Annotated in this window: 52 protein-coding genes and 1 pseudogene (1 of these 53 cut by a window edge); 25 read left to right on the top strand and 28 right to left on the bottom strand. The window is 66.7% G+C overall.

Annotated elements, in window-relative coordinates:
* The first annotated feature begins 181 nt into the window (after positions 1-181).
* The gene (locus DN387_RS22515; protein ID WP_078480115.1) at positions 182-343 is read left to right on the top strand and encodes a DUF2986 domain-containing protein; all 162 of its coding nucleotides are present in this window, start codon (positions 182-184) and stop codon (positions 341-343) included.
* Positions 344-353: 10 nt separating this feature from the next.
* Here the strand turns inward: DN387_RS22515 and gcvA are convergent, their stop codons facing one another.
* Positions 354-1,241, bottom strand: coding sequence for a transcriptional regulator GcvA (gene gcvA / locus DN387_RS22510; RefSeq protein WP_054915327.1), 888 nt, complete (start codon positions 1,239-1,241; stop codon positions 354-356).
* Between the two features lie 129 nt (positions 1,242-1,370).
* On the opposite strand from gcvA, the gene DN387_RS22505 reads away from it, so the two are divergent.
* Together DN387_RS22505 and DN387_RS26190 are read left to right on the top strand one after the other, a co-directional pair.
* Positions 1,371-2,006 (top strand): glutathione S-transferase family protein, encoded by a 636-nt coding sequence (locus DN387_RS22505; RefSeq protein WP_235384162.1) that lies wholly within the window; start codon positions 1,371-1,373, stop codon positions 2,004-2,006.
* Positions 2,007-2,037: 31 nt separating this feature from the next.
* Positions 2,038-3,074, top strand: a pseudogene (locus DN387_RS26190) (LLM class oxidoreductase).
* A 3-nt stretch (positions 3,075-3,077) separates the two neighbouring features.
* Here DN387_RS26190 and DN387_RS22490 read toward each other — a convergent pair.
* The 3 genes from DN387_RS22490 to DN387_RS22480 form a co-directional block, all read right to left on the bottom strand.
* Positions 3,078-3,728, bottom strand: a complete 651-nt coding sequence (locus DN387_RS22490) for a hypothetical protein (protein ID WP_054915328.1) — start codon at positions 3,726-3,728, stop codon at positions 3,078-3,080.
* Positions 3,729-3,770: 42 nt separating this feature from the next.
* Positions 3,771-4,502: a carbon-nitrogen hydrolase family protein gene (locus DN387_RS22485; RefSeq protein WP_054915329.1), complete on the bottom strand. Its 732-nt coding sequence runs from the start codon at positions 4,500-4,502 to the stop codon at positions 3,771-3,773.
* Between the two features lie 127 nt (positions 4,503-4,629).
* Positions 4,630-5,112, bottom strand: a complete 483-nt coding sequence (locus tag DN387_RS22480; RefSeq protein ID WP_043860522.1) for an Lrp/AsnC family transcriptional regulator — start codon at positions 5,110-5,112, stop codon at positions 4,630-4,632.
* Positions 5,113-5,242: 130 nt separating this feature from the next.
* Between DN387_RS22480 and DN387_RS22475 the strand changes: the two genes are divergently transcribed.
* On the top strand, positions 5,243-6,703 hold the full coding sequence (locus DN387_RS22475; RefSeq protein ID WP_054915330.1) for a hypothetical protein: 1,461 nt from the start codon (positions 5,243-5,245) through the stop codon (positions 6,701-6,703).
* On the opposite strand, the gene DN387_RS22470 is transcribed toward DN387_RS22475, so the two are convergent.
* Entirely contained in the window at positions 6,704-7,513 is an 810-nt protein-coding gene (locus DN387_RS22470; protein ID WP_054915331.1) for a sulfite exporter TauE/SafE family protein, read from the bottom strand. It lies immediately after the preceding gene.
* 105 nt (positions 7,514-7,618) lie between these two features.
* Here DN387_RS22470 and DN387_RS22465 point away from each other — a divergent pair, with 105 nt between their 5' ends.
* Positions 7,619-8,416, top strand: a complete 798-nt coding sequence (locus DN387_RS22465) for a helix-turn-helix domain-containing protein (protein ID WP_054915332.1) — start codon at positions 7,619-7,621, stop codon at positions 8,414-8,416.
* 1 nt (position 8,417) lies between these two features.
* Here the strand turns inward: DN387_RS22465 and DN387_RS22460 are convergent, their stop codons facing one another.
* A complete protein-coding gene (locus DN387_RS22460) occupies positions 8,418-9,302 on the bottom strand; it encodes a DMT family transporter (RefSeq protein ID WP_054915333.1) in 885 nt (294 codons plus the stop codon).
* A 123-nt stretch (positions 9,303-9,425) separates the two neighbouring features.
* Between DN387_RS22460 and DN387_RS22455 the strand changes: the two genes are divergently transcribed.
* Positions 9,426-9,989: a helix-turn-helix domain-containing protein gene (locus tag DN387_RS22455; protein ID WP_054915334.1), complete on the top strand. Its 564-nt coding sequence runs from the start codon at positions 9,426-9,428 to the stop codon at positions 9,987-9,989.
* A 38-nt stretch (positions 9,990-10,027) separates the two neighbouring features.
* Complete coding sequence (locus tag DN387_RS22450) at positions 10,028-10,525, top strand: hypothetical protein (protein ID WP_043860528.1); 498 nt, start codon at positions 10,028-10,030, stop codon at positions 10,523-10,525.
* Positions 10,526-10,546: 21 nt separating this feature from the next.
* On the opposite strand, the gene DN387_RS22445 is transcribed toward DN387_RS22450, so the two are convergent.
* Together DN387_RS22445 and DN387_RS22440 are read right to left on the bottom strand one after the other, a co-directional pair.
* The gene (locus tag DN387_RS22445) at positions 10,547-11,029 is read right to left on the bottom strand and encodes a MaoC family dehydratase (RefSeq protein ID WP_054915335.1); all 483 of its coding nucleotides are present in this window, start codon (positions 11,027-11,029) and stop codon (positions 10,547-10,549) included.
* 36 nt (positions 11,030-11,065) lie between these two features.
* Entirely contained in the window at positions 11,066-11,683 is a 618-nt protein-coding gene (locus DN387_RS22440; protein WP_054915336.1) for a LysE family translocator, read from the bottom strand.
* Positions 11,684-11,831: 148 nt separating this feature from the next.
* On the opposite strand from DN387_RS22440, the gene DN387_RS22435 reads away from it, so the two are divergent.
* Positions 11,832-12,284, top strand: coding sequence for an Lrp/AsnC family transcriptional regulator (locus DN387_RS22435; RefSeq protein WP_043860530.1), 453 nt, complete (start codon positions 11,832-11,834; stop codon positions 12,282-12,284).
* A 102-nt stretch (positions 12,285-12,386) separates the two neighbouring features.
* Positions 12,387-13,007, top strand: a complete 621-nt coding sequence (locus DN387_RS22430; RefSeq protein ID WP_236171939.1) for an AraC family transcriptional regulator — start codon at positions 12,387-12,389, stop codon at positions 13,005-13,007.
* Here DN387_RS22430 and DN387_RS22425 read toward each other — a convergent pair.
* The 4 genes from DN387_RS22425 to DN387_RS22410 all read right to left on the bottom strand — a co-directional run bounded on the left by DN387_RS22425 (position 12,990) and on the right by DN387_RS22410 (position 16,753).
* On the bottom strand, positions 12,990-13,883 hold the full coding sequence (locus DN387_RS22425) for a sterol desaturase family protein (RefSeq protein WP_054915338.1): 894 nt from the start codon (positions 13,881-13,883) through the stop codon (positions 12,990-12,992). The genes DN387_RS22430 and DN387_RS22425 overlap by 18 nt on opposite strands.
* A gap of 98 nt (positions 13,884-13,981) precedes the next feature.
* Positions 13,982-14,512: a glyoxalase superfamily protein gene (locus DN387_RS22420; RefSeq protein ID WP_054915339.1), complete on the bottom strand. Its 531-nt coding sequence runs from the start codon at positions 14,510-14,512 to the stop codon at positions 13,982-13,984.
* A 178-nt stretch (positions 14,513-14,690) separates the two neighbouring features.
* Positions 14,691-15,536, bottom strand: a complete 846-nt coding sequence (locus DN387_RS22415; protein WP_054915340.1) for a TIGR03915 family putative DNA repair protein — start codon at positions 15,534-15,536, stop codon at positions 14,691-14,693.
* Positions 15,533-16,753, bottom strand: coding sequence for a putative DNA modification/repair radical SAM protein (locus tag DN387_RS22410; protein WP_054915341.1), 1,221 nt, complete (start codon positions 16,751-16,753; stop codon positions 15,533-15,535). The genes DN387_RS22415 and DN387_RS22410 overlap by 4 nt, the downstream gene beginning before the upstream one ends.
* 280 nt (positions 16,754-17,033) lie before the next feature.
* Between DN387_RS22410 and mrdA the strand changes: the two genes are divergently transcribed.
* Together mrdA and DN387_RS22400 are read left to right on the top strand one after the other, a co-directional pair.
* Positions 17,034-18,926 carry a penicillin-binding protein 2 gene (mrdA, locus tag DN387_RS22405; RefSeq protein ID WP_043860536.1) on the top strand — a complete coding sequence of 631 codons (1,893 nt, stop codon included), beginning with the start codon at positions 17,034-17,036 and terminating at the stop codon, positions 18,924-18,926.
* Positions 18,927-19,027: 101 nt separating this feature from the next.
* Positions 19,028-20,098, top strand: a complete 1,071-nt coding sequence (locus DN387_RS22400; protein WP_156326225.1) for a pyruvate dehydrogenase — start codon at positions 19,028-19,030, stop codon at positions 20,096-20,098.
* Here DN387_RS22400 and DN387_RS22395 read toward each other — a convergent pair.
* Positions 20,087-20,533: a MarR family winged helix-turn-helix transcriptional regulator gene (locus DN387_RS22395; RefSeq protein ID WP_054915342.1), complete on the bottom strand. Its 447-nt coding sequence runs from the start codon at positions 20,531-20,533 to the stop codon at positions 20,087-20,089. The genes DN387_RS22400 and DN387_RS22395 overlap by 12 nt on opposite strands.
* Positions 20,534-20,664: 131 nt before the next feature.
* Here DN387_RS22395 and aceE point away from each other — a divergent pair, with 131 nt between their 5' ends.
* On the top strand, positions 20,665-23,337 hold the full coding sequence (gene aceE, locus DN387_RS22390) for a pyruvate dehydrogenase (acetyl-transferring), homodimeric type (protein ID WP_054915343.1): 2,673 nt from the start codon (positions 20,665-20,667) through the stop codon (positions 23,335-23,337).
* Positions 23,338-23,444: 107 nt separating this feature from the next.
* Here the strand turns inward: aceE and DN387_RS22385 are convergent, their stop codons facing one another.
* Positions 23,445-23,762 carry a DUF2388 domain-containing protein gene (locus DN387_RS22385; RefSeq protein WP_043860539.1) on the bottom strand — a complete coding sequence of 106 codons (318 nt, stop codon included), beginning with the start codon at positions 23,760-23,762 and terminating at the stop codon, positions 23,445-23,447.
* A 156-nt stretch (positions 23,763-23,918) separates the two neighbouring features.
* Between DN387_RS22385 and DN387_RS22380 the strand changes: the two genes are divergently transcribed.
* Genes DN387_RS22380 through DN387_RS22370 form a run of 3 tightly spaced genes read left to right on the top strand, consistent with a single transcriptional unit; the run spans position 23,919 to position 26,818 of the window.
* Positions 23,919-24,977, top strand: coding sequence for an NAD(P)-dependent alcohol dehydrogenase (locus DN387_RS22380; RefSeq protein ID WP_054915462.1), 1,059 nt, complete (start codon positions 23,919-23,921; stop codon positions 24,975-24,977).
* 37 nt (positions 24,978-25,014) lie between these two features.
* A complete protein-coding gene (locus DN387_RS22375; protein WP_043860541.1) occupies positions 25,015-25,638 on the top strand; it encodes a glutathione S-transferase family protein in 624 nt (207 codons plus the stop codon).
* Positions 25,616-26,818, top strand: a complete 1,203-nt coding sequence (locus DN387_RS22370) for an MFS transporter (protein WP_054915344.1) — start codon at positions 25,616-25,618, stop codon at positions 26,816-26,818. The genes DN387_RS22375 and DN387_RS22370 overlap by 23 nt, the downstream gene beginning before the upstream one ends.
* Positions 26,819-27,097: 279 nt before the next feature.
* Here DN387_RS22370 and DN387_RS22365 read toward each other — a convergent pair whose 3' ends face one another.
* On the bottom strand, positions 27,098-27,988 hold the full coding sequence (locus DN387_RS22365; protein WP_054915345.1) for a DMT family transporter: 891 nt from the start codon (positions 27,986-27,988) through the stop codon (positions 27,098-27,100).
* A gap of 105 nt (positions 27,989-28,093) precedes the next feature.
* Between DN387_RS22365 and DN387_RS22360 the strand changes: the two genes are divergently transcribed.
* Positions 28,094-29,425, top strand: a complete 1,332-nt coding sequence (locus DN387_RS22360; RefSeq protein WP_054915346.1) for a PLP-dependent aminotransferase family protein — start codon at positions 28,094-28,096, stop codon at positions 29,423-29,425.
* Positions 29,426-29,435: 10 nt separating this feature from the next.
* On the opposite strand, the gene DN387_RS22355 is transcribed toward DN387_RS22360, so the two are convergent.
* From DN387_RS22355 to DN387_RS22345, 3 genes are all read right to left on the bottom strand, one after another.
* Positions 29,436-31,724 carry a TonB-dependent receptor gene (locus tag DN387_RS22355; RefSeq protein WP_236171672.1) on the bottom strand — a complete coding sequence of 763 codons (2,289 nt, stop codon included), beginning with the start codon at positions 31,722-31,724 and terminating at the stop codon, positions 29,436-29,438.
* An 80-nt stretch (positions 31,725-31,804) separates the two neighbouring features.
* Positions 31,805-32,923 carry an aryl-sulfate sulfotransferase gene (locus DN387_RS22350; protein ID WP_054915348.1) on the bottom strand — a complete coding sequence of 373 codons (1,119 nt, stop codon included), beginning with the start codon at positions 32,921-32,923 and terminating at the stop codon, positions 31,805-31,807.
* Positions 32,924-32,989: 66 nt separating this feature from the next.
* On the bottom strand, positions 32,990-33,979 hold the full coding sequence (locus tag DN387_RS22345; RefSeq protein WP_054915349.1) for an ABC transporter substrate-binding protein: 990 nt from the start codon (positions 33,977-33,979) through the stop codon (positions 32,990-32,992).
* Between the two features lie 46 nt (positions 33,980-34,025).
* Here DN387_RS22345 and DN387_RS22340 point away from each other — a divergent pair, with 46 nt between their 5' ends.
* A complete protein-coding gene (locus tag DN387_RS22340) occupies positions 34,026-35,153 on the top strand; it encodes a GlxA family transcriptional regulator (protein WP_236171670.1) in 1,128 nt (375 codons plus the stop codon).
* A 27-nt stretch (positions 35,154-35,180) separates the two neighbouring features.
* A complete protein-coding gene (locus tag DN387_RS22335) occupies positions 35,181-35,657 on the top strand; it encodes a hypothetical protein (RefSeq protein ID WP_043860504.1) in 477 nt (158 codons plus the stop codon).
* Between the two features lie 161 nt (positions 35,658-35,818).
* Here the strand turns inward: DN387_RS22335 and DN387_RS22330 are convergent, their stop codons facing one another.
* Positions 35,819-36,298, bottom strand: coding sequence for an HIT family protein (locus DN387_RS22330; protein WP_054915350.1), 480 nt, complete (start codon positions 36,296-36,298; stop codon positions 35,819-35,821).
* Positions 36,295-36,765 carry a hypothetical protein gene (locus DN387_RS22325; RefSeq protein WP_054915351.1) on the bottom strand — a complete coding sequence of 157 codons (471 nt, stop codon included), beginning with the start codon at positions 36,763-36,765 and terminating at the stop codon, positions 36,295-36,297. The genes DN387_RS22330 and DN387_RS22325 overlap by 4 nt, the downstream gene beginning before the upstream one ends.
* Before the next feature lie 113 nt (positions 36,766-36,878).
* On the opposite strand from DN387_RS22325, the gene DN387_RS22320 reads away from it, so the two are divergent.
* The gene (locus DN387_RS22320; protein WP_043860502.1) at positions 36,879-37,181 is read left to right on the top strand and encodes a hypothetical protein; all 303 of its coding nucleotides are present in this window, start codon (positions 36,879-36,881) and stop codon (positions 37,179-37,181) included.
* On the opposite strand, the gene DN387_RS22315 is transcribed toward DN387_RS22320, so the two are convergent.
* The 5 genes from DN387_RS22315 to DN387_RS22295 all read right to left on the bottom strand — a co-directional run bounded on the left by DN387_RS22315 (position 37,178) and on the right by DN387_RS22295 (position 40,559).
* A complete protein-coding gene (locus tag DN387_RS22315; RefSeq protein ID WP_043860501.1) occupies positions 37,178-37,507 on the bottom strand; it encodes a hypothetical protein in 330 nt (109 codons plus the stop codon). The genes DN387_RS22320 and DN387_RS22315 overlap by 4 nt on opposite strands.
* 72 nt (positions 37,508-37,579) lie before the next feature.
* Entirely contained in the window at positions 37,580-38,305 is a 726-nt protein-coding gene (locus tag DN387_RS22310; RefSeq protein ID WP_054915352.1) for a DUF72 domain-containing protein, read from the bottom strand.
* The gene (gene xth / locus DN387_RS22305; protein WP_043860499.1) at positions 38,302-39,090 is read right to left on the bottom strand and encodes an exodeoxyribonuclease III; all 789 of its coding nucleotides are present in this window, start codon (positions 39,088-39,090) and stop codon (positions 38,302-38,304) included. Before xth ends, DN387_RS22310 begins: the two co-directional genes overlap by 4 nt.
* Before the next feature lie 17 nt (positions 39,091-39,107).
* Positions 39,108-39,350, bottom strand: a complete 243-nt coding sequence (locus tag DN387_RS22300; RefSeq protein WP_054915353.1) for a hypothetical protein — start codon at positions 39,348-39,350, stop codon at positions 39,108-39,110.
* Positions 39,351-39,425: 75 nt separating this feature from the next.
* Complete coding sequence (locus DN387_RS22295) at positions 39,426-40,559, bottom strand: GGDEF domain-containing protein (RefSeq protein WP_054915354.1); 1,134 nt, start codon at positions 40,557-40,559, stop codon at positions 39,426-39,428.
* Positions 40,560-40,730: 171 nt separating this feature from the next.
* Between DN387_RS22295 and DN387_RS22290 the strand changes: the two genes are divergently transcribed.
* The 3 genes from DN387_RS22290 (at position 40,731) to DN387_RS22280 (ending at position 42,800) form a co-directional block, all read left to right on the top strand.
* The gene (locus DN387_RS22290) at positions 40,731-41,459 is read left to right on the top strand and encodes an AraC family transcriptional regulator (protein WP_054915355.1); all 729 of its coding nucleotides are present in this window, start codon (positions 40,731-40,733) and stop codon (positions 41,457-41,459) included.
* Positions 41,460-41,536: 77 nt separating this feature from the next.
* On the top strand, positions 41,537-42,496 hold the full coding sequence (locus DN387_RS22285) for a DMT family transporter (RefSeq protein ID WP_054915463.1): 960 nt from the start codon (positions 41,537-41,539) through the stop codon (positions 42,494-42,496).
* 16 nt (positions 42,497-42,512) lie between these two features.
* Positions 42,513-42,800 carry a GNAT family N-acetyltransferase gene (locus tag DN387_RS22280; RefSeq protein ID WP_054915356.1) on the top strand — a complete coding sequence of 96 codons (288 nt, stop codon included), beginning with the start codon at positions 42,513-42,515 and terminating at the stop codon, positions 42,798-42,800.
* A gap of 85 nt (positions 42,801-42,885) precedes the next feature.
* Here the strand turns inward: DN387_RS22280 and DN387_RS22275 are convergent, their stop codons facing one another.
* The 3 genes from DN387_RS22275 to DN387_RS22265 all read right to left on the bottom strand — a co-directional run bounded on the left by DN387_RS22275 (position 42,886) and on the right by DN387_RS22265 (position 45,593).
* Positions 42,886-43,737: a CAP domain-containing protein gene (locus DN387_RS22275; protein ID WP_043860494.1), complete on the bottom strand. Its 852-nt coding sequence runs from the start codon at positions 43,735-43,737 to the stop codon at positions 42,886-42,888.
* 177 nt (positions 43,738-43,914) lie between these two features.
* Complete coding sequence (locus DN387_RS22270; protein ID WP_043860493.1) at positions 43,915-44,634, bottom strand: GNAT family N-acetyltransferase; 720 nt, start codon at positions 44,632-44,634, stop codon at positions 43,915-43,917.
* Between the two features lie 74 nt (positions 44,635-44,708).
* Entirely contained in the window at positions 44,709-45,593 is an 885-nt protein-coding gene (locus DN387_RS22265) for a LysR family transcriptional regulator (RefSeq protein WP_043860492.1), read from the bottom strand.
* 111 nt (positions 45,594-45,704) lie between these two features.
* Between DN387_RS22265 and argC the strand changes: the two genes are divergently transcribed.
* The 3 genes from argC to DN387_RS22250 all read left to right on the top strand — a co-directional run.
* Positions 45,705-46,625, top strand: coding sequence for an N-acetyl-gamma-glutamyl-phosphate reductase (gene argC, locus DN387_RS22260; RefSeq protein WP_254506362.1), 921 nt, complete (start codon positions 45,705-45,707; stop codon positions 46,623-46,625).
* 610 nt (positions 46,626-47,235) lie between these two features.
* A complete protein-coding gene (locus DN387_RS22255; protein WP_054915358.1) occupies positions 47,236-49,011 on the top strand; it encodes a DUF262 domain-containing protein in 1,776 nt (591 codons plus the stop codon).
* Positions 49,008-49,986 carry the 5' end (the start) of a DUF262 domain-containing protein gene (locus DN387_RS22250; RefSeq protein ID WP_054915359.1) on the top strand. 1,385 nt of this gene lie beyond the right edge of the window, so only the first 979 of its 2,364 coding nucleotides appear in the window; the start codon lies at positions 49,008-49,010; its stop codon lies off the right edge, out of view. The genes DN387_RS22255 and DN387_RS22250 overlap by 4 nt, the downstream gene beginning before the upstream one ends.

Here is a 49,986-nt window from a genome sequence, read left to right as displayed (position 1 = left end):
GCCGCGCAGCGCCAGCAAAACCTGCGAACGCGCCCTCAAAGCCCCCCACGCACAACGCTCACGCTTGCAGCGCAACCTTTAGTAAACTCGCCCCACCGGCAATACCGGCAAGGCTCTGCAGAACACCTGCAACCTCCCCGCCATCGCACCGCTTTCAAGCATCTACAGGCCCAGCAGAACCATGAACCGCCAAAAGAAGATCAAACAGATACTCAAGGCCAACGCCAAGAAGGCCAGCGCCAAGCTGGCCCCCAAAAGCAAACCCAAATACATCTGCAAGGCCGACCGACTGAAGCTGGCTGCAGAAGCCGCCGAAACCCCGACCCCCGCCGCCGAAGGCTGAGCCACACCTGTCACGCAGCGCCCGCCTGCTGCGTTATCCACTCGATGAACGCCTGCACCTGCGCCCGCTTCAAGGCCTCTTTGCGCGTTACCAGGTAGTACGCAAATCGCGACGGCCACGGCCTGTCCAGCGCCACCACCAGCCTGCCGTTGTGCAGATCTTCCTGGGCATGGTTGTCCTGCACCAGGGCGATGCCCTGCCCGCTCGCCGCCGCGCGCAGCAGCAACAGGTCTTCATCGTAACTGGCACCGCGCTGGCTACGGCTGTCAGCCTCCACACCATGCGCCTGCAGCCACAGCGGCCAATCCGCTCGCTCGGTGTCGTGCAGCAACGGGTAGTTCAGGCAATCCTGCGGGCTGTTGATCGGCGGCCCCTCGGCCAGCAGCCGAGGGCTGGCCACCGGTAGCAGCACCGGCGCCATCAGCGGGATCGACTCCAGCCCCGGGTACTGGCCCAGGCCATGGCGCAGCGCAATGTCGATGCGCTCGCGCTGAAAGTCCACCAGCCTTGCCGACGCCTCCACCCGCACTTCGATGTCAGGATGCCGGGCACTGAAGTCACCCAGGCGCGGCACCAGCCAGGTGGACGCGAACGACGGCACGGTGCTGATGGTAATCGTTTGCTCGTGGGTGAACGACTCAAGTTCGAGCAGCGCGTTCTCGATCTGCCCAAAGCCCCGCGACAACCCGGGGAAAAGACGTGCGCCGGCATCGCTGAGCTGCACCCCATGCCGCCCCCGTAGCAGCAGCGTGACGCCCAGACGGTCTTCCAGCTGGCGGATCTGCTGGCTGATGGCGCCGGGGGTGACGCCCATGTGCTCGGCCGCCGCCTTGAGGCTGCCCAGCCGTGCAGCTTCGGTAAAGGCGCGCAGCGCCAGCAAGGGTAGAACGGCGCCCATGGCGTATTCCTTGGTTTAGAAAATCTAAAGTCAAAGCGCAGGACTAATCGTTTTAGTCCCAGGCAATCACTCACTAGCATGGCACCCACACCACGCAACGAGCATTAGTCTGCCTGAGGTATGTGCCCTGTGTCCGATCCTGACCTGATTCTCTACACCGACAGTTCCCCAAACGGCTTCAAGATCACCATCGCCCTGGAAGAAATGGGCCTGCCCTACAGCCTGCGCCATGTGCGCATCGATGAGGGCGAGCACCAGCGGCCCGAGTTTCTTGCGCTCAACCCGCACGGTCGCATTCCGGTGCTGATCGACCGCGCCACCGGCATCACCCTGTTCGAGTCCGCCGCCATCCTGCTGTACCTGGCGGACAAGAGCGGCCAGTTGCTTGGCCACGACGCCCCCGAGCGCTGGGCATGCATCACCTGGCTGATGTTTCACAGCGCCAGCATGGGGCCGTTGCTGGGCCAGCGCGTGCACTTCGAATGCTTCGACAGCGTGCCCAACCCTGCCGCCATCCAGCGCTACAGGACCCTCACCGAAGCCACCTTCGTCACCCTCGATCAGCACCTGGCAAACCAGCCGTGGCTGGGTGGCGCCACCTATTCGATTGCAGACATCGCCACCTTCGCCTGGCTGCATATCGCGCAGCTGGTGGGCTTCGACTTCAGCCAGCAGCCCTGGTTGAGCCAATGGTACGCGCAGGTAGAGCAGCGCCCTGCGGTGCAACGCGGCATTCGCCTGCCCGCCCCTGCCACCGGCCCATGAACCCCGACACCAAGGAACAGGCATGAACACCATGACCCACCCCACTGCACCCGCCGTCACCTGCGGCGCGAACGCCGAAGCCTTCGCCCACCATCCCGGCTACCGGCGCATGTTCGCCGCCGATCACCTGACACTGGGCATCTTTCTGCCACTGCGCTTCTACCAGGGCGACATGGCGGTGCTTCACGCCCAGGCGCAGCGTGTGAGCGAGATCGAGCGCCTGGGCTTTGCTGCCGTATGGGTGCGCGACGTGCCCTTGTTCGACCCGGCCTTCGGCGATGCCGGCCAGGTGTTCGACCCCTTCGTGTACCTGGGCTACCTGGCCGCCCATACCCGGCACATCGCGCTGGTCACCGGCAGCGCCATCTTCACCTTGCGCCACCCCATCGACCTGGCCAAGTCTGCCGCCAGCCTCGATCGCCTGTCGGGCGGCCGGTTGGTGATGGGCATCGCGTCGGGGGACAGGGCCGTGGAGTTCCCGGCGTACGGCCTGGCCCATGACCAGCGCGGTGAGCGCTTTGCCCACAGCGTGGACTACTTTCGGCAATTGCTGGCGCAGGGCCCTGCGACCATCGCTCGCCGCTGGGCCAGACGAACGGCACGCAGCTACTGCCACAACCGGTCACCGGGCGCATTCCGCTGATCGTGACGGGGTCGTCGCGTCAATCCCTGCAGTGGCTGGGTGAGCAGGCCGATGGCTGGCTGACCTACCCGGACGCCACCCACACGGCGCAGGGCCCGCTTCGCCTGGCAGAAAAGGTTCGGGCGTGGCGCTCGCAGATCCCCAACGGCGGGTTTCGCCCGCACATGACCAACGAGTGGATCGACCTGGACGAAGACCCCGACTTCCCGCGCACGCCGTTGCAAGGTGGGTATGTGCTCAAGACCGGGCGCAACGGGCTGATCGCGTTGCTTGGCGAATGGAAGGCAGCGGGCGTCAATCATGCGGCGCTGGGCATTCAGATGGCCCGGCGGCCGGTTGGCGAGGTCATTCAGGAATTGGCCGAAGAAGTGTTGCCGCTGTTCCCCACCTTGCAAGGGCCAGCGCCGCTGGCCCAGGGGTGGTAGCACTTATCCGGCGCAGGGGTAGCCCGTTTCGACAGCCGAGGCCACCGCCTCGGCAAAGTCCAGGTCCGGGTTGAGCGCGGCCACCAGGTCGGTGGTCAACGGGGTGTGGTCGTAGAGTTGCTGCACCGCCGCCAATGGCACGGCCTGCTCGTAGTACCACTGGGCAAACTCCACGTAGCCACTGGCCGGTTCGATCAGCAGCGCCAGAAACTCCACCGAGCCATCGTCGAGGTGGTCCGTTGTGACGTTCGGCGCTGCCACCTTCTGCCAGGCCGCGTCGTCAGGGCTTCTCCAGTAGCAGTAGCTCAGCCAGTCCATGCTGAAGGCCGCTTCGTTAAGAAAGGCGGCAAAGGCCGGCGGCACTTGTTGCTGTACGGCCTCGACGAGACGGCTGTCGCCGGCTAACGGGGATTCATGCGCAATCCCCTTGATGGCCGCGCCGAACGACCCGAAGTGCACAAACCATTCATCGCCCGAGCCATTGCGCATCGACGCCATTTCCTCGCCGTCGAACCAGCTCGCGTTGTAGCTGAAGTAGCGGTATTCCCATTCGGGGGAGACGATGGCATCGAGCATGGCCAGGGCCTTGGCGCGCTGGCGCAGCGTGGCGATGTCCGGGAGTGTTGCGGGGTCAAGGGGAATCAAGGCGGGCATGAGTGCTTCCGAAGGTCGACGAATTGGGGTGGCGATGGTGATTCAAGCCAGGCTGACAGTGCCCGCTTCTCCCGTGCGTGTGTCATATGCGACCAGGGCTTGCCGGGTGGCGTCGGCAGTGCAAACGCGCTCGCCATTCGGGTTCCAGACCGCGGACTGGCCTGCACCGATGAAGTTGTCGGCGGGGCCTACGCAGTTGGCCATGATCACGGTCATGCCATGCTTGCGGGCCATTGCCGGGTAATGGTTGCAGGCCAGGTCCACGCCCTTCTGCGACTTGGCCACGCTGGCCAGGTACACCTGGGCACCTGCCGCGGCGGCCTGGTCTGCATGGGCGGGTTGCAAGGATTCGTAGCAGATCGCGGGCACCAGAACATGCCCGCCCTGGCGGAACACCTGCTGCTGGGTACCAGGCGTGAAGAATGGCAGTTCGTCGGCGTGCAGAAGCTGCTTGGAATACACCGCACGTGGCAGCCCTGGCTGGAAGGCGATCATGCTGATCTGGGTGCCCTCCCTCCCCTGGGTTGGCGCACCCACGGCGATGAGCAGGGTGTAGCGATCGCTCAAGGCCTGGAACGCATCGAGGCGGCTGTCGGTGGGCGCCATCGCCAGGCCACCGGCCAGTTCGGGTTCGTAGCCGGTCAGCGAAAGTTCGGGGAAGACCACCACATCGGCTCCCTGGCTTGCGGCGGCGTGGATAGCGTCGATGTGTTGGGCGAGGTTCTTTTCGACATCCCCCGGGGTGGCCGAGATTTGCGCAGCGATCAGCTTCATTCGAGTCTCATGTCCCTTTGTCGACGCGGGCCTATGCTGCACCAACATCGTTACCTTGGAAAGTGTGCGGTGTCGCATCGCAGGTTCTGCTGGCGCTGCGCGCCAGATCGCGGGGCAAGGCCCGCTCCTACAGGCTGGGCACCTGCAACCCGACCTTCACCCGGTCCAGCGCCACAATGGTCTTGAACCAGGTGACATTGGCGTTCTCGGCAAACAACCGCCGCGCCAACGCCTGGTACTCCTGCATGCTGGCCACGGTCAGCACCAGCACGAAATCCACCTCGCCAGTGACGTAGTAGCACTGCTGCACTTCAGGCACCGCAAAGTGCGCCTTCATGGCCTCCAGCGCATCGAGGCTGGTGCGCTCGGCCATCACCTCCACGATGATGGTGATCGGCCGACCCACCGCAGTAGGGTCGACGACGGCGACATTGGCGGTGATGACGCCCCGCTCCTCCATGCGCTTGATGCGCCGCTGCACCGCCGCCGTGGACAGGTTGACCTGCTCGGCCACCAACCGCAGCGGCACGGTGTTGTCGCGCTGCACCAGGTCAAGAATGGCGCGGTCGAACTTGTCCAGCGGCTCAGCCGCTACATCGTGAATGGCCATGGAAACCCTGCGAGAAATTTTCTCGAAAACTACCAGAAATCCGCGCCCCTTTATCTGACAGCGAGAAATATTATCGAGCCCCAGCCTGCAGCCGCAGCCCTGGTCGGGACTCACACAGGATATTGCTCGCATGCTCGCACTGTTTCATCTGTCGCCCGTGCTGCTGGTCACGGCGATGCTGGTGGTGCTGCGCCGCCCACCCGTGCACGCCGCCATCGCCGGTACGCTACTGGTAATGGTGCTGTGGCTGGTCGGTGCTGCCGATACGTGGCGCCTGGGCAGCCTGGTGGCGGCCGCCCAGGACACTGCAGTGCTGTTTGCCAGCACCGCGTTCGTGATCGTACCGGGGCTGGCCTTCGTGATCTTCATCGAGCGCCTGGGCGTGAACCTGGCATTCAGCCAGTGGGTACGCTCGCTCGGGCTCGGGCGCGGCGACCAGGTGGTGTTCATCGTGCTCGGGCTGGCCCCGTTGCTCGAAGCCATGACCGGCTTTGGCGTGTCGTTGATCGCCACCGTGCCGCTGCTGCTCAGCCTGTTCGACCGCCGGGTGGCGCTGCGTATCGCGTTGGCCGGCATGGCGATCATGCCGTGGGGCACGCTGGGCCTGGCATCGGTGATCGGCGCTTCCCTGGCCCATCTGGACGCTGCGGCGCTGGCAGCCACTTCGGCGCTGACCAGCGCACCGGTGTTTCTCGCGCTCGGGGCGATGGCGCTGTACCTGGCCGAGGTTCGCACCTTGCGCGAATGGACGTTGCTGGGCGCTGGCTGGCTGGTATTCGTGGGGGTGCTCTACAGCAGCAGCCGCGGGTTGGGGCCGGAGGTAGCCGGCGTGGCGGCGGGCCTGGTGAGCGCAGCCGCCGTACTGGCCAACGGGCTGCGGCGCCTGCGCAACCACGGCGGCACACGCGGGGCGCGACAATGGCCGCGCCAGGCGTGGCCTTACCTGGTGCTGATCACCAGCATCGTCGCACTCAAGGCGCTGTGGGCCATCACCGGCTGGCAGAACCTGTGGGTCGTCCAGGGCGCCCAGGTCACCTGGAAGCCGCTTGCCTCGCCGGGCGTGGCACTGATCCTGGTGCTGGTGGGCCTGGGGTTTCACGCGCGAAGCGCACCGTCCCTGCCGGTGCCGGGCACCCGCATCGGCACCGCACTGCTGGCCCGGGCAAAGCGGCCCCTGCTGACGATCTTCTTTTTTCTCGCCATGTCGCAGTTGATGGTCAAGGCCGGCTTTCTGGCGGGCCTGATGCAGCTGCTGACCGGCCTGGCACCGGCCGCCGCCTCGTTGCTGGTCGCCCTGCTGGGCGGGTTGTCCGGCTACATGACCGGCTCGAACGTGGGCGGCAATGCGATCTTCATGCCCGCCATCGCCATGCTGCCCGAACACGGCCGCCTGTTGCTCGCGGCGGTGCAGAACAGCGCGGCGGGGCATGCGGCGCTGGGCTCGCTGTCGATCGTGATGCTGATCCTGGGCCTGGCCAGAACCAGCACCAGTGAAGAAGGCGAACTGGTGCGCTTCGGCTTTGCGCTGGTGTGCCTCAACACCGCACTGGTCGCGCTGGCTGCGGTGTTGCTGAGCGTCTGGCTGGGCTAGTCAGGCAACCACCATCACCACCAGCACCACCCCCAGCAGGGCCAGGTAGCACTTCACATGCAGCGCGTCGGGCATGCGCCCGATCCACGGCGCGGCCAGGCGAATGCCGCACCACGAGCCCAGCACCAGCACGGCCAGGGCACGCACATCGATAAAGCCGGCAAACCAGGGCCCCAGCACTTCGGTGCGCCACGCAAGCACGGCGTAGGCGGCAGTACCGGCAATCGCCATCGGCAGCGACAGCGGGTTGGCCGACGCCGTCGCCACGGCCATGCTCGCCCCACGCCTGCGCATCAGCGGCACGCTCATCACGCTGCCGCCTACACCCAGGAATGCGGCCACGGCGCCCATGCCGACACCGATCACGGCGCTGGCTCGACGGCCCAGCGGGCGCATGCCATCGCTTGTGCTCACGGTAAACCCCGGGCGCAACACGGCATCAAGAATGGTCAGGCCAAGGTAGCCGATGAACAGCCAGCGTATCCACGCCCCTTGCACCTGCGTGGCGGCCCATGCGCCCAGCACTGCACCCAGCGCAACGTAACCCAGCAACGGCCGCACCACAGGCCACTGCAAGGTGCGCGCACGGGCATGGCGCAAGGTCGAAAGGCCTGCGCCGAAGATCATCGCCGCCGTGGAGGTGGCCACGGCGATATGCATCGCGGCCTCGCCGATGGCCGACCCCGGCGCATGGCTCACACTGATAAGGGTGAACAGCAGCGGCACCGCCACAAAGCCGCCACCAAAGCCGAACAGCACAGTCGTCACGCCGGCTACCACACCGAACGCACACAGCAGAAACCAGAACATGCATCGCTTCCAACACAAGGGGGGAGCCACACGTTAACGGCCAGACATGTGGCCAGCCCTCGCGAATTGGTCAATAATCCTCGCGTTCCGGCCAAGGTGCTTCACATGCTCAATGTTCCGCTCGCCAGCGTCGACGCCGTCGCCCGCCCGGTGCTCGCCATCGGTACCGACTACCCGCCCGACACACTGCTGCCCACCCATGTGCATCGGCGCGCACAGTTTCTGTATGGCATGAGTGGCCTGATGGAGGTCCAAACCCAGGACGGCAGCTGGGTGATTCCGCCCGGTAGCGGGGTGTGGATACCCGCCGGCAAGCCGCACCAGGTGCTGATGCGCGGGGTGAGCACCCGCAGCCTGTACATAGAGCCGGCGCAGCCGGTGCGTGATACCTCGCAGTGCCAGGCCCTGGTGGTCTCGCCCCTGCTCCACCACCTGTTGCTGGCCACGGCGCACGTACCCGCACTGTATGAAACACACGGTCGCGACGGGCACCTGATTCAGTTGGTACTGCACGAGCTGCGCAGCGCGCCGAGCCTGGCGCTGTTCGCACCCTTGCCAAACGACCCGCGGCTGGCCGAACTATGTCGCAACTTCCTGCGCCAACCCCGCATCGACACCAGCGCCGAGTCCTGGGCAAGTGCCCTGCATTGCAGTGCAAGAACCTTCAGCCGCCTGTTCCGCCAGCAAACCGGGCTTTCATTCGGCACCTGGCGCCAGCAGGCCTGCCTGATGGCTGCCGTCACCCGCCTGGCGGCCGGCGCCTCGGTCACACGGGTCGCGCTGGAGCTGGGCTACGACAGCCCCAGCGCCTTTTCCAGCATGTTCCACCGCCAATTGGGCGCCCCGCCCAGTGTTTACCTGGCCACGCTCGACCAGTGCGGCCCAGGGCACGCGGTGGTCTAACTCAGGTATTCAGGGCCGGCTTTGGGCCCAGGCGCCAGCCCAGGTTCATGCCGGCCGCCGCCAGCAATATGGCCAGCGCCCCGGCTGCCTGCAGCGCGCTGAGGGGGTGATCGAAGGCCAGCCAGTCGACCAGGATGGCCACCGCCGGGTACAGAAACGACAGGGCGCCGATCAGCGCCGTGGGCAGTTTCTGGATGGCGCCGTACAGCAGGGTCGACATCAGCCCGGTATGCACCGCGCCAATGGTCAGCAGGTAGGCCCAGGCCTGGGGCTGCGCGGTCATGTCCGGCACCTGCGCCCAGGGCCAGAGCATGGCCGCGCCCACCAGCAGCTGCACCAGCACGATCAGGTGCGGCGGCACGCCCTGCAGGCGCTTGGCGATGATCGCCGCAATCGCGTACAGCAAGGCCGACGCCAGCGCGAGCATCACACCCATCAGGTAGTTTTCCCCGGCCGCCCCCGTCTTGGCCGTTACAATCAGCAGCATGCCGACAAACGCCAGGCCCAACCAGCCGGCACCACTGGCCGAAATCCGCTCGCCGAACAGCAGCACGCCCAGCCCCACCAGCATGAAGGGTTGCGTGTGGTAGACCACCGTGGCCACCGCGATGGAGGCCTGGCTGTAGGCGCTGAACAGCAGCAGCCAGTTGCAGGCCAACGCAACGCCACCCAGCAGCATCCACCCCCACTGCGCGCGGGTCGGGCGCAGCGTGCCAAACACCCCCAGCGCCCAGCACGCCAGGACCATCACGGCGGCGCCGAACAGGCAGCGCCAGAACACCATCGACGAAGGCGACTGGCCCGACTGCACCACGAACCAGCCGACAGTGCCAGAAATGCACATGGCGGTAACCATTTCGAGGGTGCCGCGTGAACGTGCATTCATGGCGCGCGGTGTCCCGTCGAGGCAAAAACAGAAGGCTGTGTCATCGAACAAAATCCATCAAAACGAACAAGTGGGTGCCATAATGTCCGCCGCCCTCTCTCCCAGTCAACTCATAACGAACAAATGACCATTATATCGAACGATGCGCCGATCATGATTCTGGCCCAGGCCATCAGGCGCGAGCGCTTGCAGTCGGGGATGTCCGTCAGCGATCTGGCGCGCCGCGCCGGCGTGGCCAAATCCACGCTGTCGCAGCTGGAGTCCGGCCTTGGCAACCCCAGCATCGAGACCCTGTGGGCGCTGGCCACGGCACTGGGCATTCAGGTCACGCGGTTCTTCGAGCAGCCGGCGCAGACGGTCACGGTGATTCGCGCAGGCGAAGGTGCGGCGCTCAAGGCCGACGACGCCGACTACGCGGCGACCCTGCTCGCCGACTGCCCGCCCGGCATACGCCGGGACCTGTACCGCGTGCATGCCCAGCCCGGGCAGCCGCACCATTCCCAGGCGCACCCGGCGGGCACTTTCGAGCATGTATTCGTGTGCCAGGGGGCCGCCAGCGCAGGCCCGGCCAGTGCACCGGTGCTGTTGCATGCCGGCGACTACCTGCGCTACCCGGCCAACCAGCCCCATGTGTTCGAAGCCTTGGAGCCCGATACCGTTGCTGTCATGCTGATCGAGCACAGCTGAAGCAACTGCCTGCCCTATCCCTCAGGACCCCCACCCCCATGACCAACCACAGAATCGAGCTGTCAAACGGATGGATCGCCGAGTTTGCCAACCAGGGCGAGTTCCGCATGGATGCCGAAGGCTGGAACCTGGTGCTGCACGGGCCGCAGGGGCAATCCATCCAGTACTTCAACGACCAGATCGTGCTGGTGAACGATGACGACGGCACGCAGGCCAAGGCGTGCCTGCAGCTGTCGGAGGACGGCGTCTACGGTTACCTGAGCACCTCGGTGGGCACCGGCTGGGTGATCGACTTTGCCCGCGGCATGCTTGCCCCGCACCGGGTGGATATTCGTCACTACCACGACGGCTACGACGAGAGCATCGCATTGACCGAGCAGCCGGCCTTCCAGCGTGCACGCCAGTACATTCAAGTGAAGGGGCGATTCGTATACCTCACCTTCCCGTTCATCCGCGAAGCGGAGTTCCCCAAGGTGTGGGAGCAGTACGTGGCGATTCGTCGACGCCAGCTGGACGAGCTGTACTTTCGCAATTGAACCCTCCCGCGTGCCGGCGCCCTAGGCACCTGCCGCAGCCAGGTTGCCGGGGTCGCCCTCGGCCAACAGCTGCGCCATGCGTTCACGCGCCGCTGCGTTCGGCAACACCCCGGTGGTCATGCCTTCCAGCACGGTTTCGCCCTGCGCGTTGACGATGCTCAACTGCGCCCGCGCATGCCCGCGCTCGTCCTTGTCCACGATCAGCCAGTGGCAGGTGATTGCATCGCCGGCATACACCGGCCGCTTGAACTCGAAGCTCATGCTGGTCGCCAGCCAGCCGATCTGCCCGCCGATCTCGGTCACCAGGCTGGCCGTCAGCAGGCCATGGGAAATGATCGACCTGAACCTGCGCAGTTCGGCCGAGGCGGCATCGTAGTGCACGGGGTTGTAGTCCCGCGAAAGCTGCGCAAAGCAGCGGATGTCCTCATCGGTGAAGCACCGGGTCACGCTCAGTTGCGCCCCCACCTCCAGGCCCTGTACGGCCCGTGCTCTCAAGCTCTTCATGGCACTCCCCCTGTTCGATTGCCGCGTACATTCTGCCTACCTGGGTAGCTGCCCGCCCAGCAGCACCAGCGCGATGATGACCATCGCCGCCCCCGACACCCGGCTGACCCACAGCGCCGCCGCAGGCCGCGCGCCCAGCACGGCCTGCGATCCAAAGCCCACCAGCAGGTAGATCACCCCGCAGCTGAGCGCATGCACCAGCCCCAGCGCCACGATCTGCAGCGGTACCGGCCACGGCGCCGTGGCGTCGGTGAACTGTGGCAGCAATGCCAGAAACAGCAGGAACACCTTGGGGTTCAGGCCGCTCACACACAGGCCCTTCACCGCCCAGCGCTGCCACGCACCGGCTACCTGCACCTGGTCCGCCTGGGGCACAGTCGGGTGCCGCAGCATGCCGATGCCCAACCATAGCAGGTACCCGGCCCCGGCCACCGTCAGCACCAACAGCGCAAACGGATGCCCCGCCACCAGCGTGCCCACCCCGGCGGCGACGATCAGTGTCGCGATCAGATGCCCCGACAACAGCCCGGCCACGGCGGGCAATACCACCCGCCCCTTCAGCCCGGCCGATATCGCATAGGCCCAGTCCGCACCCGGCGTGATGATGAACAACATCGACACCGCCCAGAACGCCACGAAAACATTCAGGGTCATGGCGCTACCCACGCCAGGGGTTGATCCACGGTTGGCTGCATCGTCCTGCTCCACAAGCAAATTGGTGCAGGGAACAATAATGAAATCTTGCTAGAATTTTCTTTCGAAGATAATCGCGACATAGGCCAATAGGGGAAGATCCTTCCAGATGGACCGCATCGACCGGAACATTCTTGCCGAACTGCAAAAAGACGGGCGCCTTTCGATCACCGAACTGGCCGAGCGGGTGGGGTTGAGCCTCTCCCCCTGCCACCGGCGGGTGCGTGCCTTGGAAGAATCGGGGGTGCTGCTGGGCTATCGGGCGAAACTGGACCCCATTGCCCTGGGCCTGACCTTTTCCGCCATGGTCTTCGTCACCCTTCGCGAGGGCGATCGCACGGCGGTCGAGGCGTTCGAGAACGCGCTGGTGGCGTTGCCACAGGTGGTGGATGCGCAGCGCCTGTTCGGCGAGCCGGACTACCTGCTGCACGTGATCACCCAGGACCTGCCGGCCTTCCAGCGGCTCTATGATGAAAGCCTGTCGTCGCTGCCCAACGTGCAGCGGCTCACCTCCACCTTGGTGATGAAGCGCGTGGTGCAGGACCGGCCCTTGCCGTTGTAACCTCGCCGCCCGCCTTCAGCCTCACTCAGGAGCACCACTATCCACCGCGCACCCAACGAACCCTGGCAAGGCGACCTGTGGCTGGCCACCGACTACTGCCTGGTGGCCGGGCAGGTCGGGCAAACCCAGGCCCACGCCCACTATGCCCACCAGGTGCTGATCGCCTGCGCTGCCCCGGTGCGGGCGTCGATCCAGGGCCAGGTCGAGTGCGGGCCGCTGCTGCTCATTGCCTCCGGCCAGCCGCATGCGATTCTCAGCGAGCAACCGGCGATCACGCTGTTTGCCGAGCCATTGGCTTTCGAACTGCCGGTGCTGCGCCAGCTCTGCGAAGACGCCGGCGCAGACCTGGAGGGCCTGAACCAACGCTTGCGCGCCCTGCCCCGGCGCCCTTTGCATCCGCGCCTGGCCACCGCCTTGCAACGGGTGCGTGCACTGGATGAAAACACCCTGCCCGCCGCGCAGCTGGCCAGTGAGGCGGCGCTGTCGCTCAGCCAGCTGGAGCGCCTGTTCAGCGGTCAACTGGGGCTGTCGGTGCGCCGCCTGGTGTTGTGGCAACGCCTGCGCGTGGCCTTGCAGCTGGCACTGGGCGGTAGCAGCCTGACCGAGGCAGCCACCTGCGCAGGCTTTGCCGACTCGGCCCACCTGTCACGCAGCGTGCGCCAGCAGTTCGGCATCCGTGCCGACCGTACCCTGCGCCACCTGCGCCTAAGGCTGCTGGACTAGCGCACGGCTCAGGGCATCGGGCAGTACGGCAGGTGGATGCTCGGGCTGGTCGCGGCGAAAGGGTTGGCGCAACTGCGCGCCGTAGCCCACCGGGTAGTCCGGGAAGTCGCCGATACCCAGGTCGTCGTCCGCCAGGTGATAGTGCGGCAGGTGCAAGGCGGTACCCAGCAGGCGGTCCCAAACGCTGAAGAACAGCGCGAAGTTCACATCCCCCGTGGTGCCGTACTTGAGGTGATGCAGCCGGTGCACCGGCGCCCAGGCAAACACATGGCGCAGCCAGCCGATGCGCATGTCGACGTTGCTGTGCTGCAACAGCAGCTGGATGGATATGCTGAACGCCAGCAAGGCCGCCACATCCAGCGGCAACCCGCACAGCAGCAAGGGCAAGGTGCCGCCCAGCGCTTCGAGCATCTGGTGCAGCGGGTGCTTCATCAGCCCGTTGAAGCCGTACATTCGGGTCACGCTGTGATGCACGGCGTGCAGGCGCCACAGCAAAGGCAGGCGGTGGCTGGCGTAATGCACCAGGGTGATGCCCAGGTCTGCCACCGGCAACGCCAGCAACAGCTGCAGCGCCAGCGGCCAGTCGCTCGGCCACAGGCCGGTATCGGGCAGCACCAGGGCAATCAGGGGGATGGCGGCAATGCCGGCCGCGTTGAGCGCCTCGTTCACCCCCGCGTGAATCACGTCCCGGGTGCCATCGCCCTGGCTTACATTCCAACGCTCGCGATAGGGCCACAGCCGCTCGCACAGCATCGACACGCCAATCGCCAGCAACAGCAGAACCGGCAACCAGCCAAGGCTTGCGCCCTCGTCCAGCAGCCACACGGCCGAGCCGATGAATCCAAGGAAAAATACAGGGGCGTACAGGGTTCGCATCGTGAAACTCCAGGCAGGTCAGAGCCTGGAGTTTCGTGTAGCCGCAGCCTGCGCCGCTTGAACAAACGGCGCATCTTCAGCCTGGGGGGAAAGGCCGGTCAGCCCTGGCAGAAGCGAATGCGATTGCCGAACGGGTCGTACACCTCAAGCACCTTGCCCCAGCCCTGCTCGACGATGTCCGGGCGGCCATAGCCGTAGCGCTTGGCAAGCAGCTCGTCGCGCAATTGCTCGATGTTGTGCATGGGGATGAACACCGTCGAGCCAGGGCTTGCGTCGCCGTGGTGCTCGGACAGGTGCAGTTGCAGCCCATTGCGTACGATGCCCAGGTACAGCGGTAGGTCGGCTTCGAAGCGGTGCTCGAACTCCACGCTGAAGCCCAGGAAGTCGAGGTAGAACTCGCGCGCCTTGGCTTCGTCGAACATGCGCAGGATGGGAATAGGCTTGTCGAAGCTCACTTCGCTTGCAGAGGTGTCGGGGGCAAGCAGGGCCGAGGCGGTGTTCCAGTCCTTGTGGCCCAGCTGCTGCGCCACCAGCTCCAGTGCGCCGGAGTGGGTCAGCGGCGGGTTCTGCGCCTGCAGGGCGGTACGCAGACGCTTGGCCATCTGTTTGGCCTGTTCGATCGAGATCATCATGTGCTCCTGGTGCCGAGGCAGTGTGGGGCTCGCGTTGCCAGGCCTCGACGTTCAAGAGAATGATCGCGTCAGGGGTAACTGCAATGCTTTCACCTTTCCCAACGGGAGCGAGCGGCGGGCAGCATCGGCCCCCGCCGATCATACACAGCCAGGGTGGCACATGGAAACGCGGCCCTCAGCGCGTTGGCGAATCCCCGCGCCCGATGCGCTTGCCGCCCTGCTGCCCCACCTCCTGCGCCTGGCCGTCGCGCTGCTTGCCCTGGCGCGCCTGGCCCACCAGCCGCGCGATCAGCGGGCCTTCGGGCAGATGACGCCAGAAGCGCCCCGGCATGTGCTGGCGCATGGCGTCGGGGTTGACCCGTGCCGGGTTGAAGGTGTGCCGGTAATAGGTGCGCCACAGCTCGGCGCCAGGGTCGTCGGCGTGGCAGGCCCACTGGCGCCATTGCTCGGGGCAGTGCCGTCGGTAGTCCAGGGTGCTGCCATCGAAACGGATGCCATCGCGTGGCGTGGCGATCAGCCAGCGCTGGCGGCCCAGCCGGTCGGCAAAGTGGCCGCTGGCGCTTTGCAGAATGTCGTGGGCCGGTTCATGGAAGGCCACCAGGTCCAGTTGCAGTTGCTCGGCCAGTGCCGCCGGCAATGGCACGAAGCGCACGAAGGCATGCAGGTGATGGGCCTCGCGGCTGACCTGCTTGATGCGCCGCTGCAGCTCGCTGCCCAGCCGGTCGCCCGCCAGCATGGCGGTGCGGTCGCCATGGGCCACGCGCCACAGCACTTCATACAGCAGGTTCCAGCGCTGCTCGCCACGGTAGCGGGCGGCCTGCTCAAGTTGATCCAGCAAGGCGGCCGGCACCCGTGTGCGAAACGGCCCGGGGCCCTGCGGCAATACCGCCGGCACCGCCAGCAGATCGTGCACCGGGCCGTGCGCCCACACCACCTCGGTGGGGTCGATGCCGTGGCCCAGCAGCACGCGGGCCTGGTCGCGCCAGGTGTCGAAGTGCTCGTCGCAGTCCAGCGCGATCATCCCCACAACCCCATCTGCACCGGTGCCTGCGGCTCGCGCAGGCGTTCGCGCAGCAGGCCGCTGCGGGTTTCCGACTGGGGCGGGCGATAGTCGCTGGTGACGATGAACGGGCGCGCCTTGTCCAGCACGCAGCGCAGCTGGATCAGGTCGTCATAGCGAATGCGCCGTTCACGGCGCAGCGCCACCAGGCGTTGCACGCTGCGCAGCCCGATGCCGGGAATGCGCGCCAGCAGCGCCGGCTCGGCGCGGTTCACATCCAGCGGAAACACCTCGCGGTTGGCCAGGGCCCAGGCCAGCTTGGGGTCGATGTCCAGCGCCAGGTTGCCCGCGCCGCCCAGCAGTTCGCCGGCCTTGTAGCCATAGCCGCGCATGAGAAAGTCCGCCTGGTACAGGCGGTGCTCGCGCAGCAGCGGCGGCGCGGCCAGGGGTACGCTGGTGGGGCTGTCGGGGATCGGGCTGAACGCCGAGTAGTACACACGCCGCAGGCCATAGCCCTGGTACAGCGATTCGGCATTGCCCAGGATGGTGTGGTCGTCGGTGGCATCGGCGCCCACGATCATCTGGGTGCTCTGCCCGGCAGGGGTGAAGCGCGGTGCGTTGACTTCACCGGCCACCGCCTGCTGGCCGTGGTGGATGGTGCCCATGGCCTGGCGAATGGTACGCACCTGCTTCTCCGGCGCCAGGCGCTGCAGGCTGGCTTCGGTGGGCAGCTCGATGTTCACGCTGAGGCGGTCGGCCAGCCGCCCGGCCTGCTCGATCAGCAGCGGGTCGGCGTCGGGGATGGTCTTGAGGTGGATGTAGCCGCGAAAGTTATGCTCTTCGCGCAGCAGCTGCGCCACGCGAATCAACTGTTCCATGGTGTAGTCGGCGGAGCGGATGATGCCCGAGCTGAGGAACAGCCCGCTGATGCAGTTGCGCCGGTAGAAATCCAGAGTCAGGCGCACCACCTCCTCAGGCGTGAAGCGTGCCCGCGGCACGTTGCTGGAGCGGCGGTTGACGCAGTACTGGCAGTCGTACAGGCAGAAGTTGGTCAGCAGCACCTTGAGCAGCGACACGCAGCGCCCGTCGGGGGTGTAGCTGTGGCAGATGCCCATGCCATCGGTGGCGCCCAGGCCGTCGCGACCGCGCGAGCTGCGCTTGGGGGCGCCGCTGCTGGCGCACGAGGCGTCGTACTTGGCGGCATCGGCCAGGATGCCGAGCTTGGCGATGAGCTGCATGGGGTCCACCTCGATACTGATTATCCATACAGTATTCGCAGTTCGCCACGCATGCAAGCGCAGCCTGTCGACCGGGCCGCTGCGGCCTTCATGAAAAAATCTTCATGAACGCTGCGCCCCGCTAACCGGGGAACCTCGGCGCACCCTCGCCCGCCTGCGGACAACCGGCCTTGAGGCACCGCAGCAGCTTGCGTAGGATCGCCGTTCATTCACGCCATCGCGCCCGTTCACTGCCTGCTCCCAGGCCGGTGGTGTATCCGTTTTCCGCAAGAGCCTGCAAATGCCCCAGCCTATCCCCCTCAAGGACCACGAGAAAGAAACGCACCTGGTCAACCGCAGGCTGATCGCGTGTGCGCTGCTGGTACTGGTGCTGGTGGCGGTGCTGGTGGGGCGGCTGTACGTGCTGCAGGTGGTGCAGCACGACTACCATGCCGCCGTGTCGCAGAACAACCGCGTGCACGTGCTGCCCATCGCCCCCGAGCGCGGGCTGATCTACGACCGCAACGGCGAGGTGCTGGCCGACAACAAGCCCAGCTTCAACCTCACCATGACCCGCGAGCGTGCTGGCGACACGCCCAGGGTGCTCGACAGCCTGGTGCAGATCCTGGGCCTGGGCGAGGAGGACCGCCAGGGCTTCGAGAAGGACCTGCGCCGTGGCCGCAAGCCGTTCGAGCCGGTGACGCTGATGTTCGGCCTGAGTGAAGAGCAGATCGCCCTGATCGCGGTCAACCAGTTCCGTCTGCCGGGGCTGGACGTGGAGCCGCAGTTCATTCGTGAATACCCCATGGGCGCGCACTTTGCCCACTCGGTGGGCTACGTGGGGCGCATCAACGAGAAAGAAGCCAAGACCCTCGATGCCACCGAATACCGTGGCACCCAGTCCATCGGCAAGACCGGCATCGAGCACTTCTACGAGGCCCAGCTGCACGGCCAGGTGGGCTACGAAGAGGTCGAGACCAACGCCCAGGGCCGCATCATGCGCGTGCTGCGCCACCACGACCCGGTACCCGGCAAGAACATCACCCTGAGCCTGGACGCGCACCTGCAGCTGGCCGCCGAAAAGGCCCTGGGCGATCGCCGTGGTTCGGTGGTGGCGCTGGACCCGGCCACCGGCGAGGTGCTGGCGATGGTCAGCAACCCCAGCTTCGATCCCAACCTGTTCGTCAAGGGCATCAGCTTCAGGCAGTACGCCGAGCTGCGCGATTCCATCGACCGGCCACTGTTCAACCGCGTGCTGCGCGGCCTGTACGCCCCGGGCTCGACGATCAAGCCCGAGGTGGCCATCGCCGGCCTCGACAGCGGCGTGATCACCCCGGCCAGCCGGGTATTCGACCCCGGCTACTACGAGCTGCCCAACTACGACCACAAGTACCGCAACTGGAACCGCAGCGGCGACGGCTGGGTGGACATGTACAGCGCCATCATGCGCTCCAACGACACCTACTTCTACGACCTGGCGCACAAGCTGGGGGTCGAGCGCCTGCACGACTACATGAGCGAATTCGGCCTGGGCCAGAAGGTCTCGCTGGACATGTTCGAAGAGTCACCCGGCCTGATGCCCTCACCCGCCTGGAAGCGCGCCAACCGGCGCCAGGCCTGGTACCCCGGCGAAACCCTGATCCTGGGCATCGGCCAGGGCTACATGCAGGTCACCCCGCTGCAACTGGCGCAGGCCACCAGCCTGCTGGCCAGCAAGGGCGTGTGGCACCGCCCGCACCTGGCCATGAGCATCGGCGACGAGCCGCCGGTAGACCCCAACCCCATGCCCGACATCGTGCTGCATGACCGCCACGCCTGGGACCAGGTCAACCAGGGCATGCAGATGGTCATGCACGCCCCGCGCGGCATCGCCCGCGCCGCCGCTGCCGGGGCGCAGTACCGCATCGCCGGCAAGAGCGGCACCGCGCAGGTGGTGGCGATCAAGCAGGGGGAACGCTACAACCGCGACAAGACCCTGGAGCGCCACCGCGACAACGCGTTGTTCGTGGGCTTTGCCCCCGCCGACCACCCGAGCATCGCCATCGCGGTGATGATCGAGAACGGCGAGGCCGGTGGGCGCGTGGCCGGGCCGGTGGTCCGGGAAATCATGGACGCCTACCTGCTGGACGAACAAGGCCACCTCAAGCCCCAGTACGCCGGCAACGCAGCACCCGCCGCGGTGCCCCATACCTGAAAGCGCAGCGCCCTGATCGTGCCGACAGCATCTGATTGCATTTGCAATCAGATTGCAGTATCCCTTGCGCTTCTGCCAAGGACCGATCATGGAGCTGCCCCGTGGATTCACTGCCTGCCATCCCCCCTGCCCGACTGGCCGCCCACGCCTGCATTCGCAGCATCGAGGCCGGCCTGCCGTCGACCGGCGCAGCGTCGCACTCGCCGCTGTTGCAGATTTTGCAGACCGTGCACCGCATCGAGCACGACCCGGCCGTGGCGGGCAACCTGTGGGTGATCAATGATCGCGCCGACAGCGCGAGCGAGGTGGTCAGCCCCTGGGGCATCTGGTTTCGCCAGCAGGCGCCCAGCCGCGAACGCCCGCTGATCTACCTCACCCAGTCGCCGAGCTCGGCCCGCGTGTCGATGCTGGCCGAGCAGATCGGCCACCGCGGCATCGTGTTCAACGACCTGGAATCGGCCGCCTCGCGCTGGCCCAAGGGTGCGCACCCGTGGCTGCCGTTGTGGCTGTCGGCCAACGCCCAGTGCCGCCCGTACGACCCCGCCAGCGCTGCCGAGGCCCAGGCCATCCTGCTGGCGGCGCTGGACGAGCTGTACGTACAGGGGCGCCACGGCTTCTATTACATGACCCTGCACGACCAGCCGCCGGCAGCCGATGAACCGGCACACGACGATTGCAGCGATGCATTCCTGGGCATGTACCCGTTGCAGCCCACCAGCGCTGCCCGTCCCCAGGTACGCCTGCTGGGCGCCGGCGCCATGCTCCGGGAGGTGCGCGCCGCCGCGGTGCTGCTCGACACGCACTGGGGCATCGCCAGCCAGTTGTGGAGTTGCCCCAGCTACACGCGCCTGGCCCGTGACAGCGACGATGCCGCGCGCTGGAACCGCCTGCACCCCGAGGCCGCGCCACGCAAGAGCTACCTGCAGTACTGCCTGATGTCGGCCAGCACGCCGGTGATCGCCGTGACCGGCTATGCCCAGCACATCGCCGACCAGCTTGCCCCGCATGTCACGGCGCCCTTCACCGCACTGGGCGCCGACAGCCTGGCGCCGGGCAACTGCCTGGATCGGCGCTGGATAACCTTCAGCGCGTTGCAGGCACTGGCCGGCCAGGGCCTGTTCGACACCCAGGCGCTACCCGCCGCACAGGCCCGGCTGAGCCTAGACGAATGACGCCCGGGCCTTGAAGCTCGACTGTTCCAGCGCCTGGGCGAACAGCGACTGTTGCTCGGGCGTGAACTGGCTCAGAAACAGCTCGTCCACTGCCTGCTTGTACACCGCCCACATGCGCTTGCGCAGCGCCTTGCCGCTGTCGGTGATACACGCCAGGGCGCCGCGCCCGTCGCCCGCGACCTTCTTGCGCACCACATGCCCTTCGGCCTCCAGACGGTCGACCAGTCGGGTCAGGTTGTAACGCTCGATGGCCATCACATCGGCCAGCTCGTGCATGCGTCGGCAGCCATCGGGGCCGCTCTCGATGCCCCACAGCGCGTCATACCAGGCGTACACGGGCAGGCCCTGGTCGGCCAGGCGGCGTTCGATTTCGCGAATCAGGTTGCGGTGGGCGCGAATGAAGCTGAACCAGAGGTCAGCGGTGGGTGCAGCCATGAGGGTTCCTCGGGTCAAAGTTATTGCATTTGCAATCATACGGGGCGCATGCCTAGAATCAATTGCAAATGCAACTACTACCCGGCAGGCCTGCCGGCACTGCCCGCCACAACCCCGCAGGAGGATTACCGATGCAACAGCAGCCCCCTCTGTTGAACGACCCAGATCCCGAGCAGACCCAGGAATGGCTTGAGTCCCTGGCCACCGTTGTCGAGGTGGAGGGGCGCTCGCGTGCGCACTTCCTGATCGACCAGATGCTGGACCTGGACGTGTCGCTGCACGGCGACTTTCGTGGCCGCGTCAACACCCCCTACGTCAACACCATCGGCCCCGAGCGCGAACTGCCCTACCCCGGCGACCTGGCCACCGAGCAGCGCCTGAATGCCTATATCCGCTGGAACGCACTGGCCATGGTGCTGCGCGCCGGCAAGCATTCGGGGGTGGGCGGGCATATCGCCACCTACGCCTCGGCGGCGGTGCTGTATGACGTGGGCTTCGACCATTTCTTTCGCGGGCGCACCGCGCAGTTTGCCGGCGACATGGTGTACATCCAGGGCCACTCGGCGCCGGGTATCTATGGCCGGGCCTACCTCGAAGGGCGCCTGAGCGAGGCGCAGCTGGACAACTTTCGCCGCGAGACCGACCGCGATGGCGTGTCGTCCTACCCGCACCCGCGGCTGATGCCCGAGTTCTGGCAGTTTCCCACCGTGTCCATGGGCCTGGGGCCGATCACCGCGGCCTACCAGGCGCGCTTCATGCGCTACCTCGAAGACCGCGACCTCACCCCACGCCAGGGCCGCAAGGTGTGGGCGTTTCTCGGTGACGGCGAAATGGATCAGCCCGAGTCGCTGGCGGCCATCTCGCTGGCCGGGCGCGAAAAACTCGACAACCTGATCTTCGTGGTCAACTGCAACCTGCAGCGCCTGGACGGCCCGGTACGTGGCAACGCCAAGGTGATCCAGGAATTCGAGAGCCTGTACCGTGCTGCCGGCTGGAACGTGATCAAGGTGGTGTGGGGCAGCGGCTGGGATGCGCTGCTGGCCAGGGACAGCAGCGGCATCCTGCGCCAGCGCATGATGGAGTGCGTGGACGGCGAGTATCAGACCTACAAGTCGCAGAACGGCGCCTACGTGCGCGAGCACTTCTTCGGCAAGTACCCGGAACTGCTGGCGATGGTCAGCGACCTGAGCGATGACGACATCTGGAAGCTGGCTCGCGGCGGGCACGACCCGGTCAAGGTGTACAACGCCTACGCGGCGGCCGTGCGTCACACGGGGCGGCCAACGGTGATCCTGGCCAAGACCGTCAAGGGCTTCGGCATGGGCGAAGCCGGCGAAGGCCAGAACATCAACCACCAGTTGAAGAAGATGGGCGACGAGGCGGTCAAGGCCTTCCGCGACCGCTTCGGCCTGGACCTGAGTGATGAGCGCCTCGGCGAGATCCCCTACCTCAAGCCCGCCCCCGACAGCGCCGATGCGCGCTACCTGCAGGTGGCCCGTGATCGCCTGGGCGGGCATGTGCCGGCGCGCCAGGCCAGGGTCGAGCCGTTGCAGGTGCCGGCCCTGGAGGCCTTCGACAGCCAGCTCAAGGGCACCGGTGACCGTGCCATCTCCACCACCATGGCGTTCGTGCGCATTCTCGGCACCCTGCTCAAGGACCCGCAGGTCGGCCGCCTCGTCGTACCGATCGTGCCCGACGAATCACGCACCTTCGGCATGGAGGGGCTGTTCCGCCAGATCGGCATCCACTCCCATGTGGGCCAGCTGTACACGCCGCAGGATGCCGGCACGCTCAGCTACTACAAGGAGAGCACCGACGGCCAGATCATGCAGGAAGGGCTCAACGAGTCCGGCGCCACCTCGTCGTGGATTGCCGCCAGCACCGCCTACGCCAACCATGGCGTGATGACCCTGCCGTTCTACATCTTCTATTCGATGTTCGGCTTCCAGCGAGTGGGCGACCTGCTGTGGGCGGCGGGCGATGCGCGCGCACGGGGGTTTCTGCTGGGCGCCACCAGCGGGCGTACCACGTTGATGGGCGAAGGCTTGCAGCATGACGATGGGCACAGCCACGTGATGTCGGCCACCGTGCCCTGCTGCGTCTCCTACGACCCCACCTATGCCTACGAGCTGGCGGTAATCATCCAGGACGGCATGCGCCGCATGTATGCCGAGCAGGAGGACGTGTACTACTACATCACCGTGCTCAACGAGAACTACGCCCACCCCGCCATGCCCGAAGGCGCAGAGCAAGGCATTCTCAAGGGGCTGTACCGCCTGCCGGTAGAAAAACCGCCGCAGGGCGAGCGGCATGTGCAGTTGATGGGCAGCGGCTCGATACTGAACGAGGTGCTGGCGGCGGCGGATATTCTGCAGCGTGATTTCGGCGTCAGCAGCGAGGTGTGGAGCGCCACCAGCCTGACCGAGGTGCGGCGCGAGGCGCAGGCGGTGGAGCGCTGGAACCTGCTGCACCCGCTGCAGGCGCCGAAGACGCCATACATCGAAACGCTGCTGCAGGGGCATGCGGGGCCGGTGGTGGTGGCCACGGACTACATGAAGATCCATGCCGACCAGATCCGGCCGTGGATGACCGGAAGGCGTTTCGTGGCCTTGGGTACCGACGGCTTCGGCCAGTCGGACACCCGCGAGGCGCTGCGCCGGCATTTCGAGGTGGACCGCCAGTTCATCGTGCTGGCGGCGCTGAATGCGCTGGCGGCGGACGGGGTGATCGAGCGCGAGGTGGTGGCCGGGGCGATCGAAGCGCTGGGCATCGACCCTGGCAAGGTTGATCCGGCTTCAGTCTGATAGATCGCGGCGTACTCATCGCGGGTCAAGCCCGCTCCCACAAAGGCCATGAAGATCCCTGTGGGAGCGGGCTTGACCCGCGATGGGCTCACCTTGCCTGCGGCGCCTTACTGCCCCGCCCCCAGCTCATCCTGGGTCAGTATCGCCTTGGCCAGGTCTTCGTCACTGGCCTGCAACCCAGGGTTCTGCTGACGGATACGCTGCAGCATTGACTCCAGGTACACACCGCGAATTTCGCCGCCGCTGGCGATGAACGTCGAAGCATCATCGCGCGCCGGAATCACCAGCTTGTCGTCCTTGAAGGTCGAGTACAACGAGGCGGAAACCCCGGCGGAGGTGGCGACATCGCGACCATCCACACGGGCCAGGGCCGTGCCCAAAGGCAGGCAGAGCACAAGGGAAGAAACCAGCAGTAAACGGCGCATGACGATGCCTCCGTGATGGGGGGGGAACCTACATTCATTAGGATAGGCCCCCCAGGCCAAGAGTTCCCGCCAATATCCCTACCCGCCCACCGAAGCCCGCCATGCTGGCTATATTGAAACCCTGGTCCCCATTCCCGAGCGTGACGAGAGGTGAACATGTACACCATTGGCTATGCAGCGCAGCACCGCGAAGCACCGCTGGCACCCTTCAAGTTCGAACGCCGCGCCCTGCGCCCCAACGACGTGGCGATGCAGATCCTGTATTGCGGCGTATGCCACTCCGACCTGCACCAGGCCCGCGACGACTGGGGTTTCAGCCGCTACCCGATCGTGCCCGGCCACGAGATCGTCGGGCGCGTGACCGAGGTGGGCAGCCAGGTCACCCGCTACAAGGTCGGTGACGCCGTGGCGGTGGGCTGCATGGTCGACTCCTGCCAGCAGTGCGACCAGTGCCGCAAGGGCGAGGAACAGCTGTGCCGCGAGAACAACACGCAAACCTACAACAGCCTGGACCGCATCACCCGCGAACCCACCTACGGCGGCTATTCCAAGCACCTTGTAGTGCGCGAGGAGTTCGTGCTGCGCGTGCCCGACGGCCTGGACCTGGCCAAGGCCGCGCCGCTGCTGTGCGCCGGCATCACCACCTATTCGCCGCTGCGCACCTGGAATGCCGGGCCCGGCAGCCGCGTCGCGGTCATCGGCCTGGGCGGGCTGGGGCACATGGCCGTGAAGCTGGCGGCGGGCCTGGGTGCCGACGTCACGGTGCTCAGCCGCACCCCCGACAAACTCGATGATGCGCGGGCGCTGGGCGCCGACAAGCTGCTGGTATCGTCCGACGCCAAGGCCATGGCCGCCGCGCGCTCCAGCTTCGACCTGATCATCGACACGGTGCCGGTGCGCCATGACGTGTCGCCCTACATGTCGCTGCTGGACGTGGACGGCACCCTGGTGATCGTCGGCCAGGTGGGGCCGATCGACGAACAACTGACCGTGCCGTTCATCCTCGGCCGGCGGCGCCTGGCCGGCTCGCCGATTGGCGGGATTGCGCAAACCCAGGAGATGCTCGACTTCTGCGCGAAGAAGAACATTCTGCCGGAGTGTGAAATGATCCGCATGGACCAGATCAACGAGGCGTTCGAACGCATGCAGCGCTCCGATGTGCGCTACCGCTTCGTGATCGACATGGCCTCGCTCGACGACACCACCGGCGACTGACGCGCCTCACTCCCCTACCGAACCACAAGGGCCTCCCATGCTGCAGATACTCGGCAAAGCTTCCTCCATCAATGTACGCAAGGTGCTATGGGCCTGCACCGAGCTGGGTATCGCCTTCGAGCGCGAGGACTGGGGCTCGGGCTTCAGGTCCACCTTCAGCCCGCAGTTCCTGGCCCTCAACCCCAACGCCATGGTGCCGGTGATCAAGGACGGCGACTTCGTGCTGTGGGAGTCCAACAGCATCCTGCGCTACCTGGCCAACCAGTACCACGGGCAGCACCTCTACCCCGCCGAGCCCCGGGTGCGCGCACGGGTGGACCAGTGGATGGACTGGCAGGCCACCGACCTCAACAAGTCCTGGACCTACCCCTTCCTGTCGCTGGTGCGCCATTCCCCCGACCATCAGGACCCCGAGGCACTGGCGGCGGCATGCAGGCAGTGGACCACCAACCTGCAGATCCTCGACCGCCAGCTCGAATCGACCGGCGCCTACGTCAGTGGCCAGGACTTTTCACTGGCGGACATCGCCATCGGCCTGTCGGTCAATCGCTGGTTCGAAACCCCGCTGGAGCATCCGGATTTTGCAGCGGTTCGGGCATACTACGAGCGTCTGACCGAACGCGAAGGGTTTGTCATCCATGGAAGAAACGGTACCCCGTAACGCCACCGTCACCACCGAAACCTCGGTGCGCCGCCGCTCGCTGCTGGCCGGCTGCAGCGCCCACGCGGTGCACGACGGGCTCACCGACGTGATCTACGTGCTGCTGCCGCTGTGGCAGGCGCAGTTCGGCCTCAGCCTGGCCCAGGTGGGCCTGTTGCGCGGGGCCTATTCCGGGATGATGGCCGGCTTTCAGCTACTGGCCAGCCGCGCGGCCCGGCGCTTTGGCCGCGAGCGCCTGCTGGTGGGCGGCACGCTGCTGGCCGGCGTGGCCTACCTGGTCGCCGGCCAGGCCACCGGCCTGGGTGTGCTGCTGGTGGCGCTGATGCTGGGCGGGCTGGGCGCCAGTACCCAGCACCCGCTGGCCTCCTCGATGATCACCGACAGCCACGCGGCGGGCGGCGGGGTCAAGCAGGCGCTGTCGCACTACAACTTCGCGGGCGATATCGGCAAGGCGGTCATTCCGGGCCTGATGGGCGTGCTGCTGGTGGCCGTCAGCTGGCGTACCGGTGCAACGCTGCTGGGCGTGCTGGGTGTGGCTGCGGCGGTGTTGCTGTGGTGGCTGATCCCCTCCCGGGCCCAGGCCCTGGCGGCGGGCGGCAAGGCGCCGAAGCTGGCCACCGGAAACGGCTCGCCGGGCGGCCTGCGTGCCCTGCTGATGCTGGGCATGCTCGACAGCGCGGTGCGCATGGGGTTTCTGACCTTCCTGCCGTTTCTGCTCAGGCTCAAGGGCGCCGGCACCGCCGGTATCGGCCTGGCGCTGACGCTGCTGTTCGTGGGCGGGGCCTTCGGCAAGCTGCTGTGCGGCTACCTGGGCGCACGCATCGGCCTGCTGAAAACCGTCTCGCTCACCGAAGCGGGGACTGCGCTGTTGATCGTGCTGGCGGTGGTGCTGCCGTATTCGGCCACGCTGGTGATGCTGCCGTTGCTGGGCCTGGCGCTGAACGGCACCTCGTCGGTGCTGTATGGCGTGGTGCCGGAGCTGGCGGCTGCCGGCAAGCACGAGCAGGCCTTCGCGCTGTTCTACACCGGCACCATCGGTGGCGGCGCGCTGGCACCGGTGGTGTTCGGGCGGCTGGGGGACGTTACCGGGGTGCCCACGGCGGTGGTGGTGCTGGCGGCCACGCTGCTGTTCACGCTGCCGCTGGCGTGGCGGGTGAACAAGGGCTTGGTGGCAGAATAGAAAAGAAGGCGCGGAAGTCTCGGCGCCTTCCTGGTTTTGTGCGGTGTGTGGCGGGGGTTACAGGGGGGAGATGGTACCCAGTGCTCCGATTGCGAAGGCCAATACCAGAAAGCCGAATACAAAAATTGCCATCTTGCCCATGGGAGCTCCTAACTGAGGGGGTGCGGCTGTCGAAGGCCACATTGTCTGCCCCCTTCTGATCTGGAAACAGATGCAGCTAGCGAGGCAAAAAGCGGATCAGATGAGTTCGGCTCAAAAGCCCAGGCTGGGCGCAACCGTCTACCGCGCCCACCGCCTCGCCCCCGCCACACACAGGATCACCCCCACCGTCACCCCCAGCATCCCCGGGCTGACCTGCTCGCCCAGCAACCCCGCCGCCAAGGCCAGGCCAAAGAACGGCTGCAGCAGCTGCAACTGCCCCACCGCCGCAATCCCGCCCTGGGCCAGGCCGCGGTACCAGAACACGAAACCGATCAGCATGCTGAACAGCGACACATACCCCAGGCTCACCCACGCCGGCAGGCTGATACCCGCGAACGTCGACGGCGCCAGGTACCAGGTCAGCACCAGCATCACAGGCAACGACACCAGCAGTGCCCAGCAGATCACCTGCCAACCGCCCAGCGCCCGCGACAACCGTGCCCCCTCGGCATAACCCAGGCCGCACACCACCACCGCCAGCAGCATCAGCAGGTCACCCTGGGGCGACGCCGCCAAGCCCTGCGACAACGCAAAGCCCACCACCATCAAGCACCCCAGCACCGAAAACAGCCAGAACACCGGGCGCGGGCGCTCGCCCCCGCGCAGCACGCCAAACACCGCGGTGGCCAGCGGCAGCATGCCGATGAACACGATCGAATGCGCCGAGGTCACGTACTGCAAGGCCAGCGCGGTCAGCAGCGGAAACCCCACCACCACCCCAAGCGACACCACGATCAAGGGCATTACCTGAGCCCGGGTCGGGCGCGGTTGCCTGAGCAGCATCAGCAAGGCCAGCGCCAGTACACCGGCAATGGCGGCACGCGCCACGGTGAGGAACACCGGGTCGAATTCCAGCACCGCCAGGCGCGTGGCCGGCAAGGAGCCGCTGAAAATCACCACGCCGATCAGGCCGTTGATCCAGCCACGGGTGGCGTCGTCCAGGGTACGAGGTTTGAGAGTCTGTTCCATTGAAGTCACGCTCGACAGGTTGCAGGGGTAAGGGCACGCTTGCCAAAAACCATGCTAGGGCCGACGATCAGCACAATCAAAAAATCGTCATGGATACATCTGCACATGCCTCGTTCGCGCTACAAGGCCCTGGTCGACACCTTTGCCGCCGACATTCGTGACGGCAGGCTCGCCCCTGGCACCCGCCTGCCCACCCACCGTCACCTGGCCGCGACCCATGGCCTGGCCCTGGTCACCGCGTCACGGGTTTATGCCGAACTCGAGCAGATGGGCCTGGTGAGCGGCGAGACCGGGCGCGGCACCTTCGTGCGCGAAACCTCGCTGCCGCCCGACCTGGGCGTCGACCAGCAGGTGGTGGCCGCCGGCATGGCCGACCTGAACTTCAACTACCCAGCATTGCCCGGCCAGGCCGACCTGCTGCGCAGCGGCTTGCGCCAGCTGGCACTGAGCGGCGACCTGGAAGCGCTGCTGCGCTACCAGCCCCATGCCGGGCGCGCCCATGAACGCGCCTGCATCGCCCGGCACCTGCTCGGTTGCGGGCTCGAGGTGAATCCAGAGCAGGTACTGATCGTCAGCGGCGCCCAGCACGGGTTGGCCGTGGTGCTGATGGCCCTGCTGCAGCCCGGCGACGTGATCGCGGTCGACGCCCTCACCTACTCCGGGTTCAAGGTGCTGGCCGAGGCGTTGCGCCTCGAGATGCTGCCGATTCCGGTCACGCCCCACGGGCCGGACCTCGGCGCCCTGCAGCGGCTGTGCCGCAGCCGCCCGGTACGCGCGGTGTACAGCATGCCCACGCTGCACAACCCGCTGGGCTGGGTGATGAGCCTGGAGCAGCGCGAACAACTGGTGTCGATTGCCCGCACCCACAACCTGCACCTGATCGAGGACGCCGCCTACGCCTTCCTGGCCGACGACGCGCCGCCGCCCCTGGCCCAGCTGGCACCGGAGCGCACGCTGTACGTGTCAGGCCTGTCGAAGAACATCGCCACCGGCCTGCGCGTGGGCTTCATTGCCGCGCCGCCGCACCAGGTTGCCGCGCTGGAGCGCTCCATTCGCGCCACCACCTGGAACACCCCCGGGGTGATGACCGCCATTGCCTGCGCCTGGATCGAGGACGGCACGGTGGAGCGCCTGGAAGCCGAGAAGCGCGCCGATGCCCAGGCCAGGCAGGCCATCGCCCGCGAAGTACTGGCGGGCATGCCCTGCGTCACCCACCCCACTTCGTACTTTCTGTGGCTACCGCTGGCCGATGACGCCCGCGCCGAACAGATCGCCGCCGCCCTGATGCGCGAACAGGTGGCGGTGTCCACCGCGCAGCCGTTCGCCACCACCAGTCACGTGCCGCGTGCACTCAGGCTGGCGCTGGGCTCGGTGGACCTGGACACGCTGCGCGCGGCGCTGGCGAAGGTACGCTGGGTGGTGCAGGCGTACTCCTGAAGCCCACGCCTCAGAAGTCGTAGCGTGCACTCATGCCCAGGGTGCGCGGCGTACCCAACACCCCGGTGTAGGCGCCGTTGGGCGAGTTCCACAGGGTGGTGTAGTAGGTCTTGTCGAAGGCGTTCTTCAGCCACAGCGACACGTCCCACTGGCCCTGGCCCCAGTCGCCGCGCACCCCCGCCGACAGGTTGACCAGCGCATACCCCGGCAACTGCGCCAGGCGCGAATCGTCCACCGTGCCCACCGCCTGCGAGCGCCAGGCGTAGTTGCCGTTCACGTAGGGTTGCAGGCCGTTGTCCAGGCCCCACTGGTAGCTGGCGCTGGTGTTGGCAATCCATTTGGCCGCGCCCACCACGTTATGCCCGCTGAGGTCGCAGGCGGCCGGGGCGCCGGGGCGCAAGGCCACCTCCGCCGGGCATGGGGCGTTTTCGTAGGACAGGTAGCGTACATCGTTCCACGAGCCGTTCAGGCTCAGGGTCAGGCCACGGCTCACCCGCCAGGTACTGTCCAGCTCAAGGCCACGGCTGCGCACGCTGCCGGCGTTGGTCAGGTAGCTGGTGAGGTTGGCGTCGTCGTAGGCGTTGGTCTGGTAGCCGTGCACAATCGTCCAGAACAGGTTGGCATTGAGTTGCAGGCGCTGATCCAGCAGCGTGGTCTTGATGCCCAGTTCGGCGTCGTTGGCCCGTTCGCTACCGATCAGCAGCGAGTCGGCGCCGGCCACCGGGGCGCTGGCCACGCTGAGGTTGACCCCGCCGGACTTCTCCCCATGGGACAACGAGCCATACGCCAGCACCTGGTCGTTCACCCGCCAGGCCAGGCTGGCCAGCGCCGACGGGCTGAAGCTGTAGAGGCTGAGGTCGCCCGAATCATAGGCGCCGACACGCCCCTGCCTTACCGCTGCCGCCGCCCCCGTCACGCTCGCGCCGCCCACCGGGGCATCGCGCGTCACCCTGGCCAACTTGCGCTCGTAGGTACCGCGCAGGCCCAGGCTCAGGTCCAGGCGCGGGGTCAGGTGCCAGGTGCCCTGGGCAAAGGTGGCGAAGCTGTCGGTGTCGATGCTGCCGTGGCCCACGCTGTTCACATCGTTCAATGCGCCCTGCGGGGTGCCGTTCCAGGTGTCGGCCAGCGGCCCGTATTCGGTGAACACGCGGTTCTGCATCTGCTGGCCGAAGTAATAGCCGCCCACCACGTAATCGAACCGCTCACCCAGCGGCGAGGCCAGGCGCAGCTCTTGCGAATACTGCTTGTCGCGGGCCGACTGGCCTACGTTGTGCATCACGTCCACGTTCAGTTCGTCGTCGTTGCGCGGGGTGAAGTCCCACCAGCGGTAGGCGCTGATCGACGTCAGCGTGAAGCCATCGGCCAGCCCCCAGTTCGCCTCCAGCGAGGTGCCGCCCTGGAACACCGTGACACGCTGGTCGGCATCGAGGTTGACCCTGCGCCCGTCGACCAGCGTCGCGCCCACCGCCTGGGCCCGCTGTTCATAGCGGTTGACCCCGTTGATGGTCGGCCCGGTGCTGAACAGCGAGCGCGTGCCGGCGCTGGATTGCTCCTCGTTGTAGTCGCCGATCCAGCGCAGGCTGAAGTCTTCCTGCGGCTTGAACAGCAACTGCCCGCGAAAGCCCTGGCGTCGGCCGCCGCCCAGGGTGTCGCCGTCGAACCGGTTCTCCACGTAGCCGTTCTCGTCGGTGCGGTAGGCCGCCACCCGCCCGGCCAGCGTTTCGGTCAACGGCCCCGACACACCGCCCTGCACCTGCCGGTAGCCGTCCTCGCCCCGCGACGTCGACACGTTGCCCTGCGGGGTGAAGGTGGGCTGGCGGGTGGCGATGTTGAGCACCCCGGCCGTGGTGTTCTTGCCGAACAGGGTGCCTTGCGGGCCGCGCAGCAAGGCGATCTGCTCGATGTCCAGCAGGTCGAACACGGCCATGCCGGGGCGGCCCAGGTAGACGTTGTCGAGGTAGATCCCGGCGCTGCCCTCCAGGCCGTCACTGGCCGGGTTGTTGCCCAGCCCGCGAATCGACAGGCTCGACTGGCGCGGGTTCATGAACGCCACGTTGACGCTGGGCATGGCCTGTTGCAGGTCCTGCAGGCGATACAGGCGCTGGGCCTCCAGGGCCTGGGCGCCCAGCACGCTCATGGGGGTGGGCACGTGCTGCGCCTCTTCGCTGCGCCGGCGCGCCTCGACCGTCACCGGGGCAAGAGTCGGGGCGTCGGTGGGGGTAGGTTCAGTGGCTGACGCAGGCAGTGACAGCAGGCCCAGTGCGGCCAGGCACAGGGGGCGTGGATATGGCAGCTTCATCATCGATTCCTTTGGGGTATGGCGGTACCTCGCTGCGCGTGGTGTGCGTGAGCGTGAGGGTGGGTGCTGGTGCGCTGTGTTCAGGCTTTCAGCCAGGGAATGTCGTCGCGTTGGTAACGGTGCGCGCGGAAGATCGCGTTGTTCTCGCCCGGCAGGTAGCGGCGCGAGGCCGCATCGGGGTAGGCGGCAAAATGCGGGTTGATGTACTCCCACACCACCTCGCCGGCCGGCGTCACTTCGAACAGGCGGCCGAAGTTGGCCTCGGTGATCAGCGTGTTGCCGTTGTGCAGGCGCTGCGCACCGCCCATGAACGGGGTGAAGAAGGCGTAGCCGGGGGTATCGGCGTACTGCCATTCGATGCGCCGGGTCAGCGGGTCGATCTCCAGGATGCGCGAGTGCGGCATCGACACGTGGGGCCGCGAAATACCGTTGTCGAACACCAGGATGCGGCCGTTCTCCAGCTCGCTCGGGCAATGCTGCTGCGCCACCAGATCGTGGCCCAGACGCCACAGCACCTCGCCGCTGCCGCGCTGCACGGCGATCACCGACGACACGCTGCGCAGGCTGAGGATCACCTTGCCATCGCGACCCGGGGTCACCGCATTGGTCATGGGCCAGTGGTAGCGCTCGAAGGTGTCGTGCAGCGGGTAGTCCTCGGGGCGTAGGTGCTCCCAGCTGCGCCACTCCCACACCACCTGGCCCTGGCGATCCACCTCCTTGACCACATCGGCATAGATCACCCCGCCCGCCGCCTCGCTGCCGGGAATACCGCCCACCACGCGGCTGGCCAGCTCGGGGCTCAGGGGCTCGACCGTGGTGTACAGCAGGTGGCCGTTGTCCAGCCACTGTGCATCGTGGTGGTGCAGCAGGTCGGTGTGCTGCCACACCACCTCGCCTTGCGCGGTGACTTCACTGAAGGCGCCGCCGTGCCACACCGACCAGCCGGGGAACAGCTCGGGGGAGTCGGGGTGGTTGCCGTTGTAGCCCAGGTTGCCGTTGGGCAGTATCACCGCGTCGCGACCGGGGCGCTGGGGCAGCTTCCAGCGGTGTACCACTTCGCCGTCCAGGTCGATCAGGAACACGTTGCCGTCGGCGGTCTGCGGTGCGAACAGGGTGTAACCCCCGGCGCTGCGGGCGTGGTCCACGGCAACCAGGCCGGTCCTGTGGCGTTTGAGGGTCGGGGTGTGCAGGGAAGTCATGACGTTTCTCCGGGTGAGTGGTGCCCTGCCGACGGCAGATCGGCATGGCAGGTCGAGTTGAAGTGTTTAGTCAGGTTGTGGCAGCAAACTGTTGAAACGGCTATCGAATACCTGTTCAACCTGCAGCGGTTTTGGGATCAGGCGCTCGGCGGCGAAGGCATCGGCCAGGCGTTGCTGCAAGGCGATGATCGAAGGGTCGATGGGCACATAGCGCAGGTGCTGGTGCGCCAGCATCTCGCGCACCAGCTCAAGGGGCAGGCGCGTGCTGCCTGCCAGCGCCTGGGCCCAGGCATCCGGGTGGGCGGTGGCCCAGGCCTGCGCCCTGGCCAGGCGCACCATCAGCTCGCCCAGCTGTCGAGCACGCTGCGGGTCGGCCAGGGCCTGGCCGCTGGCGACCGTGAAGTTAAGGCCGGTCTCGGGCCAGGCCGAGCCGTCCACCAGCACCCGGGCGCCGTGGGCGGTGGCCTGCCCGACAAAGGGGTACCACACCGCCCAGGCGTCCAGATGGTCACTGGCAAAGGCGTTTTGCGCATCGATGGGGCTGGCGTAGGCGATCTTCACCTCGCGAGGGCTCAGCCCGGCCTGGCGCAGCGCGGCCAGCAGCAGGTAGTGGCCGCTGGAGCCCTTGGCCACCGCCACGCGCCGGCCCTTGAGGTCGGCCACCTGTTGCACCGTCGAGCCTTGTGGCAGCAGCAGCGCATTGTTGTTCTGGGCGCCGTCGGCCACGCCGATGATACGGATGTCGAAACCGCCGGCCTGGGCAAACACCGGCGGCGCATTGCCCACCACCCCCACATCCACCGCCCCGGCACTCAGCGCCTCGAGCAAGGCCGGGCCGGCCGGGAACGGGTGCCAGCTCAGGGGCAAGGTAAGGGGCTCGGCCTCCCCGGCGGCCTGCAGCAGGGTTTGTACCAGCCCGCTCTGGTCACCGACCCGCAGCGCGGCAGGTGCGGCGCTGACGGCCTGGGCCAGCACCATGCCGGCGCACAGCGCCACGGCGCGCAAGGTGGTGCGGCGGGCGTGCAGGTGCTTGGCAGCAGCAGCGAATAACGGCATTGTCGTCCCCTTGTTTCGTGTTGAACCCAGTATGTCGAGGCCCCCCGTGCAACTCCATGCCAAACACCCCTCCTTTGCTGCCACGCCACCCGCGCCCCGCGCGGTGGTGGTGCTGGGTTTCGACGATGCGTTGCTGCTCAATGCGGCCGGCCCGCTGGAGGTGTTCGGCGCCGTGCCGCGCCTGCTGGCCGGCGCGTTCGCACAGCACCCGCCCTATCGCCTGGTACTGGCCTCGCCCGAGGGCGGCCTGATCAGCACGGTGTCGGGCATCGAGGTGATGACCCGTTCACTGGCGCAGCTGGACCTGGAGCTGCGCGACATCGACACCCTGATCGTGGCCGGCGGCCCTGGGGTGGCCGCACTGGAAGCAGACCCGCGCGCGTGCGACTGGCTGCGCCGGCGCCATGGGCAGATTCGCCGGCTGTGCTCGGTGGGCACCGGCACCTTCGCGCTGGCGGCTGCGGGCCTGCTCGATGGCCGTCGGGTGGTGACCCACTGGAAGTTCAATGACGAGTTGCAGGCGCGCTACCCCAGCGTGCAGTGCCAGCCCGACGCGCTGTACCTGAACGACGCCAACCTGTGGACCTGCGGCGGCGCCACGGCGGGCATCGACCTGGCGCTGGCACTGGTGGAGCAGGACCTGGGCCCCCACGCGGCCCTGGCGCTGGCACGCTACTTCACGGTGTTTCTGTGGCGCTCGGCCGGGCAACCGCAACTCAGTGCCTCGTTGCAGGCACAGTCCAACGCGCTGCGCACCGCACCGGATGTGCGCCTGGCCCGGCTGCATGCCTGGATCGCCGCCAACCTGGATGGCGACCTGCGGGTGGAGCGCCTGGCCGAGCAGTTCGGCATGAGCCCGCGGCATTTTGCCCGGGCCTATGTGGCGGCCACGGGTGACACGCCGGCCCAGGCGGTGGAAACATTGCGCCTTGAAGCGGCGTGCCGCCTGCTGGAGACCACCCGCGAGCCGATCAAGCGCATTGCCGAAACCGTCGGCTTCGGCCGCGAAGAACGCATGCGCCGGGTGTTTCAGAAAGAGCTGGGCACCAGCCCGCTGGGTTATCGTACCCAGGCCAGGGCCCCGCAACCGGGCGTGCCCGTGCCAGTGGCCGGCCAGACCGGCTACCGCCATGTGGAGCGGCCGGGCATCGCGCTGGAGCATCTGGCGCAGTAGATTCGGATTGTCGAGAACGGAGTGATCATGAAAGTTCTGTATACCCTGCTTGCCCTACTGGCGTTGAGCGGACTGGGTGGCACTGCCTATGCCAAGGCACCGGCCGCAGAGGCGGCGCGCGAGTTCGTGGTCAAGAGCCAGGCCGGGGCCAACCTGGGGCCGATTGCGCTGTCGGCGGCCATGCGCACCAACACCTACGGCCTGCTGACTGCGCAGGTCGGCAGCCAGCAAGCGGAAAAGAGCGTGACGGCGGCCATCAAGGGGCTGCTGCCCAAGTACCAGCCGCAGTGGGACCAGCACCTGGTCGAGGCCTACAGCCAGTCGTTCTCGGCGAAGGAGCTGGCGTCACTGGCCAGCGAAGGTCGCGAATCCAAGTATGCCGACAAGGTAATGAGCAAGCAGCCAGACATCGGCAAGGCCATGCAGGCCAGTGCCAGGCCGGTGCTGATCGAGCTGGTGACCGAGGCGTTGAAGGTGGCGGTGGCGGCGCATCCGGTGAAGTGAGGGGCGTAGTTGCCTGCTGGTGCTGCGCACCCGATCGCGGGTCAAGCCCGCTCCCACAGGTTTGCGCTGCTTCTGTGGGAGCGGGCTTGACCCGCGATCGAGCGCAAAGCGCTCGCATGGCTCAAATCACACGGGTAGTGCCCCTTCCATCCACAGGCCCCTCATCGCAACGCCTCACGCACACATTCAATGGCTTCACCTACCGAGCGCCCCTGCACCGCTGGCGGGTCTTCGCGCTCACCGAACTCGCGCCACACGAACAGGGTCAGCTCCGCGCCATCGGTGAGCGACTGGCAGCCGGCCCCGGCATAGGTCTGCAGCAGCCGATAGCGCTCATCCTGCCAGAACAGCGCCTCCACCCAGTCGTACACCGGGATGAAGTGAAAGTGAATCGGGTACCCCGGCATATGCCCGTACCGGCTGATATACAGCCACTTGGGCTGCAACTGGCGCTCCATCACCGCCTGCGTCCTGGCCATCAGCCCGCCCATCTCGGCCAGCGCCGCGTCGGGCAGTTGCGCCAGTGAATCGACCGGCTGGCGCGACCCCAGCATCAGGTAACCCGGCAACGCCGAAGACAGATGGTGGTTGAGTACCCAGTGCGCGGTTTCGTGAACGATGAACTCAGCGGGGATCTTCAACGCGCCTTCACCTCGGCCAGCGCCTCGCGCAGTGCCTGTGCATCGGCCAATTCCTGCTTGGCCGTCACGCGCCCGTGCTCCAGTTGCAGCAACAGCACCGTGCCCTCGGCGCCCGGGTAACGCGAGGCCACCCGCCCCTCGCGGTCCAGCAGCACGCGGTAGCTGTAGTCGCGCATGGCCGGGATGGCGAACAGCTTGGCGATCAGCGCCGGCATGCGCTGCACGTCGGCGACAAACACACCCTTGCGCGCCTCCAGGTAGCCCTTGGGCTGCCCCTCCAGCACCGCCTTGACCAGCTTGCCACCCTCCATGCTGCGCGCCACCAGCACCAGGGCCGTGTCGTCGTTGAGGGTATACGGCTGCTCGAACTGGTCGAGCAGGGTCCACGGGGCCACGCGCTCGCCCACCTCAAGCGCCTGGGCAACGATGGGCATCAGGCCCAGCAACAGCACGATCAGCACTCTCACACCACACCTCGTTCATTGGGCTTCGACAAGCCGGCGACTATAGCGCGACTCAGGCAGGCGAAGACATCGCCCGCGCCACCGCATAAAGTGACGCTTTTTTCCGGGAGGTATGGATGAACGCGCCCACTGACCACACCCTCACCGCCCGCGAGGTGTGCCAGCAGCTACGTGACGCCGCCCTGGGGCTGGCCAGCCTGCAGTGCCTGCAGGCGCAACCGGCCAGTGGCGTGATGCAGGTGCAGATCGACGGCTGGCAGTTGAGCCTGGATGTCGAACACGGCCACCTGCACCACTGCCAGCGTTGCCAGAGCCCGGATGGCCGGGTGTACGAGCCTGGCCTGCGCTACGGCACCGACCCGGTCTACCTGCTCAGCACCTGGGAACTGGCCCGGATCGAGCGCCTGCTCGGCGCCTAGCGCTGCGCCATGGCATGGCGCGCGCACTGTTCGTAGTAGGTCTGCTTGATGGCTGGCGGCTTGAGCCGCGAGCGGCTGTTGTAGGTCTGTTCGGTAATGCCCATGGCCGTCATGCGCATCCACGGCTTGGGGAACTTGCGCGATTGCAGGCGCTTGCGCGCGGCATACAGCGTGACCCCGGACAGCTTGGACTGCTGCGCGCCGGCGGCAATCTCCGAACCCCAGCTGCACACGAAGCGGTCATTCTTGTTCAGCGCCTTGGCGTGCGTCGCCAGCGAGAAGGTGGCCAGTGCGCACACGGCCACGGTCATCACGAAACCTCGCATGAAGTCATCCTAACCCGTTGAAAGGCGGCGAGTTTGCCAAGGATGAAAAGGCGTCGGGGCCAGCAAATTGCCTTATGTGTCCTCCAGCAGTTGCAGCAGGCCCAGTGCATCGCCTACCGCAGCGCCGCTGGCGGTGTTGTCGAAGATGCACCAGCACTCCACGCCGGCCTCCAGGGCCTGGCGTATGTCCTGGGCCAGCAGTGCCAGGCGTTCGTGCCCATAGGCGCTGTGATAGAGGCGTGGCGAGCCGTGCAGGCGCCAATAGCGCAAACCGGCCCAGCCACCTGGCTGCACGGCACCGATGGGGCTGGGGTCGGCCCCCACCTGGGCAATGCGCCAGCGGTCGAGCAGCGCCCCGGCGTCGGCCCAGGAGGCATGGCGCGGCTCGAACGCCACGGCGCCGGCGTAGCGCTCACGCAGTGCACCGAAGAACGCCTGCGCCACCTGCGGCTCGCAGGCCAGCGATGGCGGGGTCTGCACCAGCAGGCATCCCAGGCGCTCGCCCAGCTGCGTGCACTGCTGCACAAACGCATCCAGCAACCCGGCGCAGTCATGCAGGCGTTGCACATGGGTGATCTGCTTGGGCACCTTGACCGAGAATGCGAAGCCTGGCGGTACCGCATGAGCCCAGCGCGCATAGGTGGCGGGCTGGTGCGGGCGGTAGAACGAGCTGTTGATTTCCACGGCCGGCAGGCGCGACGCATAACGCTGCAGGTGCGTGCCCTGCTCGGCGAACGCCGGCCAGTACGCGCGCGGCAGGCTCCAGCCGGCACAGCCGATGCGTAACAAGGGGCTCATCGAGCGGCCTTGAGTTCGATCCAGGTGGGTGCATGGTCGCTGGCATGCGCTTCGTTGCGCACCCAGGCGTCGACCCCGGCGTTTTTCAGGCGCCTGGCCAGCGGCGGGTTGAGCAGCAGGTGGTCGATGCGCAGCCCCGAGTTCTTCTGCCAGTGCTGGCGAAAATAGTCCCAGAAGGTGTACACCCGCTCGTCCGGGTACAGGTGGCGGATCGCGTCCGTCCAGCCCTGGGCCAGCAGGCGCTGGTAGCATTCGCGGCTTTCGGGCTGCAGCAGCGCATCCTTGAGCCAGGAGCGCGGGTTGTAGATATCCAGGTCGGTGGGCACCACATTGAAGTCGCCGGCCAGCAGCACCGGGTGCTCGCTGTTCACCAGGCCCTGGGCGTGGGCGATCAGGCGTTCGAACCAGGCCAGCTTGTAGTCGAACTTGGGCCCCGGTTGCGGGTTGCCATTGGGCAGGTACAGGCAGCCGACCTGAATGCCCAGCACCGCCGCTTCGAGATACCGGCTTTGCGTATCGTCCTCGCTTCCCGGCAAGCCGCGGCGCACCTCCAGCGGTTGCGCGTCACGGGCCAGAATCGCCACGCCGTTCCACGACGCCTGGCCATGGTGCAGGCAGCCATAGCCGAGGGCTTCGAAGTCAGCCACAGGGAACGCGCTGTCTACCGCCTTGAGCTCCTGCAGGCAGGCGATGTCGGGCTGTTCCCGCTCCAGCCAGGCCAGCAGGTTGGGCAGCCGCGCCCGCAGGCCGTTGATGTTGAATGTGGCGATCTTCAGCGTTTTCATCCGCACCTCCCTGGCGATCAGGTATCCGGGTCGTCGACCTTGGCCTCCACGGCCGCTTCGATGGCGTGCGTGTTCGCCTCATCGGCCATGGCCTTGAGCGCCAGCCAGTCGTCCCATTCGATGGCACCGTCGTCCAGCAGCGCCTGGGCCAGGCTGACCAGGGCCTGGTGATAGGCATCCGGCGATTCCAGCCGGTAACTCTGATCGTCCAGCACGGCATACCAGGCTTTGAGTTCAGGCGTATTGCGGTCAACCGACATGGCATTGTCCTCTGGGTCACTCAGCTCTAGTGAGTGCCGGGCGTGGCCGAACGTTCAGTTGCAGTGCACAGGCGGTCAGTCGGCCGCCACCACCTGATTGCGCCCCTGGGCCTTGGCACGGTACATCGCCTGGTCGGCGCTGTTGAGCAGGGTGTGCAGGTCGCTGTGCGCCGCACTGGCCACCGCCACGCCGAAGCTGGCCGTCATGCCCTGGCGACCATCGCTGTGGTGCACGAACTGCAATTGGGCGATGGCTTGCGCCAACTGTTCGGCGATGCCCAGCGCCGTGTCCATCGAGGTGTCGGCGAGCAGCACCGCGAACTCCTCACCGCCCAGCCGACCGTACACGTCGGTGTCGCGGAACGAGGCCTTGATCACCCCGCCGATCTGGCGCAGCACCTCGTCGCCGACCTGATGACCGTAGGTGTCGTTGATGCGCTTGAAGTGATCGATGTCCAGCATCAGTGCGCACAGCGGGCGCTGCTCGCGCTGGCTGTGGGAGTACAACTGCTGGGCATGTTCGAAGAACGCCCGGCGGTTCTTCAGGCCGGTCAGCTCATCGGTTTGCGCCGCGCTGCTGGCGATGTGGTGCGCGCGTTCCATCTCGTGGGTCAGGCATAACGCCTTCTCCAGCGCCGCGCAGAGCTTGCCGGTTGCGCGCAGCATGAACGAGGAAAACACCAGCACCGCCAGGGCCATGCCGGTCTGCAGCTGCGAGGGCTGAAACAGCAGCCACAGCGTGCAGGGCAGCAGCACCAGGCCGATGGCGGCCAGGGTCATCGAGCGGTAGGCGTAATAGCAGGACACCGCGCTGCCCGACATGCCCACGGCGAACAACAGCACGATCGCCTGGGCCAGCAGGCTGTCGTGCGGCATCACCGCCAGGGCCCCCAGGCCCCACACGCCGGCACTGAACACCAGGGTGACCCAGTATCTGCGTTCCCAGCGCGATGGGGTATGGCTGGTCTCGGGGCTGCGGTAGTAAGCGGTGAACAGCACGATGCGCGACAGGGTCGCCACGCTCAGCACGCCGATCCAGCTCAACGCGACGTTGTGTTCGATGTAGTCCCAGCACAGCCAGCACAGCATCACTGCGCCAAGAAAGCTGCCGTATACCGCGGTCAGCGACTGACGGAACAGCAACTGCAAACGGTCGGTACGGGCCAGTTGCGCCACAGTGGCATCAGGGTGCGAAAAGGGATGATCCATTGGCTATGCCCGCTATGGTGAAGCGCTGGTAAGCCGCATTGTGGCACTGTGCGATCATCTCGAACAGCCGGCTGTCGGCTGGGGCGCGCACGTGCGATTGAATGTTCAGAGGGTCGAGGATAGCCTGTGCGCACGGCGGCCATGCCGACGTCTGACGCCAGGAGTGCACCATTGGTCTTGAACCTCGATATTCGCAGCTATCAGGCTGAAAGCGCTCATCACCAGCATGACTTCACGCAACTGGTGCTGCCCATCTGCGGGCGCATGGAAATCGACGTGGATGGCCGTGGCGGCAGCATCGACAATGCCCTGGCGGCGCTGGTGCGACCCGGTTCGCAGCACGCGCAGCTGGCGCAGCCCGGCAGTCGCTTCCTGGTGCTCGACTGTGCCCCCGATGCACTGCACGGCCAGCCGTTCACGGCGCTGGCCCAACGCACCTATGTCACCATCCCGCCCGCTACCCGGCGCCTGATCGAATATGCCGAGCTCATCGGCCGTGACCAGCTGGCGGCCACTGCAACGCACCTGGCGCCCTTGCTGCTGGCGTCGCTGGCCGCCCTGCCGGTGCAGCCGAACCCCGGCCTCAACCGCCTGATTGCCCAGGTACACGCCCGACCAGCCGCCGCCTGGAGTAACGAGCGCATGGCCCATGTCGCGGGCATGAGCCTCAGCCAGCTGCATCAGCGCTTTCGCGAGCTGCATGACTGCACCCCGCAGGGCTGGCTGACCCGCGTAAGGATCGAGCAGGCGCAGCGCTGGCTGGGCGACAGCCACCTGCCGATTGCCGAGATCGCCCTGCGCAGCGGCTTCAGCGACCAGGCCGCCCTTACCCGCGCCATGCAGCGGGTGGGCGGCATCACCCCCGCCGCCTACCGCAGGCGCCAGCAACAGCCTGGGTAAAAAAACCCGCAGTCGGCGCCAATACCACCACTGGCAAAACCCGCATGCTGGGCACCTTTCACGGCAGGGGTGGTGCGATGTTCGCTGATCGTTCGTTGGTAAAGGGGCTTGGCTACGGCGTGGCGGCCGGGGTGTGCTGGGGCGTGATCTTCCTGGGCCCCGAACTCACCCCAGGGTTGAGCGGGGTGCAGTTCGCGGTACTGCGGTTCCTGTGTTACGGGCTGTTTTCGCTGGTGCTGCTGATGCCGCGCCTGCACCGGGTATGCGCGCAGCTCACCCGTGCCGACTGGGTCTCGCTGTTCTGGCTGAGCCTGGTGGGCAACCTGGTGTACTACTCGCTGGTGGGCAGCGGCGTGCAACTGGTCGGCATCGCCACCACCTCGTTGATCGTCGGTCTGATCCCGGTGCTGGTGACCCTGGCGGGGCGCCATGACGCCAACGCGGTGCCTGTGCGGCGGCTGATCCCCTCGCTGACGCTGGCGATGGCCGGCGTGGGCCTGATCAGCCTCGATGCGTTGCACAGCGGCGCCGACCCCCGCACCAGCAGCGGCCAGGTGATAGCCGGCCTGCTGTGCGCCGTGGGCGCGCTGGTGAGCTGGAGCTGGTACGCGGTGGCCAATGCCCGTCGGCTGGCCCTGGTCGGCGGCGTGTCCTCCCACGACTGGGCCTTGCTCACGGGCCTGATGACCGGCGCACAGGTGCTGGTGCTGGCGATTCCGGTGCTGGGCCCTGAAGTGGCGGCCCATGGCGCGGCAACCTGGGTTCACTTCGTGCTGGTGGCCGCGGGCGTGGCGCTGCTATCGTCGGTGGTCGGCGGCGCCTTCTGGAACCAGGCCAGCCGGCTGCTGCCGCTGGCGCTCAGCGGCCAGGTGCTGGTGGTGGAAACCCTGGCGGCGCTGCTGTTCGGCTTTTTGTGGGAACAGCGGCTGCCCGGTGCGCTGGAGCTGGTTGCTATTGCGCTGCTGGTCGGTGGCGTGGTCTGGTGCCTGAACTGCCACCGCAGCGATACTGCCAGTGCCACCGCAACCTCCTCCTGAACCAATGGACTGTGAAATGCTCACCATCAGACCCGCTACCAGCGCCGATGCCCAGGTGGCCTACGACATACGTCGGGAGGCAGTCCGTCATCACTGCATCGGGGCCTACCCGGCAGAACAGATGCTGGCGTTTCTTGAAGCGCTGGCGCGCAACCTGGGGCTGGCGCAGGTGAACCTGGACGCCACGCTGAACGCAGCAGCCTTCTATCGACAGTGTGGTTATGTGGGCGAAGCGACAGCGCTCTATCACTCACCCCGGGGCATCGACCTGGCGTGTGTGCCCATGACCAAGGTACTGGTATAGGTCGGCGCCGGCCTCTCGCGGGCCAAGCCCGCTCCCACAAGGATGGCGGTGTGCCTTGTGGGAGCGGGCTTGACCCGCGATGCTGTCACTTCGTCCCGAACATCGCCGTCCAGTAGATCCCCGCATCGCTCTTGGGGTCCACCGCATAGGCCGCGCCCAGCTCCTTGAACTGCGGGTTCATCAGGTTGGCGCAATGCCCGGCACTGGCCAGCCAGCCATCGACCACCTTGCGCACGTTGTCCTGCCCGGCGGCAATGTTTTCCCCGATCAGCTGATAGCTGTAGCCCTGCAACTCGGCGCGGTCGCCCGGCATGCGCCCGTCACGGTCGCGGTGGTCGAAGAAATTGCCGTTTGCCATGGCCCGCGTATGGCCCTGTGAGGCCTCTGCCAGGGTGGTATTCCAGGCCAGCGGCGCGCTGGCCGCATAGGCCTGGGCGCCGCACTGGCGCGGCTGGGCCCGCGCACTGTTGATCGCATCGAGCAGCTTCTGCCCCTCCACCTGCGACTCCGCCAGCTTGGCACTGAGCAGTGGGCGCGCCAGCACGATGCGCCAGTCACGCCCTTCGCGGCTCACGCCCACATCGACGAACTGCGGGTCGAGCACCACCTTGCAGAAGCTCTCCTGGATCGCCTTCATCGCTGCCGCTGCATCGCGCGGCCCCGACAGGCTGATGGCCTGCACGCTGACCATCGGGTACGAGGCCTTCACCAGCGCCTGCTGCAAGTCACCGACACCGTTGGCCGGGAGCACCAGGCGCGGGTCGCTGGCCAGCGGCGGCAGCTCCAGCGACACCTGCTCGGCACAACGTTGCGACTGGCTGCGATAGCCATTGATCGACTCGACCAGTTGCGTCTCGTCGCTCGCCACCGCCAGCGTGGTGACAAGCATACCCAGCGCCAACGCGCCCAGACGCAGCCTGGATGATAAGTCGTGCATGTAACTCTCCCTTGAACAAACTGCGCCCATGATGCGGGATTTTGTGTTGCTTTCGTAGCACCACGGGATGCGACGCATTATCAATACCTGCCTGTGCGCCGCTATCGAGCTTGGATGCGCAGTGCCGGCCGGCGTTCCTTGCCCTGCGCACAAATCCACCGGTTGACGCCCCTACCCTCACACCAGCCGCAGGCTGGCAGCGGCCTGCGCGCCCGTGTCGCCAAGGCGCTGCTGCACGAATGCCCTGGCCTGGCGGGTGAGTTGATCCAGATGACGATCGCGCTGCTTTTCGGCGTCCACCATGGCCCGCTTGCCGTGCTGCTTGAGCAGGTAGGCGTGAATCTGCTGGACCTCAAGGGTGCGGTAGATCGGCGCCACGTCGAGCACCGCCAGCAGCCCCTCGGTGGCGTGATCGCGGGTGTTCATCAATACCTGCGGCCCGCGTGCCCCCAGCACCTGAAAGCCCATCGCCTCGAAATACGCCACCTTGCCCACGGCGCAGGCCAGCTCCACGTGCGGGTAGCGCTCGCGCACCTGCCCCAGCAGGGCCCGGGCGATGCCCTGGCGCCGATGCCCGGCCAGTACCGCCATGTACGCCACCGCACAGGCCTGGGGGTCGTCCTGCACCGGCAGGTACAGCACGAACCCCAGCAGCCGCGAGGGGTCCTGCTCGTCGGTGGCCACCAGCAACTCCACCGGGATGCCGCGCGCGCCACTCAGGGCCTCCAGGTACAGGTGCACCTCATAGCCGATGCCGTACTGGTAGAGGCTGTACAGCGGGTTGCTCGGCGGCAGGGCCACGCTGCTGATGTCGGTCAGGTAGTCGACCACCATCTGCAGGATCTGGCCCTTGATCGGTTCGTCGGGGGGTGTTTGCAGCAGGGTGATGACAGGCATGCGGCGTCTGGCTCCGGAAACAGGGTGACCTTTGCGGTCCTGGCGGCGATTCTACAGGTCTGCGCGGCCCCGCCCTACCCCGCGCTCAAGCCCCACAGCACCTGCAGCACATGGCCGGTGGCACGCTCCACCTCGCCGCTGCGGTGCGCGATGCCCAGCTGGCGCCACAGCAGCGGCTGCAACGGGCGCATCACGATGCGCGCATCGGCCAGCGGCGTGGAGCCCTCGTTGGGCAGCAGGGTGGCGCCGTAGCCGGCAGCCACCAGGCTCTTGATCGCATCGTTGTAGTTGAGCTGGATGCGCGGCGCCGGCTGCTGGCCGGCCGCGTTGAACCACTCCGAGGTCAGGCGTGACAGCCCGGTGCTGCTGTCGTTGAGAATCAGCGGCTGGGTCGCCAGCCACTCGGGCGTGACCTGCGCCGGGCAGTCCCAGCGTGCCGGCAGGTACGCCATGACCGGGTCGCGCCGCCAGGGCTCGATGCTCAGCCCCTTCACCGGGCTTTGCGGCAGGGCCACCAGGCCGATGTCCAGCGAGCCCTCGGCGAGCTTGTTGAGCGTTTCGCGCGAGGTCAGCACCGCCACCTGCACATCGATGCCGGGGTGTGCATGGCCCAGGGTTTCCAGCGCCTGGGGCATCAGTTGCGCAATCGCCCCGGTGGACGCCCCCAATCGCACGCGCCCGGCCAGGCCCAGTACCTGGCGCTGCACGTCGTCCAGTGCCTGCTGCGCGTCGGCCAGCAGGCGGCGGGCGCGCTCCACCAGGGTTTCGCCGATGGCCGTGGGCTGCACGTTGCCGCGGGTGCGCGAAAGCAGGGTGCCGCCCACCCGTGCTTCAAGCTCGGCGACATGCAGGCTGACCGTGGGCGGCGCCAGGTTGAGCACCCGCGCGGCTTCGGCGAACGACCCCAGGTCGGCAATCGCCACCAGGGTACGCAAACGGTCCAGGCTGATTTCACGCATGGGTGTTGCCTCTTCAGTAAAACTGAACCTGACATTTGCCAAATTCAACTTTTCCTATCTTAACCGCGCATCGAAGATACGCCCTGACCTTTTTCACGTGCGAGCACACTCATGGCCACACCCGTTGTATTCATCGATGGCGACCAGGGCACCACCGGGTTGCAGATCCACCAGCGCCTGCAGGGCCGAACCGACCTGCAGTTGCTGACCCTGCCCGCCGAACTCAGAAAGAGCCCGCAGCATCGCGCCGAGGCGATCAACGCCTGCGACATCGCCATGCTGTGCCTGCCCGACGATGCCGCGCGCGAGGCGGTGGCCACCATCCGCAACCCGGCGGTGCGGGTGATCGACGCCAGTTCCGCGCACCGTACCCATCCGGAGTGGGTCTATGGTTTCGCCCAGATGAGCCCGCAGCAGGCCGAGCGCATTGCATCAGCCAAGCGGGTGAGCAACCCCGGGTGCTACCCGACCGGGGCCATCGGCCTGCTCAAGCCGTTGATCGATGCCGGCCTGTTGCCGCAGGACTACCCTGCCAGCCTGCATGCCGTGTCGGGCTACTCGGGCACCGGGCGTGCCGGTGTCGAGCTGTACGAGGGGCCGGATGCGGCCGGGGCGCCGGCATACCAGGCGTATGGGCTGGGGCTTGCGCACAAGCACGTGCCGGAGATCCAGCAGTACAGCGGGCTGGGCCAGCGGCCGATGTTCATGCCGGCCTATGGTGCGTTCCGCCAGGGCATCGTGCTGACCATCCCGGTTCAACTGCGGCTGTTGGCGCCGGGTGTTACCGGGGAGCGCTTGCATGCGTGCCTGGCCGAGCACTATGCGCAATTGCAGCACGTCGAGGTGCTTTCGTTGCAGCAGGCCAAGGCGCTGACGTACCTGGACCCGCAGGTGATGAACGGCACCGACGACCTGCGCCTGATGGTGTTCGAGAATGGCGAGCAGGTGCTGTTGGCGGCGGTGTTCGACAACCTGGGCAAGGGCGCGGCGGGGGCGGCGGTGCAGAATCTGGACCTGATGATGGGGGGGTGAGTGAGGGGCACTTCCCTGGCGATTGGCGCGGTGGCCTCGCAGTAAAAGCCTGCATTGTGCATGTAGGCCTTGCGACCGCTTCGCGCTCGATTCGCGGGTCAAGCCCGCTCCCACGCCCTGCGGGCAGAAGCGGATTATGCATGGCTCAATGATCTGTTTCGGGCCGCCAGGCCGTGGGAGCGGGCTTGCCCCGCGATCTGGTGCGCAGCGCCAGCAAAACCTGCCCACGCGGTTCGCCTGATACACCGTGCATGTAGGCCTCGGGCGGATTCTGCCTCTGGCCGCCAGGCCGTGGGAGCGGGCCTTGCCCCGCGATCTGGTGCGCAGCGCCAGTAAAACCTGCACATGCGGTTTGCCTGATGCACCGCGCACTCAGGCGTTGCGACCGCTTCGCGCTCGTTCGCCGGCAACGCCGGCTCCTACGCCCTTCGGGCAGACTCCGCTTCTGGCCGCCAGGCCGTGGGAGCGGGCTTGCCCCGCGATCTGGTGCGCAGCGCCAGCAAAACCTGCCCACGCGGTTTTTCTGCCCACTCCGTTGCCAACCTCGCCCTACCAAGGCACTCTGCCATCGCTCGGCTGTTGCGCACCCTCGGCAATAAGGACCATTGCAATGACCTCACCCGATTTTCGGCCCAAGCCCGTCCACCAGCTGATCAGGGAGGACAGGCAAAGCCCGGTCAATCGCTTCTGGATCCCCGCCTACCAGCGCGGCTACCGCTGGAAACCCGAGCAGGTGCAACAACTGCTGGAAGACATCCTCGAGTTCGCCTACCGCAAGAACCCGCAGAACGACGACTTCTACTGCCTGCAGCCGCTGGTGCTCAAGGCCCGCGACAACGGCCAGTATGAAGTGGTCGACGGCCAGCAGCGCCTCACCACGCTGCTGCTGATTCTGCGTTTCTTCAACCAGCGGCTCACCGAAAAACACCGCGCACCGGTGTTCGAACTCAGCTACGAAACCCGCCCGCACCTGCCGGATTTTCTGCTCGAGCCCTCGGCCGAGCAGGCCCGCGGCAATGTCGATTTCTTCCACCTGTACCAGGCCATGCACAGCATCGAGCACTGGTTCGATCAGCACGACAACGAAGTCGACGACTTCAAGTCCACCCTGCTCAACCGCTCCAAGGTCATCTGGTACGAGCTGGCCGCCAGCGAGAACCCGGTGGACGCCTTCACGCGCCTGAACATCGGCAAGATCCCCCTGACCGACGACGAGCTGATCCGTGCGCTGTTTCTCAAGCGCAACGCCGACGACGCCTCGGGCGAAACGCCCCAGCAACTGCGCATCGCCCACGAATGGGATCAACTCGAAAAGGCCCTGCAGAACGACGCACTCTGGTACTTCCTGAACGAGCAGCCAAGCACCGGGCAGAACCGCATCGGCTTCCTGTTCCAGCTGGTAGCCCGGCTGGAAGGCGCAAGCGCGCCAGCCCGACAGCGCTACTCCGTGTTCCATCACTACAGTCGCCGGCTGGCTGCCCCCGACGCCTCGACGCAACCGCTATGGCAGCAGGTCAAGAACACCTGCATGCTGCTGGAGGAATGGTTCGAGGACCGCCGGCTCTACCACATCATCGGTTTTCTGGTGCAGCAGGGTGTCGCCGTGGCCGAGCTGTTCGCCCTCTCGCAAGGCCTGCCCAAGAGCCAGTTCGAACAGCGCCTGCGCCAGCGCGTGTTCATGCAACTGACCGGCTCGCCCCTGCCCCAGCCGGCTACCCGCGACGCCATTACCGATGCGCTCTCGCCCTTCCTCGCCGGCCTGGACTACTCACAGCGGGACAGATCGGCCATTCGCGCGACCCTGCTGCTGTTCAACCTCGCCAGCCTGCTGCAGAACCCGCAATCGAACGTGCGCTTCCAGTTCGACAGCTTCAAGAAGGAGCGCTGGGACATCGAACATGTGCGCTCGGTCACCGCCCACCGCTTCAACGGCGCCGAGGAAAAACAGCAATGGCTGCAGCGCTGCCTGCCGCACCTGCCGGACAAGACCGAAACCCGGCCTCTGCGCGAGGCCCTGGAGGCATTCATTGGCGACCCCAAGGGTGCAGACGATGAGGCTTTCAACGCGCTCCACCAGGCAGTGCTGGAGGCGTTCGGCGAAAACCAGGAGGTCGACGACAGCATCGGCAACCTCACGCTGCTCGACCAGAAGACCAACCGCAGCTACAAGAACGCGATCTTCGCGGTCAAGCGCGAGCGCCTGCTGGCCCTGGACCAGGGCGGCGTGTTCGTGCCGCTGTGCACGCGCAACCTGTTCCTCAAATGCTACAGCCCCGACGTCAAGCACCTGCTGTTCTGGGGCGAACAGGACCGCAAGGGCTACGCGCTTGCGCTCTTGCACACCCTGATAGCCTTCTTCGCCGACCCGCAGGAGCAGCACGCATGAGCGCCAACAGCCAGATCATCTTCGGCCAGCTGTTCGAGCGCTACGGCGGCACCCGCATCCCGCTGATCCAGCGCGACTACGCCCAGGGCAGGGCCGATACCGAAGAGGTGCGCAGCGAGTTCCTCGGTGCCCTGGCCCGCGCCCTGGCACTGCCGCCAGACGACCCGAGCCTGCCGCTGAACCTGGACTTCGTCTACGGCACGCTGAACCCCCAGCGCCAGTTCGTCCCGCTCGACGGCCAGCAGCGCCTGACCACGCTGTTTCTGCTGCACTGGTACCTGGCGCAACGCGACGGTGAGCTGGCAGCCTTCACCCAGCTGTTCTGCAACGCCAACGGCAGCGCCCGATTCGCCTACAGCGTCAGGCCCAGCAGCAGCGAGTTCTTCGACGCCCTCAGCCAGCATGCGCCCTCGCCCGCGCTGGGTGCCGACGACTCGCTGATCGAGCACCTCACCGACCAGCCCTGGTACTTTCGCCACTGGCGCCTGGACCCCACCATCCAGTCATGCCTGACCATGCTGCAGGCCATGCACGAGCGCTTTCACAACGCCGCCACCGCCCGTTTTGCCCGCCTGATCGATGTGCAGCGGCCGGTGATCAGCTTCCAGATCCTCGACCTGGACGACTTCGGCCTGGCCGACGACCTGTACATCAAGATGAACGCCCGCGGCATGCCGCTGACCGCCTTCGAGACGTTCAAGGCGCGCTATGAACGGCACCTGCACACCCAGTTCGACGGTCACACCCGGCAGATGCACGGCAAGCCGGTCAGCACCGCGACCTTCTTCGCCTGGCGCATGGACACGCGTTGGGCGGATTTTTTCTGGAACTTCAGCAACGCCCGCAATGACGCCACGGCCCCCGCGACCATGCGCCTGTTCGACCAGGCGGTGATGAACCTGTTGCAGATGGTCGCCGCGGCCACCCGCGCGCCCGAGGCGCCGGGCTACGAAGCCGACCTGCTCAAGCTGCGCA

The organism is Pseudomonas sp. FBF18 (assembly GCF_024261405.1).
GTDB lineage: Bacteria > Pseudomonadota > Gammaproteobacteria > Pseudomonadales > Pseudomonadaceae > Aquipseudomonas > Aquipseudomonas palmensis.
This window is presented reverse-complemented; position numbering and strand designations above follow the sequence as displayed.

What these genes read in the sequence shown, in the direction of transcription:
- DN387_RS22515 (WP_078480115.1), top strand. Translation starts at nt 182, where the DNA reads ATGAACCGCCAAAAGAAGATCAAACAGATACTCAAGGCCAACGCCAAG.
- gcvA (WP_054915327.1), bottom strand. Translation starts at nt 1,241, where the DNA reads ATGGGCGCCGTTCTACCCTTGCTGGCGCTGCGCGCCTTTACCGAAGCT.
- DN387_RS22490 (WP_054915328.1), bottom strand. Translation starts at nt 3,728, where the DNA reads ATGCCCGCCTTGATTCCCCTTGACCCCGCAACACTCCCGGACATCGCC.
- DN387_RS22485 (WP_054915329.1), bottom strand. Translation starts at nt 4,502, where the DNA reads ATGAAGCTGATCGCTGCGCAAATCTCGGCCACCCCGGGGGATGTCGAA.
- DN387_RS22480 (WP_043860522.1), bottom strand. Translation starts at nt 5,112, where the DNA reads ATGGCCATTCACGATGTAGCGGCTGAGCCGCTGGACAAGTTCGACCGC.
- DN387_RS22475 (WP_054915330.1), top strand. Translation starts at nt 5,243, where the DNA reads ATGCTCGCACTGTTTCATCTGTCGCCCGTGCTGCTGGTCACGGCGATG.
- DN387_RS22470 (WP_054915331.1), bottom strand. Translation starts at nt 7,513, where the DNA reads ATGTTCTGGTTTCTGCTGTGTGCGTTCGGTGTGGTAGCCGGCGTGACG.
- DN387_RS22465 (WP_054915332.1), top strand. Translation starts at nt 7,619, where the DNA reads ATGCTCAATGTTCCGCTCGCCAGCGTCGACGCCGTCGCCCGCCCGGTG.
- DN387_RS22460 (WP_054915333.1), bottom strand. Translation starts at nt 9,302, where the DNA reads ATGAATGCACGTTCACGCGGCACCCTCGAAATGGTTACCGCCATGTGC.
- DN387_RS22455 (WP_054915334.1), top strand. Translation starts at nt 9,426, where the DNA reads ATGACCATTATATCGAACGATGCGCCGATCATGATTCTGGCCCAGGCC.
- DN387_RS22450 (WP_043860528.1), top strand. Translation starts at nt 10,028, where the DNA reads ATGACCAACCACAGAATCGAGCTGTCAAACGGATGGATCGCCGAGTTT.
- DN387_RS22445 (WP_054915335.1), bottom strand. Translation starts at nt 11,029, where the DNA reads ATGAAGAGCTTGAGAGCACGGGCCGTACAGGGCCTGGAGGTGGGGGCG.
- DN387_RS22440 (WP_054915336.1), bottom strand. Translation starts at nt 11,683, where the DNA reads ATGACCCTGAATGTTTTCGTGGCGTTCTGGGCGGTGTCGATGTTGTTC.
- DN387_RS22435 (WP_043860530.1), top strand. Translation starts at nt 11,832, where the DNA reads ATGGACCGCATCGACCGGAACATTCTTGCCGAACTGCAAAAAGACGGG.
- DN387_RS22425 (WP_054915338.1), bottom strand. Translation starts at nt 13,883, where the DNA reads ATGCGAACCCTGTACGCCCCTGTATTTTTCCTTGGATTCATCGGCTCG.
- DN387_RS22420 (WP_054915339.1), bottom strand. Translation starts at nt 14,512, where the DNA reads ATGATCTCGATCGAACAGGCCAAACAGATGGCCAAGCGTCTGCGTACC.
- DN387_RS22415 (WP_054915340.1), bottom strand. Translation starts at nt 15,536, where the DNA reads ATGATCGCGCTGGACTGCGACGAGCACTTCGACACCTGGCGCGACCAG.
- DN387_RS22410 (WP_054915341.1), bottom strand. Translation starts at nt 16,753, where the DNA reads ATGCAGCTCATCGCCAAGCTCGGCATCCTGGCCGATGCCGCCAAGTAC.
- mrdA (WP_043860536.1), top strand. Translation starts at nt 17,034, where the DNA reads ATGCCCCAGCCTATCCCCCTCAAGGACCACGAGAAAGAAACGCACCTG.
- DN387_RS22395 (WP_054915342.1), bottom strand. Translation starts at nt 20,533, where the DNA reads ATGGCTGCACCCACCGCTGACCTCTGGTTCAGCTTCATTCGCGCCCAC.
- aceE (WP_054915343.1), top strand. Translation starts at nt 20,665, where the DNA reads ATGCAACAGCAGCCCCCTCTGTTGAACGACCCAGATCCCGAGCAGACC.
- DN387_RS22385 (WP_043860539.1), bottom strand. Translation starts at nt 23,762, where the DNA reads ATGCGCCGTTTACTGCTGGTTTCTTCCCTTGTGCTCTGCCTGCCTTTG.
- DN387_RS22380 (WP_054915462.1), top strand. Translation starts at nt 23,919, where the DNA reads ATGTACACCATTGGCTATGCAGCGCAGCACCGCGAAGCACCGCTGGCA.
- DN387_RS22375 (WP_043860541.1), top strand. Translation starts at nt 25,015, where the DNA reads ATGCTGCAGATACTCGGCAAAGCTTCCTCCATCAATGTACGCAAGGTG.
- DN387_RS22370 (WP_054915344.1), top strand. Translation starts at nt 25,616, where the DNA reads ATGGAAGAAACGGTACCCCGTAACGCCACCGTCACCACCGAAACCTCG.
- DN387_RS22365 (WP_054915345.1), bottom strand. Translation starts at nt 27,988, where the DNA reads ATGGAACAGACTCTCAAACCTCGTACCCTGGACGACGCCACCCGTGGC.
- DN387_RS22360 (WP_054915346.1), top strand. Translation starts at nt 28,094, where the DNA reads ATGCCTCGTTCGCGCTACAAGGCCCTGGTCGACACCTTTGCCGCCGAC.
- DN387_RS22355 (WP_236171672.1), bottom strand. Translation starts at nt 31,724, where the DNA reads ATGAAGCTGCCATATCCACGCCCCCTGTGCCTGGCCGCACTGGGCCTG.
- DN387_RS22350 (WP_054915348.1), bottom strand. Translation starts at nt 32,923, where the DNA reads ATGACTTCCCTGCACACCCCGACCCTCAAACGCCACAGGACCGGCCTG.
- DN387_RS22345 (WP_054915349.1), bottom strand. Translation starts at nt 33,979, where the DNA reads ATGCCGTTATTCGCTGCTGCTGCCAAGCACCTGCACGCCCGCCGCACC.
- DN387_RS22335 (WP_043860504.1), top strand. Translation starts at nt 35,181, where the DNA reads ATGAAAGTTCTGTATACCCTGCTTGCCCTACTGGCGTTGAGCGGACTG.
- DN387_RS22320 (WP_043860502.1), top strand. Translation starts at nt 36,879, where the DNA reads ATGAACGCGCCCACTGACCACACCCTCACCGCCCGCGAGGTGTGCCAG.
- DN387_RS22315 (WP_043860501.1), bottom strand. Translation starts at nt 37,507, where the DNA reads ATGCGAGGTTTCGTGATGACCGTGGCCGTGTGCGCACTGGCCACCTTC.
- DN387_RS22310 (WP_054915352.1), bottom strand. Translation starts at nt 38,305, where the DNA reads ATGAGCCCCTTGTTACGCATCGGCTGTGCCGGCTGGAGCCTGCCGCGC.
- xth (WP_043860499.1), bottom strand. Translation starts at nt 39,090, where the DNA reads ATGAAAACGCTGAAGATCGCCACATTCAACATCAACGGCCTGCGGGCG.
- DN387_RS22300 (WP_054915353.1), bottom strand. Translation starts at nt 39,350, where the DNA reads ATGTCGGTTGACCGCAATACGCCTGAACTCAAAGCCTGGTATGCCGTG.
- DN387_RS22295 (WP_054915354.1), bottom strand. Translation starts at nt 40,559, where the DNA reads ATGGATCATCCCTTTTCGCACCCTGATGCCACTGTGGCGCAACTGGCC.
- DN387_RS22285 (WP_054915463.1), top strand. Translation starts at nt 41,537, where the DNA reads ATGTTCGCTGATCGTTCGTTGGTAAAGGGGCTTGGCTACGGCGTGGCG.
- DN387_RS22280 (WP_054915356.1), top strand. Translation starts at nt 42,513, where the DNA reads ATGCTCACCATCAGACCCGCTACCAGCGCCGATGCCCAGGTGGCCTAC.
- DN387_RS22275 (WP_043860494.1), bottom strand. Translation starts at nt 43,737, where the DNA reads ATGCACGACTTATCATCCAGGCTGCGTCTGGGCGCGTTGGCGCTGGGT.
- DN387_RS22270 (WP_043860493.1), bottom strand. Translation starts at nt 44,634, where the DNA reads ATGCCTGTCATCACCCTGCTGCAAACACCCCCCGACGAACCGATCAAG.
- DN387_RS22265 (WP_043860492.1), bottom strand. Translation starts at nt 45,593, where the DNA reads ATGCGTGAAATCAGCCTGGACCGTTTGCGTACCCTGGTGGCGATTGCC.
- argC (WP_254506362.1), top strand. Translation starts at nt 45,705, where the DNA reads ATGGCCACACCCGTTGTATTCATCGATGGCGACCAGGGCACCACCGGG.
- DN387_RS22255 (WP_054915358.1), top strand. Translation starts at nt 47,236, where the DNA reads ATGACCTCACCCGATTTTCGGCCCAAGCCCGTCCACCAGCTGATCAGG.